The sequence below is a fragment of the bacterium genome, from assembly GCA_035295165.1.
GTDB lineage: Bacteria > Sysuimicrobiota > Sysuimicrobiia > Sysuimicrobiales > Segetimicrobiaceae > JAJPIA01.
In genome coordinates, this window is the sequence record DATGJN010000088.1 from 1 (window position 1) to 57671 (window position 57671).

Annotated in this window: 57 protein-coding genes and 2 tRNA genes (1 of these 59 running past the window's edge); 16 read left to right on the plus strand and 43 right to left on the minus strand. The window is 68.3% G+C overall.

Annotated features, from left to right (window positions below):
• Positions 1-209: 209 nt before the first annotated feature.
• From VKZ50_13905 to VKZ50_13960, 12 genes are all read right to left on the minus strand, one after another.
• A complete protein-coding gene (locus VKZ50_13905) occupies positions 210-692 on the minus strand; it encodes a cytochrome c-type biogenesis protein (GenBank protein ID HLJ60815.1) in 483 nt (160 codons plus the stop codon).
• Positions 685-1029: a YerC/YecD family TrpR-related protein gene (locus VKZ50_13910; protein HLJ60816.1), complete on the minus strand. Its 345-nt coding sequence runs from the start codon at positions 1027-1029 to the stop codon at positions 685-687. The genes VKZ50_13905 and VKZ50_13910 overlap by 8 nt, the downstream gene beginning before the upstream one ends.
• 57 nt (positions 1030-1086) lie before the next feature.
• The gene (locus VKZ50_13915; protein HLJ60817.1) at positions 1087-1935 is read right to left on the minus strand and encodes a hypothetical protein; all 849 of its coding nucleotides are present in this window, start codon (positions 1933-1935) and stop codon (positions 1087-1089) included.
• Between the two features lies 1 nt (position 1936).
• A complete protein-coding gene (locus VKZ50_13920) occupies positions 1937-2662 on the minus strand; it encodes a hypothetical protein (protein HLJ60818.1) in 726 nt (241 codons plus the stop codon).
• 72 nt (positions 2663-2734) lie between these two features.
• Complete coding sequence (locus VKZ50_13925) at positions 2735-3676, minus strand: 2-dehydropantoate 2-reductase (GenBank protein HLJ60819.1); 942 nt, start codon at positions 3674-3676, stop codon at positions 2735-2737.
• A gap of 257 nt (positions 3677-3933) precedes the next feature.
• Entirely contained in the window at positions 3934-5016 is a 1083-nt protein-coding gene (leuB, locus tag VKZ50_13930) for a 3-isopropylmalate dehydrogenase (protein HLJ60820.1), read from the minus strand.
• A complete protein-coding gene (gene cimA / locus VKZ50_13935) occupies positions 5013-6614 on the minus strand; it encodes a citramalate synthase (GenBank protein HLJ60821.1) in 1602 nt (533 codons plus the stop codon). The genes leuB and cimA overlap by 4 nt, the downstream gene beginning before the upstream one ends.
• 61 nt (positions 6615-6675) lie before the next feature.
• On the minus strand, positions 6676-8211 hold the full coding sequence (locus VKZ50_13940; GenBank protein ID HLJ60822.1) for a 2-isopropylmalate synthase: 1536 nt from the start codon (positions 8209-8211) through the stop codon (positions 6676-6678).
• Between the two features lie 136 nt (positions 8212-8347).
• Entirely contained in the window at positions 8348-9400 is a 1053-nt protein-coding gene (gene ilvC, locus VKZ50_13945) for a ketol-acid reductoisomerase (GenBank protein HLJ60823.1), read from the minus strand.
• A 12-nt stretch (positions 9401-9412) separates the two neighbouring features.
• On the minus strand, positions 9413-9898 hold the full coding sequence (gene ilvN / locus VKZ50_13950) for an acetolactate synthase small subunit (protein HLJ60824.1): 486 nt from the start codon (positions 9896-9898) through the stop codon (positions 9413-9415).
• A 40-nt stretch (positions 9899-9938) separates the two neighbouring features.
• A complete protein-coding gene (gene ilvB / locus VKZ50_13955) occupies positions 9939-11681 on the minus strand; it encodes a biosynthetic-type acetolactate synthase large subunit (protein HLJ60825.1) in 1743 nt (580 codons plus the stop codon).
• 445 nt (positions 11682-12126) lie between these two features.
• Positions 12127-12540, minus strand: coding sequence for a hypothetical protein (locus tag VKZ50_13960; GenBank protein ID HLJ60826.1), 414 nt, complete (start codon positions 12538-12540; stop codon positions 12127-12129).
• Between the two features lie 50 nt (positions 12541-12590).
• Here VKZ50_13960 and VKZ50_13965 point away from each other — a divergent pair, with 50 nt between their 5' ends.
• Positions 12591-13364: a methyltransferase domain-containing protein gene (locus VKZ50_13965; GenBank protein ID HLJ60827.1), complete on the plus strand. Its 774-nt coding sequence runs from the start codon at positions 12591-12593 to the stop codon at positions 13362-13364.
• 118 nt (positions 13365-13482) lie between these two features.
• On the opposite strand, the gene VKZ50_13970 is transcribed toward VKZ50_13965, so the two are convergent.
• Together VKZ50_13970 and VKZ50_13975 are read right to left on the minus strand one after the other, a co-directional pair.
• Positions 13483-14178: a DUF5666 domain-containing protein gene (locus tag VKZ50_13970; GenBank protein ID HLJ60828.1), complete on the minus strand. Its 696-nt coding sequence runs from the start codon at positions 14176-14178 to the stop codon at positions 13483-13485.
• 237 nt (positions 14179-14415) lie between these two features.
• Positions 14416-14925, minus strand: a complete 510-nt coding sequence (locus VKZ50_13975; protein ID HLJ60829.1) for a CAP domain-containing protein — start codon at positions 14923-14925, stop codon at positions 14416-14418.
• 493 nt (positions 14926-15418) lie between these two features.
• Here VKZ50_13975 and VKZ50_13980 point away from each other — a divergent pair, with 493 nt between their 5' ends.
• Complete coding sequence (locus VKZ50_13980) at positions 15419-15943, plus strand: DoxX family protein (GenBank protein HLJ60830.1); 525 nt, start codon at positions 15419-15421, stop codon at positions 15941-15943.
• A 246-nt stretch (positions 15944-16189) separates the two neighbouring features.
• Here the strand turns inward: VKZ50_13980 and VKZ50_13985 are convergent, their stop codons facing one another.
• The 8 genes from VKZ50_13985 to VKZ50_14020 form a co-directional block, all read right to left on the minus strand.
• Positions 16190-17125 carry a succinylglutamate desuccinylase/aspartoacylase family protein gene (locus VKZ50_13985; protein HLJ60831.1) on the minus strand — a complete coding sequence of 312 codons (936 nt, stop codon included), beginning with the start codon at positions 17123-17125 and terminating at the stop codon, positions 16190-16192.
• A gap of 50 nt (positions 17126-17175) precedes the next feature.
• Positions 17176-18012: an SDR family oxidoreductase gene (locus VKZ50_13990; protein ID HLJ60832.1), complete on the minus strand. Its 837-nt coding sequence runs from the start codon at positions 18010-18012 to the stop codon at positions 17176-17178.
• Between the two features lie 327 nt (positions 18013-18339).
• On the minus strand, positions 18340-19356 hold the full coding sequence (locus tag VKZ50_13995) for a methyltransferase (protein ID HLJ60833.1): 1017 nt from the start codon (positions 19354-19356) through the stop codon (positions 18340-18342).
• A 342-nt stretch (positions 19357-19698) separates the two neighbouring features.
• The gene (locus VKZ50_14000) at positions 19699-19956 is read right to left on the minus strand and encodes a hypothetical protein (GenBank protein HLJ60834.1); all 258 of its coding nucleotides are present in this window, start codon (positions 19954-19956) and stop codon (positions 19699-19701) included.
• Positions 19957-20574: 618 nt separating this feature from the next.
• Complete coding sequence (locus VKZ50_14005) at positions 20575-21114, minus strand: hypothetical protein (GenBank protein HLJ60835.1); 540 nt, start codon at positions 21112-21114, stop codon at positions 20575-20577.
• 899 nt (positions 21115-22013) lie between these two features.
• Positions 22014-22793, minus strand: coding sequence for a class I SAM-dependent methyltransferase (locus VKZ50_14010; protein HLJ60836.1), 780 nt, complete (start codon positions 22791-22793; stop codon positions 22014-22016).
• Positions 22794-23439: 646 nt separating this feature from the next.
• Positions 23440-23515 (minus strand) — tRNA-Arg (locus tag VKZ50_14015).
• Between the two features lie 152 nt (positions 23516-23667).
• Positions 23668-24687 carry a hypothetical protein gene (locus tag VKZ50_14020; protein ID HLJ60837.1) on the minus strand — a complete coding sequence of 340 codons (1020 nt, stop codon included), beginning with the start codon at positions 24685-24687 and terminating at the stop codon, positions 23668-23670.
• Between the two features lie 27 nt (positions 24688-24714).
• Here VKZ50_14020 and VKZ50_14025 point away from each other — a divergent pair, with 27 nt between their 5' ends.
• Positions 24715-25347 (plus strand): glycosyltransferase, encoded by a 633-nt coding sequence (locus tag VKZ50_14025; protein ID HLJ60838.1) that lies wholly within the window; start codon positions 24715-24717, stop codon positions 25345-25347.
• 7 nt (positions 25348-25354) lie between these two features.
• Here the strand turns inward: VKZ50_14025 and VKZ50_14030 are convergent, their stop codons facing one another.
• Genes VKZ50_14030 through VKZ50_14045 form a run of 4 tightly spaced genes read right to left on the minus strand, consistent with a single transcriptional unit; the run spans position 25355 to position 29215 of the window.
• A complete protein-coding gene (locus VKZ50_14030; protein ID HLJ60839.1) occupies positions 25355-26080 on the minus strand; it encodes a 2-phosphosulfolactate phosphatase in 726 nt (241 codons plus the stop codon).
• Positions 26081-26084: 4 nt separating this feature from the next.
• Positions 26085-27275, minus strand: coding sequence for a M48 family metalloprotease (locus tag VKZ50_14035; GenBank protein ID HLJ60840.1), 1191 nt, complete (start codon positions 27273-27275; stop codon positions 26085-26087).
• Positions 27275-28081: a TatD family hydrolase gene (locus tag VKZ50_14040; protein HLJ60841.1), complete on the minus strand. Its 807-nt coding sequence runs from the start codon at positions 28079-28081 to the stop codon at positions 27275-27277. Before VKZ50_14040 ends, VKZ50_14035 begins: the two co-directional genes overlap by 1 nt.
• A 6-nt stretch (positions 28082-28087) precedes the next feature.
• Positions 28088-29215 carry an FAD-binding oxidoreductase gene (locus VKZ50_14045; protein ID HLJ60842.1) on the minus strand — a complete coding sequence of 376 codons (1128 nt, stop codon included), beginning with the start codon at positions 29213-29215 and terminating at the stop codon, positions 28088-28090.
• Between the two features lie 545 nt (positions 29216-29760).
• Between VKZ50_14045 and VKZ50_14050 the strand changes: the two genes are divergently transcribed.
• Complete coding sequence (locus VKZ50_14050) at positions 29761-30792, plus strand: alkaline phosphatase family protein (protein HLJ60843.1); 1032 nt, start codon at positions 29761-29763, stop codon at positions 30790-30792.
• 3 nt (positions 30793-30795) lie between these two features.
• Positions 30796-31725, plus strand: coding sequence for an alkaline phosphatase family protein (locus tag VKZ50_14055; GenBank protein HLJ60844.1), 930 nt, complete (start codon positions 30796-30798; stop codon positions 31723-31725).
• 49 nt (positions 31726-31774) lie between these two features.
• On the opposite strand, the gene VKZ50_14060 is transcribed toward VKZ50_14055, so the two are convergent.
• The 3 genes from VKZ50_14060 to ssb all read right to left on the minus strand — a co-directional run bounded on the left by VKZ50_14060 (position 31775) and on the right by ssb (position 35251).
• Positions 31775-33331, minus strand: a complete 1557-nt coding sequence (locus tag VKZ50_14060; protein ID HLJ60845.1) for a type IV secretory system conjugative DNA transfer family protein — start codon at positions 33329-33331, stop codon at positions 31775-31777.
• A gap of 50 nt (positions 33332-33381) precedes the next feature.
• Positions 33382-34314, minus strand: a complete 933-nt coding sequence (locus VKZ50_14065) for a replication-relaxation family protein (GenBank protein ID HLJ60846.1) — start codon at positions 34312-34314, stop codon at positions 33382-33384.
• Between the two features lie 505 nt (positions 34315-34819).
• Positions 34820-35251 carry a single-stranded DNA-binding protein gene (gene ssb / locus VKZ50_14070; GenBank protein ID HLJ60847.1) on the minus strand — a complete coding sequence of 144 codons (432 nt, stop codon included), beginning with the start codon at positions 35249-35251 and terminating at the stop codon, positions 34820-34822.
• A gap of 308 nt (positions 35252-35559) precedes the next feature.
• Between ssb and nadC the strand changes: the two genes are divergently transcribed.
• Positions 35560-36462 carry a carboxylating nicotinate-nucleotide diphosphorylase gene (gene nadC / locus VKZ50_14075; protein HLJ60848.1) on the plus strand — a complete coding sequence of 301 codons (903 nt, stop codon included), beginning with the start codon at positions 35560-35562 and terminating at the stop codon, positions 36460-36462.
• 40 nt (positions 36463-36502) lie between these two features.
• Entirely contained in the window at positions 36503-37561 is a 1059-nt protein-coding gene (gene nadA / locus VKZ50_14080) for a quinolinate synthase NadA (protein ID HLJ60849.1), read from the plus strand.
• Between the two features lie 48 nt (positions 37562-37609).
• Here nadA and VKZ50_14085 read toward each other — a convergent pair whose 3' ends face one another.
• Positions 37610-37948, minus strand: coding sequence for a hypothetical protein (locus VKZ50_14085; GenBank protein ID HLJ60850.1), 339 nt, complete (start codon positions 37946-37948; stop codon positions 37610-37612).
• 308 nt (positions 37949-38256) lie between these two features.
• Between VKZ50_14085 and VKZ50_14090 the strand changes: the two genes are divergently transcribed.
• Positions 38257-38733: a hypothetical protein gene (locus VKZ50_14090; protein ID HLJ60851.1), complete on the plus strand. Its 477-nt coding sequence runs from the start codon at positions 38257-38259 to the stop codon at positions 38731-38733.
• A gap of 14 nt (positions 38734-38747) precedes the next feature.
• Here the strand turns inward: VKZ50_14090 and VKZ50_14095 are convergent, their stop codons facing one another.
• On the minus strand, positions 38748-39941 hold the full coding sequence (locus tag VKZ50_14095) for an aminotransferase class V-fold PLP-dependent enzyme (GenBank protein HLJ60852.1): 1194 nt from the start codon (positions 39939-39941) through the stop codon (positions 38748-38750).
• Between the two features lie 230 nt (positions 39942-40171).
• Here VKZ50_14095 and VKZ50_14100 point away from each other — a divergent pair, with 230 nt between their 5' ends.
• Positions 40172-41572, plus strand: coding sequence for a dipeptidase (locus VKZ50_14100; GenBank protein HLJ60853.1), 1401 nt, complete (start codon positions 40172-40174; stop codon positions 41570-41572).
• On the opposite strand, the gene VKZ50_14105 is transcribed toward VKZ50_14100, so the two are convergent.
• Together VKZ50_14105 and VKZ50_14110 are read right to left on the minus strand one after the other, a co-directional pair.
• Entirely contained in the window at positions 41512-43569 is a 2058-nt protein-coding gene (locus VKZ50_14105) for a S9 family peptidase (GenBank protein HLJ60854.1), read from the minus strand. The genes VKZ50_14100 and VKZ50_14105 overlap by 61 nt on opposite strands.
• A gap of 20 nt (positions 43570-43589) precedes the next feature.
• On the minus strand, positions 43590-44756 hold the full coding sequence (locus VKZ50_14110; GenBank protein ID HLJ60855.1) for an enolase C-terminal domain-like protein: 1167 nt from the start codon (positions 44754-44756) through the stop codon (positions 43590-43592).
• Positions 44757-44958: 202 nt separating this feature from the next.
• On the opposite strand from VKZ50_14110, the gene VKZ50_14115 reads away from it, so the two are divergent.
• Complete coding sequence (locus VKZ50_14115; protein HLJ60856.1) at positions 44959-45654, plus strand: hypothetical protein; 696 nt, start codon at positions 44959-44961, stop codon at positions 45652-45654.
• 211 nt (positions 45655-45865) lie between these two features.
• Here the strand turns inward: VKZ50_14115 and VKZ50_14120 are convergent, their stop codons facing one another.
• Positions 45866-46423 carry a hypothetical protein gene (locus tag VKZ50_14120; GenBank protein ID HLJ60857.1) on the minus strand — a complete coding sequence of 186 codons (558 nt, stop codon included), beginning with the start codon at positions 46421-46423 and terminating at the stop codon, positions 45866-45868.
• On the opposite strand from VKZ50_14120, the gene VKZ50_14125 reads away from it, so the two are divergent.
• On the plus strand, positions 46334-46513 hold the full coding sequence (locus VKZ50_14125; protein HLJ60858.1) for a Fic family protein: 180 nt from the start codon (positions 46334-46336) through the stop codon (positions 46511-46513). The two genes, VKZ50_14120 and VKZ50_14125, sit on opposite strands and share 90 nt — an antisense overlap.
• Before the next feature lie 90 nt (positions 46514-46603).
• On the opposite strand, the gene VKZ50_14130 is transcribed toward VKZ50_14125, so the two are convergent.
• The 8 genes from VKZ50_14130 to VKZ50_14165 all read right to left on the minus strand — a co-directional run bounded on the left by VKZ50_14130 (position 46604) and on the right by VKZ50_14165 (position 53664).
• Entirely contained in the window at positions 46604-47638 is a 1035-nt protein-coding gene (locus VKZ50_14130) for a Gfo/Idh/MocA family oxidoreductase (protein ID HLJ60859.1), read from the minus strand.
• 39 nt (positions 47639-47677) lie between these two features.
• The gene (locus VKZ50_14135; protein ID HLJ60860.1) at positions 47678-48673 is read right to left on the minus strand and encodes a Gfo/Idh/MocA family oxidoreductase; all 996 of its coding nucleotides are present in this window, start codon (positions 48671-48673) and stop codon (positions 47678-47680) included.
• On the minus strand, positions 48670-49500 hold the full coding sequence (locus VKZ50_14140; GenBank protein HLJ60861.1) for a carbohydrate ABC transporter permease: 831 nt from the start codon (positions 49498-49500) through the stop codon (positions 48670-48672). Before VKZ50_14140 ends, VKZ50_14135 begins: the two co-directional genes overlap by 4 nt.
• Before the next feature lies 1 nt (position 49501).
• Complete coding sequence (locus VKZ50_14145) at positions 49502-50386, minus strand: sugar ABC transporter permease (protein HLJ60862.1); 885 nt, start codon at positions 50384-50386, stop codon at positions 49502-49504.
• 95 nt (positions 50387-50481) lie between these two features.
• Entirely contained in the window at positions 50482-51786 is a 1305-nt protein-coding gene (locus VKZ50_14150; GenBank protein HLJ60863.1) for a sugar ABC transporter substrate-binding protein, read from the minus strand.
• Between the two features lie 232 nt (positions 51787-52018).
• On the minus strand, positions 52019-52711 hold the full coding sequence (locus VKZ50_14155) for an MOSC domain-containing protein (GenBank protein HLJ60864.1): 693 nt from the start codon (positions 52709-52711) through the stop codon (positions 52019-52021).
• A gap of 124 nt (positions 52712-52835) precedes the next feature.
• Positions 52836-53099, minus strand: a complete 264-nt coding sequence (locus tag VKZ50_14160; GenBank protein HLJ60865.1) for a GlsB/YeaQ/YmgE family stress response membrane protein — start codon at positions 53097-53099, stop codon at positions 52836-52838.
• A 49-nt stretch (positions 53100-53148) separates the two neighbouring features.
• The gene (locus tag VKZ50_14165; GenBank protein HLJ60866.1) at positions 53149-53664 is read right to left on the minus strand and encodes a DUF881 domain-containing protein; all 516 of its coding nucleotides are present in this window, start codon (positions 53662-53664) and stop codon (positions 53149-53151) included.
• A gap of 356 nt (positions 53665-54020) precedes the next feature.
• Here VKZ50_14165 and VKZ50_14170 point away from each other — a divergent pair, with 356 nt between their 5' ends.
• The 5 genes from VKZ50_14170 to VKZ50_14190 all read left to right on the plus strand — a co-directional run bounded on the left by VKZ50_14170 (position 54021) and on the right by VKZ50_14190 (position 56628).
• On the plus strand, positions 54021-54704 hold the full coding sequence (locus VKZ50_14170) for an HAD-IA family hydrolase (protein ID HLJ60867.1): 684 nt from the start codon (positions 54021-54023) through the stop codon (positions 54702-54704).
• A gap of 74 nt (positions 54705-54778) precedes the next feature.
• Positions 54779-54865: transfer RNA gene (locus tag VKZ50_14175), tRNA-Leu, on the plus strand.
• Positions 54866-54934: 69 nt separating this feature from the next.
• Positions 54935-55315 (plus strand): hypothetical protein, encoded by a 381-nt coding sequence (locus tag VKZ50_14180; GenBank protein HLJ60868.1) that lies wholly within the window; start codon positions 54935-54937, stop codon positions 55313-55315.
• 348 nt (positions 55316-55663) lie between these two features.
• A complete protein-coding gene (locus VKZ50_14185; GenBank protein ID HLJ60869.1) occupies positions 55664-56269 on the plus strand; it encodes a Fe-Mn family superoxide dismutase in 606 nt (201 codons plus the stop codon).
• A 116-nt stretch (positions 56270-56385) separates the two neighbouring features.
• Positions 56386-56628: a zf-TFIIB domain-containing protein gene (locus tag VKZ50_14190; protein ID HLJ60870.1), complete on the plus strand. Its 243-nt coding sequence runs from the start codon at positions 56386-56388 to the stop codon at positions 56626-56628.
• On the opposite strand, the gene VKZ50_14195 is transcribed toward VKZ50_14190, so the two are convergent.
• A protein-coding gene (locus VKZ50_14195; protein ID HLJ60871.1) for an amidohydrolase crosses the window boundary here: on the minus strand, positions 56547-57671 show its 3' portion. 543 nt of this gene lie beyond the right edge of the window; only the last 1125 of its 1668 coding nucleotides appear in the window; the start codon falls outside the window, past its right edge — the gene reads right to left on this strand; the stop codon is at positions 56547-56549. The genes VKZ50_14190 and VKZ50_14195 overlap by 82 nt on opposite strands.

The window sequence follows — 57671 nt, forward strand, 5'->3', positions numbered from 1 at the left end:
CACCGCCGCGTGATCCACGTCCCGGGCCCGATCATCCCTGGAGGCAATACGCTCAGATCGCTCGCCGCAAAGAGCTCAGCGCCCAGGGGGTGACATTTTCGCTGAACCGTTAGCATGACAGGATTGCTGAACTACGACATCATACCCAACCCTACCGGGATCCGGCCCCACCGCGCCCCGCGCGCGGCGGGGCCCGCTTGGCGCGGGCGTTACCGGTCGCGCATGTCGAGATCCCGGGCCAGCCGCTCGAGGTCGGAGGGATCCATCCCCGCAGGAGGCGACGGGGGTGCCGCCGGGGCGCCGCCGGTCCACCGGCGAATCGCGACCGCGGCGATCGCGAATCCGGCCACGAGCGCCGCGAAGGGGCCGAGGTACAGGAGCCACGAGACGCCGCGCCGCGGCGGCTCCGCGAGCACGCTCTCGCCGAACTGACCGACGAAGTAGCGGAGGATCTGGTCGGGCGTCTCGCCGGCCTCGAGCTTCTGCCGGATGATCGTCCGCATCTCCAGCGCGACCGTGGCATCGCTCTCCGCGACGGTCTGCCCCTGGCAGACCGGGCAGAGCAGCTGCCGCGCCACGGCGTACACGCGGTCGTCGAGCGTCGCCGCCGCCGCCGCCGACGCGATCAGGCCAACGACGATCGCCGCTGCGATCAGGCCGGCAGTGCCGCGCCCCGCACGGGCTCTACGCATCGCCCCGACGCGCGCCGCCGGGACCGCGCTTCCGCGGCGCCGCCTCTCCCCGGCCGAGGCGGCCGAGGATGAGCGCGTACCCGTCCGCCCCATAGGTCAAAAACCGGCGCACGCGGCTGATCGTCGCCGAGGACGCGCCCGTGCGCGCCTCGATCTCCTGATAGGTCCGCCCGGCGTGCAACATGCGCGCGACGGCGAAACGCTGGGCGAGCGCTTTGACCTCGCCGATCGTGCAAAGGTCCTCGAAGAAGCGGTAGCACTCCTCCACCGTACGCAGCTGCAACACGGCGCGAAACAGTGTGTCGGTCAGCGGACTCCGAAGTTTCGGATTCACCACGACGCTGGCACCTTTCCACGATGACGCATCACTGCGTGAAACACGCGGAGCCTTCGCTCACACCAAAGCCTCGACCTGCCGCGCGTCCCACTCGCACCCGAGAGCGCGAAACGCCGCCGCCGCGGTCACGACGCGGTCGAGTGCGTCGGGCCGGCCGGCGGCCAGAGCCGCGCGCGCCTCCGCCCGCGCGGCTCTGGCCTGCAAGTACCGATTCCCGGTCCCGCGCAGGGCGGCGGCGGCCTCGCCGGCGAGCAACTCCGCGCGCCCCGCGTCTCCGCCCGCCGCAAGCGCCTCCGCGAAATCGCACCGTACCACCGCGCCGCCCTCGATGTCGCGCTCCGGCCACGCCGCGAGGGCCGCCGCGAACAACCGCTCCGCGTCCCGCCATCGCCGCGCATCGGCCTGGCGGCGCAGTACGATCAGGCGGACGAGCAGCGCGGCTTTCGTCGCGCGGGCGGCCGGCAGCGGGGCATCGACGCGCAGCCGGCGGGCCAGTCTGAGCGTCCGGTCGCAGGCGTCGATCCCCTGTTCGACTGCGCCGATCGCAGCGCCGTCCCGTTCGACGTCGGCGAGATCCCGGCACGCGGCCTCGAGCGCGCCACGGTACGCCAGTGCGTCCTGCTCTCCCCGACCGCGGCGAACGATGTTCACCAGTTCTTGAGCAAGCACGACCGCGCGGCGGCCTTCCTCGGGGTCGCGCAGGAGGCGGAGCGCAAGCGAGAGACCGAGCAACGTGTTGACGAGGGCATCACCGCCCCCCGCGCGCCGCTGCAGGTGCTCGGCCGCGCGGAACGCCGCGACCGCCTCGGGGAGATGACGGACGCCCTCCTGGAAGAACGCGGCGAGGTGGCGCCATCCGGCCGCCAGCCGGTCCTGCGCGGCGCGGTCGGCTTCGACGCCGTCCACGTCAGGACGTCAGGCGGGCCGCCGCTCGCGGAAGGCTCAGCACGACCGCGTACGCGAGCATGGCGAGCGCGACCCCGACGGCGAGCATCGTCCACACCGGGAGCGCGTACACCTGGAGCGCGAACAACAGGCCGAGCATCCCATACATCGTCTGGTAGAGGACCGCCGCGCCCAGGCACACGCCGAGCTGGCCGTGGGTCGCGCCGTAAACCGCCAGCGCCGTCGACGCGCCGTTCGCAGCGACGAACCCGAACTGCTGGACGAGCGGGGTCACAAGGTTGTCGGGCGCGCCCATATGAAGCGTGCGCGCCACCAGCGCCAACCCCAACACCTGGTAGGCGCCGATCGCGCCGAACCCGGCGCCCACCGAGGCGCCGAACGCGGCGGCGTCGGCCTCCGCGCCCCCCCGTGACAGCGTGGGCAGGGCGATCGCCAACTTGAAGATCTCGTTGATCGTCGCGGCGATCAACGCGCCGACCAGGCCGACGCCGATGCTGGTACTGTACGCACCGATGTCCCAACCGAAGAGGTATGCCACGAGGGCCTGGATCGGATCCACGAGGAGTGCGGCAACCCAGAAGACGACAGCGCCCAGGACAAACGCGACAAAGAACCACGGGTTCCGAAGCTGTCCGCGGCCGACGACCGCCGCCACCGCGAGCCCGTAGCACAAGGCGACCGCAATCGCCATGGCTTGGTCAGGGTTCACGGCTGCGGGGATTCTCACGAGAAAAGGCTCATGCGCACGACAGGCGTATTGTATGCTGTGGACGCCCCTATTTGCAAGGGCGGCACGGCGTTAGCGCCCCGCGCCGGCCGCGGCGCGGCGCTCGTGCGGCCGCAGCGCGGCGACGACCGCGAAGCTGAGCGGCGTGGGCACCCCAGCCTCGCGCCCCATGCGCACGACCGCCCCGCACAGCGCATCCAGCTCCATCCGTTTCCCCGCCGCGAGATCGTGATACAGCGAGGCGCGGGTATGGTACCCGGCCCCGTGCACGAGTTCGTCGACAAACGCGATCTGTCGCTCAACCACCCCGTCGAGGCGAATGCCGCGGGCGCGGCCGACCGCGGCCGTCTCCTCCATCAAACCGCGAAACATCTCGCGAGACTCCGCGTGGTCCCAGATTTCGCCGAGGACGACCCGGGTGAGCGCGGTCATCCCGCCGGCTGCACAGATGAACACGAACTTCTCCCACAGCACGCGCACGATCTCTGCGCTCACCTGGCTCTTGATCCCGGCGCGGGAGAGCGCCGCGTCGATCGTCCGGACGCGCGGCGTGATCGTGCCGTCCATCTCGCCGAAAATGATGTCTCCGGGCAGGCCGGTGTGCCGGATCACGCCGGGCGCCTCGATCGCACCCGCAACGTATGTCACGCCGCCCAACACAGGTCCGCGCCCCAGCATCGTGGTCAACCGGTCTTCCGTGTCCACACCGTTCTGCAGGCAGAGGACCGCCGTCTCGCGCCCGACCGCCGGACGGATCGCCTCGCCCGCGCCGTCGACATCGTAGGTCTTGACGGCGAACAACACCAGATCCACCGATCCCGCGTCCGACGGCCGCTCGACGGCGCGCACCGGCAGCGCGAAGTCGCCGTCGACGCTGCGCACCCGGAGCCCGTGCTCGACGAGCGCCCGGAAGTGTGCGCCCCGGGCCACGAACGTCACGTCCTCACCGGCGCGCGCAAGCAGCCCGCCGAAGTACCCGCCGAGACCGCCGGTGCCCATCACGAGAATCCGCATCGCGCCCCCCACCCCCGTCCGGTGATCCGGTCAACGGGTGAGTATTCCACGCACACGGTCAAAGACACTGCCGCGGTGGCGCGCCGATGGGGCGGCGCGAACCACCGCACCCGGGTCTGGGTCCAGCCCGGACGACGTGGCGTTACGGATCGGGGTCGGGGTTTCGTATCGGCTTGGAAGACCAAGGCGAATCGCACGCGGAGCAGGCGCGCGCCAACGGCGTCCTCGGCGCTGGGGACGAACCGTCCTGCTCGCGGTCAGGCCAGTTTCGCGAGCACCGCGTCCGTCATGGCACGGGTCCCCAGCGCGGGCGTCGTCCCCGCCATGTCCCCGGTGCGGCATCCGTCCGCGAGCGCGCGCGTCACCGCGCCTTCGATCGCCGCGGCGGAGGCTTCGTGGCCCGCGCCGTAGCGGAGCAACAGCGCGCCGGTGAGGATCGCGGCAAGGGGGTTCGCGATCCCCTTGCCGGCGATGTCGGGGGCGGTTCCGTGTACGGGCTCGAACAAACCCGGGGCGCGCTCGCCCAAGCTCGCGGACGGCATCAGGCCGAGGGACCCGATCACGCCGGCCGCTTCGTCGCTGAGGATGTCCCCGAACGTGTTCTCGGTGACGATGACATCGAACTGCCGGGGGTCGCGCACCAGCTGCAGCGCCGCGTTGTCCACCAGCATGTGTTCGAACGCGAGGTCGGGGAACTCGCGCGCCGTCTCCGTCGCCACCTCGCGCCACAACCGCGACGTCTCGAGCACGTTGGCCTTGTCCACCGACGTCACCTTGCGTCGCGGCCGCAGGCGCGCGATCTCACAGGCTTTGCGGACGACGCGCCGGATCTCCGGCGCCGCGTACGGCAGCGTATCCATGGCCGCCGCCTGATCGCCCTCGCCGGTGCGCGACTGCGTGCCGTAGTACAATCCACCGCAGAGTTCCCGAACGATCAGGAAGTTCGTGCCCTCGACGACCTCGCGGCGGAGCGGCGAGGCGCCCAGCAGCGGCGGCGAGACCGCGGCCGGCCGGAGGTTGGCGTAGAGCTGGAACGTCTTCCGTAGCGTGAACAGCGCCTGCTCGGGCCGCAGGTGCGCCGGTCCCCGGTCCCACTTCGGCCCGCCGCACGCGCCGAGCAGGATCGCATCCGAGCGGCGACACAACTCCACCGTCTCGGGAGGAATCGGATGGCCTGTCGCGTCGATCGCGGCCCCGCCCGCGAGCCCCTCCTCGAACGACAGGACCATCTCAAACCGCCGCCCGACCTCCGTGAGCACCCGAACAGCCTCGGCGATCACCTCGCGGCCGATCCCGTCGCCGGGAACGACCGCGATCCGGCACGTCCGCGGGCCGCTCATCGGGCCGCCTCGAGACGGGGCCGGCGCCCGCCAGCGGGCAGGAGCACGTATTCCAAGCTGTCGACGAGCGCCTGCCACGACGCTTCCACGACGTTCTCCGACACGCCGACGGTCCCCCACGTCCGCACGCCGTCGGTGGACTGGATCAGCACCCGGACCCGCGCCGCGGTCGCGGCGTCGGCGTTGAGCACGCGCACCTTATAGTCGACGAGGCGGACGCGTCCGATTTCCGGGTAGAAGCGCTCAAGCGCCTTCCGGAGCGCACGGTCCAAGGCGTGCACCGGCCCGTTGCCTTCGGCCGCGGTGTGCTCCTCCAAGCCGTCCACGGCCACCCGGATGCTCGCCTCGGACACACTCGTGCCGTCTCCCCGCTTCTCGGCCAGCACCCGGAGGCCGAGGAGGGAAAACGCCGGGCGGTGCTGCCCGAGCGTGCGCCGCATCAGCAACTCGAACGATGCCTCCGCCCCCTCGAACTGAAATCCCTCGTGCTCCAACCGCTTCAGCTCGGCAAGGATCGCTCGCGCTTCGGGACGATCCTTGCTGAGGTCCACGCCCATCTCCTGCGCCTTGTAGAGGACGTTCGCCCGCCCGGACAGGTCGCTCACCACGACGCGGCGCCGGTTGCCGACCGACTCGGGCACGATGTGCTCGTAGGTCGCAGGGTGGGCCATCACGGCGCTGACGTGGACGCCGCCTTTGTGAGCAAACGCGTTGCGCCCGACGAACGGCTGGTACTCGTCGGGCGCCATGTTCGCCAGTTCCGAGACGTACCGCGCCAGCTCGCCGAGCCGGCCGAGCGACGCGTCCGGGACGCACCGGCGGCCCATCTTCAGCTGCAGGTTGGGAATGATCGAGACGAGGTTCGCGTTGCCGCAGCGCTCGCCGATGCCGTTGATCGTGCCCTGCACGTGCGTCGCGCCCGCCTGGACGGCAACGAGCGTGTTCGCCACGCCGAGCTCGCCGTCGTTATGCGCGTGAATGCCGAGCGGCCCATCCACCGCCGCGTGGGCCGCCTCCACGCCGGCCCGGATCTCGAAGGGGAGCCGGCCGCCGTTTGTATCGCAGAGCACCACGACCGCAGCGCCTCCCCGCCGCGCCGCGACGATCGTCGCCAAGGCGTACTCCGGGTGCGCCTTCCATCCATCAAAGTAGTGCTCCGCGTCGTAGACGACCTCGAGGCCGCGGGTCTGGAGAAAGCGAACGGAGTCTTCGATCATCCGCAGGTTTTCCTCCGGGGTGGTGTGCAACGCCTCCCGGACGTGCAGGTCCCACGACTTCCCGAACACGACCGCGACGGGTGTCCCGGCCGCCACGATGAGCCGGAGGTTCTCGTCCTGCTCCGGCGGGATCCCGGCCCGGCGCGTGCTCCCGAACGCGGTCAAGCGGGCGTGCCGCCATGTCCGGGCCTGCGCCCGCTCGAAGAACTCGAGGTCCTTCGGATTGCTCCCGGGCCATCCGCCTTCTATATAATCGATCCCGAACTCGTCGAGCCGCTCCGCGATCCGCAGCTTGTCGTCGGCCGACAGCGTGATCCCCGCCCCCTGCGTGCCGTCGCGCAGGGTCGTATCGTAGAGCGCGATCTGGGCCGGATGGGTCATGAACGGTCCTCCTCGCCGCCTGGCGGACGGTCCGTCCGCCGGGCCCGCGCCGCGTCGCGGACTAGCCGTACGTGTTGGTCATCCAGTGCTGGCGCTCGTGGATGATCTTGTTGACCGCGGCGACGTAGGCCCGCGCGCTCGCCTCCAGCACGTCGGTGCTGGTGCCCCGTCCGACGAACAAGCCGTCTCCGTCGCGGACCCTGACCGTGGCCTCGCCCATCGCGTCGGTGCCGCCCGTGATCGCCTTGATCGCGTAGTCGGCCAGCGACGGGTCGAGGCCGACGATCTTGTTGATCGCGTTGTACATCGCGTCGACCGGACCGTCGCCCGACGCCTCTTGTGTGAACAACTCCTGGCCCCGCACGAGGGTCACGGACGCCATCGGCGGCAGCGTACTGCTCGTGGACACGTGGAACGCCCGCAGCGCGTACGTCTGGGGGGCGCTGCGCAACTCGGTCTCGACGAGCGACAGGATGTCCTCGATCGTGACCTGCTTCTTCTTGTCGCACAGCACCTTGAACTCCTGAAACGCGCGCTGCAGCTCGTCGTCGGAGAGCCGCACCCCGTTGTCCTCCAGCTGCTTCTTGAACGCGTGCCGGCCGGAGTGTTTGCCCAGCACCAGCTTGTTACTCGGGATCCCAATCGTCTGCGGGGTCATGATCTCGTAGGTCGCGCGGTTCATCAGCACCCCGTGCTGGTGGATCCCGGCTTCATGCGCGAACGCATTGTCCCCGACGATCGCCTTGTTCGGCTGCACGGGCACGCCCGAGATCGCGCTGATCAGCCGGCTGATCCGGTAGATCTTGGTCGTGTCCAGGCCGGTCTCGAGCCCATAGTAGTTGCGACGCGTCTGCAGCGCCATGACGACTTCCTCGAGCGACGCGTTCCCGGCGCGCTCGCCGATGCCGTTGATCGTGCACTCGAGCTGCCGTGCCCCCGCGCCGATCGCGGCGAGTGAGTTCGCGACGGCCAGCCCGAGGTCGTCGTGACAGTGCGCGCTCCAGAGCACGCGGTCGCTGTTCGGGACCTTCTCCATCAGCAGGCGGAACAGGTTGGCGTACTCCTCGGGCGTGGCGTAGCCGACGGTGTCCGGCACGTTGATCGTCGACGCGCCCGCGCGGATCACGCCCTCGATCACGCGACAGAGAAACTCCGGATCGGACCGGCTGCCGTCCTCCGCCGAGAACTCGACATCGTCGGTGAACGTCCGCGCGTACCGGACGGCCTCGACGGACGCCTCATACACCGCGTCGGGCGTCATGCGGAGCTTGTGCTCCATGTGGATCGGCGACGTGGCGAGGAACACGTGGATCCGCGACCGCTCGGCGTCCCGCACCCCCGCCGCGGCCGCGTCGACGTCCTGGCGATTGGCGCGGGCCAGGGCGGCGATCACGGGCCCACGGACCTCGCGCGCGACGAGCTGGACGCCCTCGAGGTCCCCCGGACTGCTGATGGGGAATCCCGCCTCGATGATGTCCACGCGCAGTGCGGCCAACGCGCGGGCGACCTCGAGCTTCTCCTGCGTGTTCATCGTGAATCCGGGTGACTGCTCGCCATCGCGCAGCGTCGTGTCGAAGATCCGGACCTTCTCGCTCATCGCCCCGCCCTCCATCGTTCGCGGCCGGGTCGCGCCGGACGGGGGTCGCCCGTCCGAGCTCCACCGACGCGTCCCCCGTGCGGCGGCCTTCCCGCCGCCGGGCCCGGGCCGCATCGAGCGTCCCGGGTGGTCCCGTCTACCGCTTGGCCTTCGCCTCTGCCTTCTTGGGGGCCGCGGGTGCGCCCGCACCGAGGTCGCGCTTGAGCCACGGCATCATCGCCCGGAGCTGGGCGCCGATCTCCTCGATCGGATGGTGGGCCTCCTGCTCGTAACGCGCCGAAAACATCGGCCGCCCGGCCTGGTTCTCGAGGATCCACTCCTTGGCGAACGCCCCGCTCTGAATCTCGGCGAGGATCCGGCGCATCTCGGCGCGCGTCTCCTCGGTAACGATCCGCCGGCCCCGCGTGAAGTCGCCGAACTTGGCGGTGTTGCTCACCGAATAGCGCATGAGGCCGAGGCCGCCTTCGTAGATCAGGTCCACGATCAGCTTCATCTCGTGGAGACACTCGAAGTAGGCGATCTCCGGTGCGTATCCTGCCGCCACGAGCGTCTCGTATCCCGCCTTGATCAGCTCCGAAATCCCGCCGCACAGCACGGTCTGTTCGCCGAACAGATCGCTCTCGGTCTCCTCGCGAAACGTCGTCTCGATCACGCCCGCGCGCAGGCTGCCGATGCCGTGCGCATACGCCAGTGCGACGGCCTTGGCCTTGCCGCTCGGATCCTGGTGGATCGCCAGCAGCGACGGCACCCCCTTGCCCTCGACGTACATCCGGCGCAGGAGGTGGCCCGGGCTCTTCGGTGCGATCATGAACACGTCCAGGTCCGGGGGCGGCACGATCTGGTGGAAGTGGATGCTGAACCCGTGCGAAACGCCGAGCGCCTTGCCCTTGCGGAGATGCGGCCGGATCTCTTCCTGGTAGACGCGGGATTGGATCTCGTCCGGAATCAGGACCTGCACGATGTCCGCGGCGGCCGCCGCCTCCGAGACCGTCGCGACCTCGAGTCCGTCGGCCGCAACCTGGTCCCACGACCGGCTCCCCCGGTACAGGCCGACGACCACCGAGACGCCGCTGTCGTGTAGGTTCTGGGCCTGCGCGTGTCCCTGGCTGCCGTACCCGATCACCGCGACGCGTTTGCCGCGGAGGACGTTCAGGTTGGCGTCCTGTTCGTAGTAGACCTTTGCGGGCATGCCGGTGGCCTCCTAGGTGGGCTGGGTGCCGCGGACCAGCGTCACCTGGCCGGTGCGCACCATCTCGCGGATCCCGTACTTGTGCAGCAACGACATGATCGCGTCGATCTTGTCGGACCGTCCCGTGACCTCCAGCGTCATCGTCTTCTCGGTGAGGTCCACGACGTTGGCGCGAAACACGTTGCTGATCTCCATGATCTCCATCCGGGTCGTCGGCGTCGCGTTGAGCTTGATCAACGCCAGCTCCCGATCCACCGTGTTGAACCCCGTCACGTCGTTGACCTTGACGACCTCCATGAGCTTGTTGAGCTGCTTGATGATCTGCTCAAGGATCTCCGGCGCGCCCTCGACGACGATGATCATCCGCGACACCGCCGGCTGCTCGGTGACGCCGACGGCCAGGCTGTGAATGTTGTACCCGCGGCGCCGGAACAGCCCGGCGACCTTCATGAGGACACCCGGCGAGTTGTCCACGAGCACGGAGATCGTGTGCTTCATCGTGTCCCGCCGGAGCGTCGGCGACGTTCCCGACAACAGCTCAATCACGGACCCGGTCATCTTCGACGATCATCTCCTTGACCGACTGCCCCGACGGGATCATAGGATAGCAGTTCTCCTCGGGGTCCACGGAGATCGCGACGAGACATGGCCGGTCGGTGACCTCGAGCGAGCGCTGCAGCGCGGGCCGCAGCTCGTCCGTGCGCCGGACGTTGATCCCCACCGCCCCGTACGCCTCGGCCAATTTCGCGAAGTCCGGGTTCTTCAGGAACACGTGAGAGTACCGCTCCTGGTAGAAGAGCTGCTGCCACTGGCGGACCATCCCCAGCGACTGGTTGTCGAGGATGTAGATCTTGAGCGGCAGCCGGCACTCCACGGCGGTGGCGAGATCCTGCAGCGTCATCTGGAAGCTGCCGTCACCGACGATCGCGCAGACGAGCGCGTCGGGCCGGCCCACCTGGGCGCCGAGCGCCGCGGGGAAGCCGTACCCCATCGTCCCCAGCCCGCCGGACGAGAGCCACATCCGCGGCTCCGAGATCAAGTAGAACTGGGCGGCCCACATCTGATGTTGCCCCACGTCGGTGACGACGATCGCCTTGCCCTCGGTCAGCCGGTACAGCTCCTCGATCGCGAACTGCGGTTTAATGACGTCGCCCGTCTGGCGGTAGCGGAGGGGGTACCGCGCCTTCCACTCGGCGATCTCCCGGTGCCACGCTTCGCACGCCGGGGGCACGACCTGGCCGTTCAGGACGCGCAGCGCCTCCTTGGCGTCCCCCACGATCGGCACGTGCGCGGGCTTGTTCTTGCCGATCTCCGCCGGGTCGATGTCGATGTGGATGAACCGCGCTCCGGGCGCGAAGTCGCTGAGACGCCCGGTCACCCGGTCGTCGAACCGCACGCCGACCGCCAGGATCACGTCCGCGGTGTTGATGGCGTAGTTGGCGTATGCGGTCCCGTGCATCCCCAGCATCCCAAGCGACAACGGATCCGTCTCGGGAAACGCGCCCTTGCCCATGAGGGTCGTGGTCACCGGGATCCGCGTCCGACGCGCCAGCGCCGTGAGCTCGGGCGCGGCGTTGCTCGTGATCACGCCGCCGCCGGCGTAGACGATCGGTCGCGACGCCTGGTTCAGCAGCGCCGCCGCCGCGGCGATCTGGTTGGGGCTAGGCACGGCGGGCGGCACCTTGCCGCTGCGCAGCGTCACCTGCTCGGGAAACTCGAACTCCGCCTCGGCCAAGGCGATGTCGCGCGGGATGTCGATGAGCACCGGGCCGGGCCGTCCGCTGCCGGCGATCAGAAACGCCTGCAGGACCGCGCGCGGCAGGTCGGAGGCCTTCTCGACCAAGGTGTTATGCTTGGTCACGGGCATCGTGATGCCCATGACGTCCGCCTCCTGGAACGCATCGGTTCCGATCGCATGCGTGTTGACCTGCCCGGTGATCGCCACGATCCCCGCGGAGTCCATCATCGCGTCGGTGATACCCGTGATGAGGTTCGTCGCGCCCGGGCCGGACGTCGCCATGCACACGCCGACCTTGCCGGTGACGCGGTGATAGCCGGTCGCCGCGTGCGCGGCGACCTGCTCGTGCCGGACGAGGACGTGACGGATGGCCCCCGCGTCGTAGAGCGAGTCGTACAGCGGGAGCGCCGCCCCGCCAGGGTGGCCGAAGATCACCTCAACGCCCACCTGGTGCAGGCACTCGATGAGCGCCTGGCCTCCGCGCATCCGCTTCGTCGTCGCGGCGGTCCCCGGTCTCGCTACAGGCGTCGTCTGGCGCACCATGATCACGTCCCCCTTTTGGATGTGCGACCGCGTCCGTACCGTGAATCGCCCCACAAAAACAGAAACCGCGCGGAGTCCTCTAAGGACGGGACTCCCCGCGGTACCACCTTAGTTCCGTCCGAGCGACACGGCTCGAACGACCCTCATCCCGGTCTCGGCGGGTTCCGGCGGGTGCTACTCGGCGCGCTCTACGACGGCCTTTGGTTCCCGCGGCTCGGAGTTGAGCGTTCGCAGCACCGGATGCTGGCTTCCACCTGAACCAGCTCTCTCGGATCCGGGACTGCTGCGACCCGGTCTCCTCATCGCCTGTGTCGTCGCTCGGACGTCGCCAAGTGCTCCGATCGACGGTCCCTGGTTTCGCGGTGCTGTGTTGCGGTGAGCTGCGACGGGCAGAACCGAAACCCCGGACGTTGTCACATGACTTTAGCAAACACGGGTAGCTTTGTCAATGGCCGAGCGTTCCCGTCATGTACGCGCGACCGACCAACGAAAGCAGAAACAGACACAACAGACCGACCCACCTGGATTCGCGGTATCCCGCCTCGTCCGTCACCAGCAAGCCGCGGGCGGGACTGCCGGGGCGCAGCGTAAACAGCGCCGCAACGGTCGCCACGACAAGCCCGCCGTACAGATAGTGCAGCGGCGTCTGGGGGCGGAGGCCCTCCGCGAGCAGCACGAGCCCGAGCGCCAGTTGGATGCCGAGGGGAATCTGGGCCAGCCACAGAATCCACCAAAAGATGTGCGGCATCCGGTAGCGGCGCGTCAGATCGCCGAACAAGGCGATCACAACGCAGAGCGCGTCCCCGGCGAGGGTCACGACCAACAGCACCGACCAAGCGTGCCACTGCGGTAGGCTCATCGGCCTGTGGTTTTCTTCCGCGTCGCACGTACTCCTGCGTGGAGGCGGTCATGCCCGACGACGCCAAACGGTCCGTCCAGTCTCAGTTCGCGCGCCAGGCGGCGTGGTACACGATCAGTGCGGTCCACCGCCACTCCGAGGGGTTGGAGACCCTGCTTCGCCTGGCGGCTCCGTCGCCGGGCGACCAGACGCTCGACGTCGCGACCGGGACGGGGTTCACGGCGTTCGCCGTCGCGCCGCGCTGCGCCCGCGTCGTCGCCCTGGACATGACCGAGGGCATGGTGCGCGAGGCGCAGGGGCTGCGTGCGGCGCGGGACGTGCGCAACATCGAGTTCTGTCTCGGCGACGCGGAGGCGCTCCCCTTCCGGACCGCGTCGTTCGACCTCGTGACCTGCCGCCAGGCTGCGCACCACTTCCCGCACATCACGCAGGCGCTGGCCGAGATGGCGCGCGTCACCCGGCCCGGCGGCCGCGTCGTGCTGGACGACACGTGCACGCCGGAGGACGATGCGCTCGCGGCACTGATGAACGCATGGGAACTGCGTCGCGATCCTTCGCACGTTCGGAACTACCCGCCGAGCCGGCTCCGAGAGATGTTCGCGGCCCACGGCCTGCGCGTGACCGACGCCGCGCCGGCCCACGTCCACCTCCAGTTCGCCGACTGGGTGCGCCGCGCCGGTGTCTCGGAGCCGAAGGTCGCGACGCTGAGAGACGCGTTGTTGAACGCGCCGCCTGCGGCCGCGGCGGCCTTCCAGATCCGACAGGAGGGCGACGATATCCACTTCGCCTGGAACGAGATCGTGATCCTGGGCGTAAAGTCGTAGCGCCGTCCGGGTCAACCGTCTCGCACGACGCATGTCGACGCGCAGCGGACCGCCCCGGGAGGGCGGTCCGCCGCGACATCATGACGAATGCCCGGTGAGCGGGGCGCGCGCCGGGGCGTCACTGCGCCCGCTGAGCCGCCACCATGATCAGCGTTGCCGTCACGCCGCCATCGGCGTTGCGCGGCCCCAGCACCGTCACCCTCGCGCCGGTGACAAGACGGTCCGGCGTGAGCGCGATCAGCGTGCCGATCCGCGCGGTCTGCGGGATCGTGACCGCCGTCAGGCTGCCATCGGCGGCCGTCACCGACAGGACGCCGCCGCGAACTTCGGCGACCGTGCCGCTGACCAGCGTTCGCCCGCCGCGTGTCTGAGTCTGCCCGCCCTTTCCGCGCATCGGCACTCCGAGCGCGGCCGGAACATCCTCGACCGCGGTGGCGGTCAACGACCCATCCTGCGCCTTGTCCGCCAGAACGTGCACCGCATCGCCTGCTTTCACGTTCGTCAACGCCGCGTTCGCGCGCCCGAGGATCCGCGTGGTGGCGGTCGTCGTCACCGTCACCGCGGAGCCGTCGCGGCCGGTCACCGTGATCGTGCCGTCGGACGCGGACGTGATCGTGCCGATCACCGGATGCGGCCGGGTACCCTGGGCTGAGGGCGGCTGTTGGGTGTTCGGCTGCTGGGGCGCCGGTGGCTGCACTGCGGGCTGAGCACCCGCCGATCGCGTCGTGAGCGACGCGACCCCCGCCACGAGAGCGACCAACACGAGCCCCGCGGCGAGCATGACGATCGACATCTTGAACCGAGTGTTCCGCATGCTCTCAATCTCCCTTCGTCGCAAAGTACCTCGTAAGCGATGCGGGCCCGGCGAAGGTTCCGACCGCGGACGCCGGGAGACGGACACTGCGGAGGAATGGGCATCACCGAGATCTCGTCGGCAACCGCGTCCAGGACCAGCGCGGAGCGAGCGGCGACCGCAGCCGCCGGAGTCATCATGCGAACCAGTTAGGGGATGTCGCTGTTGCGGATCGGGCGGACCGGCGGGACGCCGCCGCTACTGCGCGAAGTCTTCCGTGATCGCGAGCTGACCATCACCTGCGGTCGTGACCCCGATACCCACGCGGCGGAACTTCGGGGACAGCATCAACATCCGGTGCGCCGGGCTCGCGAGGAACGCGCGGTTCACTTCTTCAACCGTGTCCATCAACCCAACGTTCTCCCCGACGACCGTCCCAGGCCTGATCGCCGCAGATAGCCGTTGGCGCACCGTCTCCCCCGATGAGGACACGTGCCCGAGGAACCCGTGGAACGCCATGTCCCGGGAGAGTTTTCGTGCGGTCCATCGGAGCCGGTTGTCCATGACAAGAGGGGCCTCGTGAACGGCCTTCCTCGCCCTGTTCAGTAGCCGGAATAGCTTGGCCTCGGACCCTGGGACTACTCTCGGATTCGAGATCGCCGGACCGGTGAGGATTTTGCGCGGGGTTTGGGCGGCCAACACCGCCCCGGTGACAAGCACACAAAACATAGCCGTACCGCAGGTCATCGCGAGCACCCGTCGCATCATCACACCCCGAAGCCCCTCGAGACGATAGGAATCGGTGACGAGCGGGGTCACACGAGTCCCCCAAAGCCGTATTACGATGTTCACCGGACGGCTTCCTCCCTGCGTAGCCGGTCTTTTTTCAGATATACAGGCGGCCGGGTGGGATGCGGCTGTCCTCTGGGGCGGGCTCCACGCCCGACAGGTGAAATGCGCGAGCGGCGGGGTTTGAACCGCAAAACTGCAGCGCGCCGCTCATCGCCCTGTGTCGAGAGCCCAATGCGCTTGCCGCACGGGCGTGGGTAGCGCTCGAGATAGGGTGGCCACCCGACCCGGAAATCAGGTCCTCTGCCGATGCCCTCGAGGCCTGGAACAAGGTAACCTGGGACCTAATGAGATGCGTCCCCCTAATAGGAACAGCGAGTTTACGGAGGTGACCCAAGTGGCAGAGTACAGCGGGCACAGCGTTGAGGTCGGTGAACCGCCGATCTCGAGAACTCTGTTCGCGGACACGCGAATGGCCTGGTTCTGGCTACTCGTACGGCTCTACGCTGGTTATATGTGGATGATCGAAGGTTGGGACAAGCTACACAACCCCGTCTGGGCCGGCCCAAAGGCTGGGACCGCCCTGACCGGGTTCATCCTCGGAGCTCTGAAGAAGACCAGCGGTACCCATCCCGACGTCTCTGGATGGTACGCAAACTTCCTCCACAGCGTCGTGTTGCCGCATGCGGCAACCTGGAGCTACGCGGTCTCAGCGGGTGAGCTCCTCGTCGGCGTGGGGCTGATCCTTGGGCTGTTCACTGGCGTGGCAGCCTTCTTCGGCGGGCTCATGAACGCCAACTACCTGCTTGCCGGTACTGTGAGCGTCAACCCGCTGTTCTTCATTCTGGCAACCTGGCTGGTACTTGCGTGGCGGATCGCCGGTTACTACGGGCTTGACCGGTGGGTACTCCCAGCGCTCGGTGTTCCGGGGGCGCCCGGCAGTTTGTTCAAGCACTCCAGTCCGACGATCAGTGCCACGCACGTGCCCTCCCACTAGCAAGGAGGCGCGCCGATCCGCGACACCCGGCCGGGTCGAGCTCCGGCCCGGGTGCCGCGCTTTTCCTGGCACGCGGGCCTGACCGCGCCTTGCCGAATGAGGGCGCGGGGCGATCCGTTCGTGGGGTCGCGTCCACGCTCGATCGAGTGACATCTCCCCGGTATCTTCCCCCCCGCGGGGTCGCGACACGAGCAGGCGGAACGGGGCCACATGACGTCGCTCGGGCACCGGCGCGCACGGCCTACCTTAGACAGGTTTGGCAATCACATAGACAAGAGCCGAGCCTTCAACGGTGCAGATCTGGGGGCGCATGAGCATCATGGCGGTCCGTTCGAAGGGCGCGGTGAAGACCTGCAGCTCGGCAAGCGTGTGCAGGTCGAGGATTTTGCCCATCTCGGTGCCCCCCGGAACGACCGTACCAACCGCATCCTCGCGGAGGGTAGGCACAAAGATCCCGCCCACGGCTGCCCGCATCGGCGTGGTCGGACCGACGTCGATCGCGTTCTCCACCGGCGCAGGGGGCGCATCGAGGGCGAGGACGCCGAGACGAAACAGGGCGCGCTCAAGCCCGGTGACATTGCGCTCGGTCCAGTACATCTCCCTGCTCGAGCGCCCGCCGACTTCGACATTCACGACCCTAATGCCGAGCGAGCGGGCATACGTGGTCAGACCGCCGCGCTTGTCAGGGGCGTCCCTGATGAAGGGCGCGCCAAGATCGGCCGCCAGCTGTTCGGACCCCTCGAAGCGCTTGACGAACGCGTTGACACACCACGTGCCGCCACCATGAAGGTCGATCACCACGTCGCTGTCGGCGATCAACGGGGCGAGGGCAGCGGCCAGGCGCTCGGTGTGCGAGCCCTCTTTGTTCCCGGGGAAGACGCCGTCCAGGTCGACAGCGTTGGGGGAATCGATCCAAGAATTGCGGCGCTCGACCTCGGCGGCGAGTGCATTGGCGGTAAAGATGACGCGCAGGCGTCCGGTGAGCTTCGCGATAGGGTGGCGGCAAAACATCTTGATCGCCAGGGCAGACCAGGGGCCTTCGTCGCCGTGCGTCCCGGCGATGAGCGTTGCGCGGGTCCCGACGGTGCCGGCTTCGCCGTATGCCAGCGGGATATATTGGGCGGCGGCGTGGGCGGTGACTCGGAGTTGGTTCCATCGCAATGACTCATAGATGGGCTTCAAGGCTCGATCCTCCCGGAAGTTGGAGCGCACTACGTCGCAGGCGCAGATCGCTAACCGGTATAGTTGCTGTACCACTCCTGGCGCGCACGAAACTCGTCTGGATATAGCGTGACCTTCTCCACCGCGAACTCAAAATCGTCCCCCTCGCGCGAGATCGTCTGGACGACCTTCGCGGCGTCGAAGCGATACCCGCTGAACCGGCCGGGAGCTTGTGCAGCCAGCCAAACCCACGCTTTGCCGAGGTCGACCGGATCCGTCCATGTCGCTCGCAGGTCGGCCGGCGCGTGGTCATATTCCGCCCAAGTCATGCGTGTCGGCTTGATGCGGGCGCCCGGACCGATCGTATTGAGCGCGATGTTGTGCTCCTTCGCTTCGAACGAAAGTGCTTTCACAAATCCTTCGATTCCGTGCTTGAGCGTGCAATATGCGATCTCCTGTTTGTAGCCGCGAACGCTGGAGCCGCTTGCGACGCCGATGACGTGACCTCCGCCTTGCGCCTTCATCTGATGCCAAACGGCGTAGGTGCAATTGAAGAATCCGCCGATGCCGACGTTGATCTGACGCGACCACTCCTCCGGTGTGGTGGCTTCGAACGTGATCAGCGGCATGTACACGGCGTTGTCCACCACCACATCCAACCGCCCCCAGCGATCCACGATCCTCTTCACCACGCTCTTGCACTCGGCGAGGTCTGCAACATCGGAGCGGCATGTCAGGAAGTCCGTGCCGTCTGCGGCAAGGTCTCGAGCGCAGCGCGCCAGCTCGTCGTCGTTGAGATCCATCGCGCATACTCTGGCGCCCGCGATCCCAAACGCCCGGGCGATCCCCCATCCCAAACCGCGCGCCGCACCCGTAACGAGCGCGACCGTGCTCTTACGTAGCCTCATCGTGTCTGGTCCCCTCTGTTTCGCGCCTTCAACGCCACTCAGCCCGTTGCGTGCGATGCGACGCGATCATGAAGTGAGCTTCTCGACGTCACATTCCACCCCTTCCCCGGCTGCCGCTCGCGACGCGCACCCTCGCGTCCCGGCCATCGTCGTGTCTTCTTGCAGCGGTGCCCTCTTTTCATCCTGTCCGGGGCGACACGCAACCGGCTTTCCGGATTCTCCCAATCCCTGCTCACGGATTCTCGTCGTTCGGTGCTGGGTCCCTGCCGGAACGAAGCGCTGGACACCCGAGGATCCACCCGTAGTTCGGGGCGCGGCGACGCCGCGTTACGCAGGAACGCCCTCGATGATGCGGAATCCGTCGTCGACCGGGCAGGCGCCAACCAGTTGAAACCCGGCCTCGGCGAAGAGCGTCGTCCACTCCTGGCGCGTGCGTTCGCATCCGGCAGGCGATACCATCATGTTCAGATCCATGAACTTCGTCCCCGCACCCTCGTTCGGCGGGCCGATCTCTCGCTCGATGACGAGCAACTTCCCGTCCTGCCCGGTTGCATGCCGGCAGACCTGCAAGATGGCCCTCGCCTGCTCGTCCTCCCGATCGTGAAGAACATACTGTAGCACGTACGCATCACCGCCGGCCGGGATCGCCTCGAAGAAATTCCCTCCCACCACTTGGCATCGACCAGCGACGCCAGCCGCCCGCAGCGTTTGCTCGGCCCGTGCCACCACATGCGGCTGGTCGAACAGCACACCCCGCAGCGAAGGATGCGCGGCAAGAATCGCCGCGAGTAGCGCACCCTGGCCGCCTCCCACATCTACGACGCATTTGAACTGCGAGAAGTCGTAGGCGTTGATGATCGATCCCGCTGCGCGGCGCGATTGAGACGCCTGCGCGCGGTCGAAGATTTCACCTGCCTGCGGGGAGCGGGCGCGGTATTCCCACTCGCTCACGCCATGGGCATCGTGAAAGGCGTTCTCTCCGGTTCGTACGTTGTGGAGTAGCTGATCCCACGCGTGCCAGTGTTCCGGTTGACCCACGAAGATTGCCAGCGGGCGGACGGACTCGGGCGCGTCGGATCGCCAACACTCACCGAGGGGAGTCAGCGCAAAACGTCGGTCTGCGCCCTCCTGGAACACCCCGATGCTCGCAAGCGCGCGAAGCAGCCGGTACAGTGAGCACGCGTGGGTTCCGGTTGCGGAGGCGAGGTCCTCGCTGGTCAGTGGCCCGTTGGTTAGGAGATCGCCGATGCCAAGCGTTGCGGCGACGTGGATCGCCTGGGACACTCGGTAGCCGAAGAGTAGGTCCCGGAGTCTGGCCGACGGTTTCTGGTCGCCCTGATCCATCGCCGTGCCCTCCGACCGAAGACGAACCCTCCCCGACATTGGGAGGGGGGTTCCGGTTTTGGCCTCAGCACGCCTTCCGTCCGAGACACCCCGAATCGGAAAGTCACCGCGCCGATGGCCGAAACCCGCCGGCTCCCTGCCGCGTTTCGCGTGGCAAAGGCGGAAGCATGCGGAGGCCCCGCAGGCGCATCGCGAACGGCGCCCGCCGCGGGCGCGCCCGCTCTCGCGAGCGTTCGATGTTCAGAGTCTCCTGTCATTTTGTCCTCCCGGCGGCCTCAGCGACGCTCGCGTCTGGGATTTCCCCGCCGAACACGTTGAGGCACGAGACCGCCTCCGAACGGGTCACGGGCATCTGCGGGTTGAAGGCTCTGATCGCGCCCCAGACCCGCGCAGGTTGTGTGACGCGCGGGCACTGTCGTCCTCGTGCACGTAGCCCGTATAGATCTTGCTGATCTTGGCGTTGTCCGAATAGTGGAGGAACATGAGGTCCACCGGTACCATCGCGGCTTCTCCCTCGTCGCGGCTGGCCTTGACAGCGATCATCTCCTCCCGCGTCAGCGCCTGGTCCGGTGCGAAGTGGGTCGCGTCGACTCCGATCACGATATGACCAACGACTCAAGCCGGGGGTTCCGCTTCATGCTATCTTCTCCTTCGTCCGTTTGATCCATGAACGCGGGTCCCGAGACTTATCCCCAGCGAAGGTCCCGCAGCAGGAGGGCAGCGTCAGGGCAATCGCGCAAGCCGACCCGCCGCTGAAGACAGTGATATGTCTCGGCTCGGTGGCGACGCGGGCACTCACGGGAGGCGCCAATCATCATGGCGAGACACGCGAAGACGCGACTTCCGAACGAAGCGGCCACACTGCTTTGGGATCGACGCGCAAGTAATGAGCAGGGAATGGAACGCGCGTACGCGCGGAGGACGCCTGCCGATGAATACTCGGCCCGCGCCAATCGACCGACTCAATCAGCAGGTGGCGGCATTCGGCGGAGCGGACACCCGTATGCACCATCGTCAGCAGCATCGCGCGGTTCCACCGTCCTGTCAGGGTGCCGGGACGCCGCGACACGACAGTGCGAATCTCGTCGGCGGTCGATACGGTCGGCAACACCTGGGAATTGCGAATCACCATGCAGGTCAGCGGGTCTCGATCAGCGCCCGCGTCGCCAGCAACCACTTGAGAGAATGACGAGAGCGAGGACAATTCAGTCCAACGGTTTATCCGTGCGGTGGTTCAGTCTTTACCGCGAAAAACACGACCATGTCCCATGCGTTCCGAATGCCTAACACGAGGAGCACGACCGTGGCCAACGCCAATGCGCTGAGCGCTTGACTGTTTCGCGAAAGCAGTCCGATGCCCGTCCCGATCAATAGGAGATAACTGACCACGGGTGTGATGAGATACCATATCCAATCGCTCTGATCGAGTCGTCCCTCCCGCTGCTGCCGCCGCATGTACCGCACCCCGCTGAGCGCTTGCCCGAAACTGAGGAGACCCGCCAGCACGAGTAGGACACCGAGCGGCACGCGCGTCAAGATCGGTGTCAGCGCCACGGTGGCGATGATGAGGACGTAAACGAAATGGATCACTGTGGGGGTGAGGAACACCCCGAGCGCCGGGATCGTCTCTCGATTCAGCAACTGTGACCCCAGCGCAGTCGCGAGAAACATCAGGCCGACCAACGTGGCGGCAGCGGTGCCAACGAGGAGGTAGAAGTCATGCCACGTTTGGAGCGTTTGGGTCAACGTGTCAGGCATGCACGCCGCCCTCACGAAAGAGGAGCCGTCAACAAGACGCTGGTGGCTTCGCAGGTCTCCGGCTCGTCTCCTGCCATGGTCTTGTTTCGCTCTCAGCGCAAAGAAATCTGTCCGGTCCATCCGTGGCGACACACGAAGGACGCCCGGAGCGTGAGTCTCACGGCTCCGGGCGTCCGTGATATTCCCCGCCACCGTTGGAATCGCCGCGTCCGACCGTTCATTCCGGCGGATGACTCTAGTGAGAGACATTCGCTCCTCACTGGAGGATGATGCGTTATGGCTGACAGGCGAGCGGAACGATCTGCGCCGCGGGAACCCGAGGGCGGGCACAAACTCAACACGGGTACACGCAAGCCGTCCATGAAGACCCCCGGCTCCCGCAACGTCGCGGTGGATCGCACCCGGCAGACCGGCTCCCGCGAGAACGCAGCGCCCGGACGACGCCGACAGCATGGATTGGTGCGGCGGATCGTCGGAGAGAAAGTGATGTCGACGCGACGCGGCAAGACGCGACGTCCGAACGAGGCTCTAACACCGAACTGGGACGCTAAACTGGGATCGCATCGTCTGAGCCGGTCAGGGTCTTGAACGGGCCGACCGGAGAGCCGCAAAAGCCGCGCCCGATGACAACGGCAACGGTGGCAAGGTGTCCGCGAAAAGCGATGGAGGCAGTCCACATGCGACCGGCGGCGTGAGGTCGAAATGATTGCGACCACCTTCGAGGCCGAGCGCCGATTGTATGGCGCGCGTCTTCCTCTTGCTTGCGGACGGGCGAGTGTTGGGAGTCTATCCGACGGTCGCGGATGCGAACGAGCATGCGCGGTCTCAGCGGTGCACGTCGGAAGCGGAGGAGCACGTCACGACACCAACAGCCTGACCGCTCATGTATGGTGCGAAAGTTACTCGGCGATTAGAAACCAAAAGCGATGCTCGATCCGGTAGACGCCTGTCTCCACGCGGAATCCTTCCAGCGCCTCCTGGATTGCCTGCCGGACGCGTTCCTGCCCGCTGTGCTGGACCGCCCGGCCACCGGTGCCGCCCGCAAGGAACGCCCTGCATGCGGCCTCGGCAGTCGGATGGACCGACACAATCGGAAACTCGCCGCGATCCAGTGTGTGCAGGCCTGCCGCCTGCACCACAGCCTCCGGCCGACCGGGAGCAGAGAGGGCAAAGGGATTCGGCCCTCCCGGCGACTGAGGAGGTGCCAAGGCCGCGATCGCGGCCATGATCTTCGGCTGCTGGTTCTCTTCCCTCGGCGAAAAGATCACGAGTCCCACCTTCCCGCCGGGAACAAGAACCCTGCGGGCTTCCGCTAGCGCAGCCACGGGATTGCCTGCGAATGGAAAGGAGTTGAATCCGGTGACGGCGTCAAACGAAGCGTTCAACCAGGGAAGGCTTTCCATGTCGCCAATCCGGAAATCCCCATCCGGCACGCGCTCGCGGGCCACCTCGACTGCGCCGGGCGAAGCGTCGAGGCCTGCTACCCGCGCGCCCCGCCCAGCAGCAAGGAGTGCCGCGCCACCGGGGCCGCACCCTACGTCCAGCAGCCGTGTCCCGTCCCGAATCCCAAGCCGGTCGTGAATCGCTTCGTAGAGTGGTTGGAAGTGGGGTTCTGCGAACCTCGCCCAGTCTCGCGCCCCAGGGCTCCACAGTTCGCCGAATCCGTGTCCAGTCGTCACGCGCCACCTTGTGCGAGACAATCCAGCGGGCTCGCCCGCCGAGACTCTTTCAACCGGTCTTCGCTCGGGAATCCACGCAGCAACGCAACCTATTCGAGCGGTCGGTTCACATGCCCTCCAGCCTAAGGTGAATAGAGAAAACCGCGCCGGGTCATGCGACGCGTTGGTCGCTCAAGGAGAAATCGAAGAACTTCCCTGAGCGAGGAATCAACGAGCCCATGTTGTTTTTGCCCTAGTGAGGAAGACCCGCCCCCTCCCTAACCCCGGTCCCTGGGTTTTCTAGCGTGGTCCCTGGGGCCTGTAGATTCCGGCATTTAGGGTCTCGACCGTATGGTGCTGAGGCCGGTGTTGCCCCCAGAACGAGGATGGCGTGCAGGCATTGGAGGGGGAGATGACGATGGAGTCCATAGATCAGAACCTCGCGACGGGTGAAACTAGCGATTGCGTGGACTTAGGAAGGGCGGTTCGCATAACTTCCTCGGCGTCTTCCCTGGGGACGCCTCTTGAGAGCCAAGGAAGTGAGGGACATGTGACCGATCCCTGAGAGATCGGTGCCTGTGCCTCGGATAGCGCTTTGCCCTGACCCACGGCTTTTTTGACCCGCTCTGTCACCTCCCGTCGTTCGCAAACCCTTACTGTATAAGAGTGGCGCGCCCGGAGGGATTTGAACCCCCGACCTACGGCTCCGGAGGCCGACGCTCTATCCGCTGAGCTACGGGCGCACGCGCTACCTATTATACCAGAGGACCGAGGCGCAACTACGCCCGTGCCGCGGGTACACGGCCGGTCGCGATTTGTGCAGCCGAATCCGCACGTGCAGCCGACGGCTCCACCACCGGGTTACGGCGGCGGAACGTGCGTTCTGATTCGACTCCTATGAAGCCGCGGGCGGGGCCGGCGCGATCGGCCGTGCGCGGTTCCGCTCGATGAGGGCGAGCACGGTCACCCCGACCGCCCAGGTCGCCGTGAGGAACAGCAGCAGTGCACCGAGGTGCGGGATAGCGAACGCGACCACAAGCACGACCGCACCGACGAGCGCCTCAAGACTCACACTCGACGGTCGGATGCGCCGCCCGAGCAGCACCGCGATCGCGGCGATCCCGAGTTGCAACGCCGCGAACACCGCGAGCGGAATCAGCACCACGACCACGAGCCCCACCACGCTGATCGCGAGCCCGATCACAAGCGGCCACAGCGCCGCCCACGTGAGGAGCCCTACGCCGAACGCCAACGCCGGCGCGCGCTCCAGGTGGCCTGCGAGATCCTGCGTCACCCGCGGGAAGAACACGGCGGTCAGCCACGTCGCACCGACGAAGCTGATCAGCATCGCCAGCGCGAAGAACAGGAAGAACGCCTTCAACGCCGCAAGCATCCCGAAGATCGTTGCGGGCCAGAGCCACGTCGGCGGTTCGTACGTGCGCGGTGGCGGCATGGGGAACGGCGACGGGCCCGGGGCCGCCCCAGGGGGAATCGCACCGGCCCGCCCGACGGATGCGCCGGGTTCGATCGTGACGTGGCCGCCGGTGGTCGTCGCCGTCCCGCCGACGACCGCGCCGGAACGCACGAGGACGTTTCCACCGATCGCACGCACGGATCCGCCAACGCGCCCGACGACCACAACATCCCCGCCGATCGCGACCGCGTCGCCGTCGACGACGCCTTCGACGCTCAGCGGTCCACCGATCGCAATCGCATCGCCGTGAACCGCCGTGCCCGCCGGGACGTCGAGGACCCCGAACCGGGTCAGAAACTCCTCGGCGCCGGCGGACGTGGGCCCGCTCGAGACCAGCCCCAGCAACACCAACAGCGCGGCCGCCGCACGGATCACCCGACCGAGGCGCCGCCCGCCGGGGGTGCCCGGCGCCTCGGTCGGAGGGATGTCCCGAGAGACCACGGAACAACGCACCGCCTGGGAGGACGGATGCCTCGAGTCGCGGCGATCATCCCTGCGTGCAATGAGGAGCGCACGAGCGGCGAGGTCGTCGGCACCGTGGCGCGAAGCCCGCTCGTCGATGACGTGATCGTGGTGAACGACGGGTCGCGGGACGCCACCATGGAAACCACCCGACGTCGGGCCGCACGTGTCATCGCGCTGCACGCGAACCAGGGAAAGGGCGGCGCGACCGCCGTGGGGCTCGCCGCCACCAACGCTCAGATCATCCCGCTGCTCGACGGTGACCTGGTGGGACTCACGACCCGCCACGTGGAGGACCTCCTTCAGCCGGTGCTGGCCGGTACCGCGGAGGTCTGCGTCGGCCAGATCCAGCGAGACCTGATGCAGACGCGCTTCCCCAACTTCTCCGGCCTGCGCGCGCTGCGGCGCGCCGTGCTGGAGAACATCTCGCACCTCGAGAACACGGGGTTCCGCATCGAGATCGCCGTGAGCCGCCACGCCAGGATCTCCGGTCTGTGCACGTGCCCCGCGCCGATCGATCACCTGACGCACGTCCTGAAACAGGAGAAACATGGAGTGCTGCCCGGACACGTCGGGAAGCTCAAGACCACCAGGGGCATCCCCCAGTGGAGCGGCCGGAACGGGCGGTCGAGAACCTGACCCGCGCTCACGACTCCAACAGGCGCACGCGCTCGCCCATCCTCGGCACCAGGACCGACCGATCCAACTCGGCGCAGACGCGCAGGTCGTCGCCGAGACCGATCTCGATCACGTTTCGTCCGGCCCACGTCGTCCGCAGCAGTGCCGCGGCGTCCGGGTACGCCCGAAACAGCGTGCGCGCGGCGAGCGCCGCGTCCGTGGGCACCATGGCATCCGCGCCGGAGCCGGCGAGCACCGCCTGGACCACCGCGCCCGCGGTGTAGGCGTCGTCGAGGCCAAACCGTCCTTCCCTGCCGGAGCAGACGACGGTCACATCGAACCCGCGCGTTCGTGCTTCCGCCGCGAGGACCGCGGCCGTGGCCGTACGGTTGCGCAGACACGCGATCAACGCCGTCGGGGCCGAGCGCACGAGGTGGAGCGCCCGTGTGCCATTGGTCGTGGCGAACACCACGCGCCGCCCGGCGAGATCCGCCTCCGCGAACGCCGCGGGACTGTTGCCGAAGTCGAATCCCTCGGGAGCCCGGCCGGCCTGCTCGCCGGCGAGCAACACGTCCGGATCCGACGTGCGGTAACCGCGGGCCGCGGCGACGTTCGACGCGACCAGGACTCCGTCGCACCCACGCTCGGCCATCACCAGCAGCGACGTGGTCGCCCGAATCACGTCGATGACCGCGACGACGCGCCGGCTGCAGTCGCCCGCCTCCTCGGGGAGGAACGCAACGTGGAGTTCCACGGGTTCAATACCCTCGGTTGTACGGCGCGCCGCCGATGACCTGAGCCAGGCTGGATCGCACGCTCTGCGCGAGCGCGCTCGGATCGAGGTGGTCGTACGCGGCGTCCTCGGGGGTGACGTCGTACAGGCCGATCTCCCGGCCAAGCACGGTCGTGCGTCCGGCGAGCGTGGCGACGTGCACGTCGTACGGAGCCGGGTCCTCGTTGAAGAACTGGTTGAGCCGCGCCACGACCGCCTGGGCCCGCTGCGACGGGGTCTGGCCCCCCACGGTCGCGCCGAGGGTCAGCACCGGCTGGCCCTCCACCCGGATCGTAACGGGCTGGTCTCCCGTCGCGGCGGCCGGGTCCAATGCGATCCGGAGGTACCCCTCCGGAATCCGCCGGATGATCGGGATGTGGCGGCGCTCGAGGTCGGCCTTGATGTACGCCGCCCGCTCCGCGGGCTCGGGATGGTCCGCGCTGATCGTCCCGGCGGCGGGGGGCTGCCCGGACAACCGCGCCGCCTGAGCGAGGTGCTCCATGACCGTGAGCATCGCCACCGGGGAGTAGGGCGTTTTCGTCAGGCTGGCGACACTCGTCAGGTCGGCGTCCTGCTCGAGGTCTCGTTGATACGTCGACATCGTGCCCTGCACCACCGCCTGCTCGGCCATGAGCGGGCCAGGCGACTGGGCCAGCACGGCCACCGCCAGGCCGATGATCATGGCGGGGGTCATGTGATTCAGCCGGTCCTGCTGGATGTAGTAGTGCCGGTGGTTGATGTGGGTCAGCTCGTGCCCGAGCACCGCGGCGAGCTCGTCGTCGCTGCGGACGAAGCGCATCATCCCCTCCGTCACGTACACCCAGCCGCCCGGGATCGCGAACGAGTTCACGATGGGAGAGGACACGATCAGAAAGTGATACGTCAAATCTTGGCGCTCGACGACCTTGTCCATGACGTCGCCGATCCGGTTGAGGCGCGAGACCTGGGCGGGATCGGACACCACCCGGTACTGCGATTCAATCTGCTTGTCGATCTGCGTGCCGAGCTTGACCTCGTCGGCCGTGCTCGGAAACGTCAGGGTCTCCCCGGGCGTGAGAAACGCGCCGACGAGCGCCCCGATGACGAACGCTCCCGCGCACACGCGCCGCACTCGGTGCGCGCCGTGGATGCCGGCCGCTGTTCCGTGGTCCCTGGTCACAGGTTTCGTTAACCGCATCATCGCCGTCCGGGCACTTCGCCGGCGCGGGCCTCCCCCTCTGCATGCCTCCGGAAGAACACTCGGGTCCCGTTCTCGGCCAGGACCGCCGCGAGCGCGTCCGCGGATACGTCCCGGAGCGCCGCAAGCGCAAGCGCCGTGTGGACGACGAACGCCGGCTCGCATCGCCGTCCCCGCACCGGCACCGGCGCGAGGTAAGGAGCGTCGGTCTCCACCAGGAGACGGTCCGCGGGGACGCACCGAGCGACCTCGTGCAGTGCCCCCGCCTTGGCAAACGTCAGCGGGCCGGCCAGTGAAATCATCCACCCGACCTCTGCCCATCGTACCGCAAGGTCGGGGCCGCCGGTGAAGCAGTGCATGACTACGACACCCGCTCCCCCGTCCGTTAATATCCGCTCGACGTCCTCCGACGCCTCACGATTGTGAATTACGAGTGGAAGCCCGGTCTCTCGGGCGAGGCGGACGTGGTTCGCAAAAGCGTCGGCCTGGACCCGGCGGGGAGCGCGTTCGTGGACGTAGTCCAACCCGGTCTCGCCGACCGCTACGACCCGCGGATGTCGGGCGAGTTCCGCCAACGCCTGAAAGGCAGCAGCGTCCGCCGACGCCGCGGCCGCCGGGTGGATCCCCACGGTCGCCCACACTTCCGGGTAGCCTTCGGCAAGTGCAATGGCTCGCCGGCTACCCTCCACCGATGTCCCTGCGCAGATCATCGTGCGCACCCCGGCCGCGGTCGCGCGTGCGACCACCGCGTCGCGGTCCTCGTCGAACGCTGCGTCGTCGAGATGGAGGTGCGTATCGGTCCACATCGTGCGCTACCGGCCCCGCGCCCTCGCGAACCGATCCAACCGATACGGCGACAGATCCAGCGCGGTCCGCCCCGTGGTGATCAGCTCGGCGATCAAGCGGCCGACGAGCGGCCCGCGGGCCAGCCCCTGCGCGCCCAACCCGCCGGCGACCACGTACCCTTCGGTTTCCGGCGCCAGGCCGAGTACGGGCTGCCCGTCGGCCGAGAGCGGCCGGATCCCTGCCCAGGCCCCGATCACACGCGAGCGCCGAAGTTGGGGCAGCCAGCGCAGCGTCGGTTCGAGAGCGTCGTCCAGATACCCCCACTCTACCGTCGTATCGTGGGTCTCCCCCGGCGGCTCACCGCACACCATGATCAATCCCTCGGGCCGCATCTTGCAGTAGAAGTCGCGCCCTTCCTCCTCGATGAACGGCCCATCCAGCGGGACGGTTCCTTCCGCGTCGAGCACAAACACCTGTCGCTTCCGCGGCGTGACCGGGATGCGGATGCCCGCCATCTCACCGACAGCTCGGGCCCAGGCACCGGCCGCATTGACCACGACCGGCGTCGAGATCGGGCCGCGCCGCGTCAGCACCCGGCACACCCGTCCGGCCTCCGCCTCGATACCCGTGACGTCATGGCCTTCGCACACGGCCACCCCCCGGGCCCGCGCCGCCTCCGCAAGGCGCTGCACCATGGCGAGCGGCGTGATCCACGGATCGGCCCCGGAGAACGTTGCGACGGCCGCATCGTCGATGGTTAGATACGGAAACCGGCGCCGCATCTCGCCGGCGTCGAGCAGTTCGAGGGGCACGCCCATCGCCGCGTGCATCGAAACCCGCCGGCGGGCCTCCTGCGTCTCGCCGGCCGTGGTCCACACCAGTAGGCTGCCGTGTGGGTGAAGATCCGTGCCGAGCTCATCGCGCAACCGCTGGTGAACGGCGATACTCTCGATTTGGAGGCGCAGGTCGGCTTCCGAACCGGCCTGCAACATCACGATTCCCGCGGCCCGCCCCGTCGCGCCGGCTCCCGTCGTCGATCGCTCGAGGACCACGACGCCCGGCACCCCGGCTTCGGCAAGAAAGAACGCTGCGGAGACTCCAACGATCCCCCCGCCGACGACAACGACCTCGGCGGTCGCCGGCACGCCGGTCACGCAACACGCCCCGCTGACGCCACCTGCTGCATCGTGTCTCGGGTTCTTCGCGGGGCGATCGTCTCCTCCGGCCTCCCCGCACGCCCCATGCTAGGACTCCACGCCACCGATGGGCGCGGCGACACGAAGCCTCGGGCGCTCGGGCCCGCGGGAGGGGAGGCGAACGGCGCTACGCGTCCGGACGGGCTCCACTACAAGAGACCCGAATTGATGGCGCCTCGCGGCGTGTTTAGCGTGGCGCTCCCGTCCGGGCTGGAAGCGCAGTTTAAGGGGCGTACTGATGTCCGGCGCTCCCTCCGGTGGATTCGAGAGCTGCTGCCGTGAATGCCGCCCAGGAGCGCGTGTCAGCCCACCCCATTTTGGCCGCCGTTCCCGAGCGGCAGGGTGGCGATGATGCATCAGGCGCTCGGCTCCTTCGATCGCTCGACGGAGCCCGCGGGTTGACCGTGGAGAGCGTCAGAAGATTTCACAACCCCTTCATGTTTGGTTAATAGGAGGCGCATAACATAAGGAAATGGATATGCCGTGTCCACGGGGGTGAGGCGATGTCATTTATGCGTCGACGGGCCCGAGGAGCTACCGCACTGGGCGTGTTCGTGCTGACCATGATCCTGTCCGGGGCTCCGTACTCCGCGGGGCAAAGTGTAGCGCAGATCGGAGACCCCGCCATTCCGCCGGTCCTGATCGGCCCGACCAGCGAACCGCAACTCAACTGGAATCAACTGATCGGCTTGCTGCGCCGGCGCGTGAAGTACGTGTTCCTGATCTACCAAGAGAATCGTTCGTTCGACTCCTACTTCGGCACGTTCCCCGAGGCGGACGGCCTGTATTCGCAACCCGCGGATCACACGCCAGGATACTACCAGACGATCATCAATACCGACGGGAGTCTCGCGCTGATTCATCCATTCCGCATCGGCCCGGATCAGTACGCCGCGGACACGGACGATATCGACCACTCGCACTCGCGGATCGTAGCCAGGATGGATGTCGCGGGTGGTCATCCCCTCATGGACCACTTTGCGATCAACGAAGAGCTCAAGTATTCGCCCGAGGGACCGCCATCTCTCAAAGCCAAGCAGTTCGGCGAACTCGCCATGGCCCACGAAGACTGCGACACCGTTCCGATCCTCTGGCGGTACGCGAACCGGTTTGTCTTGTTCGACCACATCTTCCAGCAGATGACCGGCCCATCCACGCCCGGCAACCTGGCGATCATCGCCGCCCAGACCGGAGCCACGCAGTGGCTCAAGCACCCCGATCAAGCCTATCACGGCAGCGGGGACCAGGGGACGGGCGTCCCGGTGCTGAACGACGCCGACCCATTTTGGGGATCGCAGCTCGATCCTACCCCGGCCACCCGGCGGCTTCCGGTCAATCCGCGCGACTTCAGCGGCACCCCGCCCAAGGAATACGCCACCCAGATTAACCTGACGTTTGCCAGCCTTCCCCTGACGCTTCAGGGTTACAACCTCGACCGCGTGGCCGCGCAAGACCGCGACCCGCATGGGGACCTGGACGACGTGCGGAACGACGTCACCGCGATCTCCGCCACCGGGCACCCCGACGTTGCATGAGGGTTGTACGAGGAAGGCTACGATCACGAGCCGACCAATCCCGGGCCGGTGGACGCCGAAGGCCAGCACGCGTCCTACATCACCCATCACAACGGGCCGCAATACTTTGGCTACGTCGCGAACAACCCCCAGATGGCCCAGCACCTGCACGGATTGCAGGACCTGTGGGACGCGCTCGACCGCCGCACGCTGGCCCGGTCGGGCGGCGTCTTCTACGTCAAGGGCGGATCCACGAACACCCTGAAGCTCGTGCCCACAGATCCCGACGCGGCGGTGCGAAAGAACTTCCTGGGCGACGACGATCACCCCGCGTACGCTGACGCGCAGATCAGCGAAGCCACGGCCGCGGAGACCATCAACAAGATCGTGCACAGCCCCTATTGGAGCCAGAGCGCGATCATCATCACGTGGGACGACTCCGAGGGAGACTACGATCACGTCCCGCCCCCGAGCGCCGCGTACGGCCCCGACGGAGGCCTGGTCAGCGACGGCCCGCGGGTCCCGCTGCTTCTCATCTCGCCGTACGCGCGGGCCCACGCGATCGACCACGCCGTCGGGGACCACGCGTCCTTCGTCAAGTTCGTGGACGTGCTGTTCAACCTGCCTCCGCTGGCGCTCCTCCCCGACGAGCTGACGGCCCGCCGGATCGGAAAGCAACTGTACGGCCAGGATAATCTCGGACCCACCGACGCCCTCACGCCGGGCGTCGCCGACTTGGTGTCGGCGTTTGATCCGGCCAGGCTCACCGACCAGGCTCCGCCGTTGCCGGGCGGCTACGCGGAGATCCCGGACCAGGACGTGGTGCGTCTCCCCGCCGCGAGCGGCATGTCCTGCCGGACAATCGGCATCGTCCCCGCCGACGTCCAGCTCGGTATTCACAACGAGATCCCGGCGGACTTCAACCCGCGTCCCACCACCAACCCAACACAGTGAAGGCGTCCCGGTCGCCGTCAAGGCGCTCGAAACGCGTCACGGGCGGTCGCTACGGCCGGACGCCCCCGGCCGGACGCGGCGCCGGGGCTCGTCGCGGCACGCGTGACCCGCGCGGGGTGGGGGCTACCGTGTCGACGGGGCCCGTGACGGATGGGGCGGCCCGCCGCCGCAGCGGAAACGGCGGCACCGTGGCGGCCAAGCCGGGCATCTCGAAGTAGCGCGCCTGTCGGAGCGCCAGCGGCCGCGTCGCGCCAGTGAGGACGATGACGGACCGCTCGGGCATCCGCACCAGCTCCTCGGGTGCTGCGAGCGGTCTGACGGAGGGACGAACCGTCGTGCTCCGGCCCGTCCCCCTGCCGCTCGTGACCGAGACCGACGGCACGGCGGTGTCGCCGAGCCAAGCGCTCGTCATGCGGGCGGTCTCGAGGTCGCCGGCGCGGAAGATGATCTTCGTCTCCGCGTTGGCCACAATCGTACGCGCGTCACGCGGTCCGTACACCTCCTCGATCTGGCTGAGGACCTGTGCGCCCAACACGACGCTGACACGCCGCTCCCGCAGCGTCGGCAGGCGGTCGCTGAGCCCCGCCAGGTAGCCGAACCGGCGGAATTCGTCGAGATACAGACGGACCGGGCACCGGAGGCCCTCCTGATCCGCCTGAGCGATGAGGCCATCGAGCAGGTCGGCAACCAGCCACGCGACGAGCGGGTGGAGCCGCTCTGCCTCGTCCTCGGGCAGGAGAATGAACAATGCTAGCGGCTCTCTCCCCAGCCGGCCGAGATCCCAGTGCGCGGAGGTCGCGTCGCAGACGAACGGATCCGCCCAGGGCGCCAGGCGCTCGAGCAGACCCGTAACCGCCGCCTCCTGCACCCGGCGCTCGCGCGCCGCGAACATCCCGTGGTGCTCCCGCACCTCCGGCACGCGGCTCGTCCGCAGCACCTCCCGGACTCCGGCGGCCCCGGACAGCGCGAGACGATAGACGGCCGCCACGGTGTGGCCGCCCCCGTCGCGGTGCTGCTGCACGTGCAGAAACAGCAGCGCTGCCAGGTCTCGTGTCGCACCCGTGTAGACGCGAGCGTCGCCCGACAGGTCCCGAGGGGTCGTGTTGTGCACCAGCAACGCCGCCTTCCGCTGCGCGGCGCCGATCGAGCGCACGTCCTCGAGCGGATTGTACGACACCGACCGATCGAACAAGGGACAGAAGAGATGCGCCCGATCGCCGTACCGACCCGCGGTGATGCTCCACAGTGCACGCGGCCCGGTCTTCACGTCCATCACCACGATGCTCTCCCGGACAGAATCCCGGAGTAGAATATTCGTGGCGATCGCGCCGGCCGTCTTGCCGGCGCGGGAGGGGCCGAGCACCAAAACGTGCCCCGAGAGTTGTTCTTCGGCGAGATAGAGACGTCGGCCGCTGCTGGGCCATAGCCCGAGCAGAAACGGGCCCGGCGCGGCAAACAGAGCCGCTTCGGACCATCCTGCCCACGAGGCGGCGGCGATCGGCCGGACCTGGCGACCCGTGACCTTCGGGACGCGGAGCAGGCCGAGCAGGATCGACGCGCAGCTCGACCCGGCGAGGATCAGGGATGCGACGGGCAGTGGGACCACGACGACCGCCGCGGCCAGGAACACGAAGCCCAGGGCGAGCCAGCGGGCGCTCAGGCGGACGCCTCCGCCGCCCCGCCGCGACCGGGCGCGACCGTCGCGACGGAGGCGCGCGGCGCCACATCGTCCACGACGCCGTACGACACGCCCGCGCCGCCGCCCGGCCACGGGAGCGCCCGGGCAACGGGACCGTCCGAACGCGCCGCGGCCGGTGCGTGCGCGGCGCCGGCCGCAGCGGCCAGCGCCGCCGCGCATTCGTCCGCGCGACCGCACCATGCCCGCTCGATGCCTGCGGCCGCCGCCACACGCGCGGCGAGGGCCGCCCGCCGATCATCGTCGCAGGCGACGACCAGACAGGCGTCGGCCCGGGGTTCCCACAGCGGGTCATCGGTGCGCTCCTGTGCGACCTGGCACATCAGCCGGTACCGGCGGCACTTGTCGGCCAGGAAGTCCGGCGACGTCGTTCCGCGATCGCGCTCAAGGCAATACATCCAGGGGAGCCCGTCGGGAACCGACACCATGATCGCCGCGTCGGGCACGAGGTGCGTGAGACCGAGATCCATGTGCGTGTGGTGGCTCCCAAGCCACGCGAATCGGCCGAGCCGCCCGGCGCGACACTCGGCGCACAGGTCGCAGAAAATCTGATTCGTGGCGACCAGATGGTCCATCAGCAGGGCACCGACCGCGAGCGCCGCCGGCCGGGGCGCGTGGTCTTCGACCAGGGCGCCCGCGGCGAGTCGTCCGACCGCACCCAACCCCCAGAACGCGCGGCGGTCGTCGAACGAGCGGTGGCCGAGACAATCGAGCACGCGGCGGCTCCGGAGGAGAGTCAATCGCCGCGATGTGCTCGCGATGGAGAGCGAAGGATAACACGCCTCGCGGATCTGAGGCGCGGTCAGATACCGCAGCTCCGCAAGGGTCGTGACGAGCTGGCGATCACGCGAGGTCAACCGCAGGAGCGCGGCCGCGATCGTCGCGGACGGCATGGTCATCATCTCCTTCCGTCTTGATAGCGTGCCTCGCGCGGTCGCACCCGCGGCGTGCGCCGACGCGGCACAACAGAATACGTGCGTCGTGTCCGTGGAAAGGCGCACGCACGGGACGGTCGCGTGGGCGCACCGGTTCCGAGAAGGGAACGGGCAATCGGACGATGCGTCGCGCGCCGTCGCAACCGCGCTTCTGGCCGGCACCATGATCGTGCCTGCGCGAGGAGCGAGTTGACGGTCGCCGGGGACCGGAGGGCGGTGGCGACGGAGGGTCGCCCATCGAAGACTCATGGGTCTTCCGGTGATTCGACCTGCGCCTGCTACGACGACGCGGTGAAGTTCGCCGCCACGATACCGCCCTGCCAGTCACCATGCCGGAGCGCCCGGCGGAAGATGGTGGACGAGGGGGCGCCGCGGGCGCCCGACGCTTCGGAGGGGGGAGAAGCATCCACCGCGACCGGTGCCCCGTCCACGAACCACACTGTGCGAGCGCGCGGAGATCGCGTCAGTCGATCTCGGGGGCATCCTCGTCCGCGCCGAGCGCCTCTGGGTCGGATTCGGCGGCCGACACACCCGCATCGCTCTCGCCGCGGGGCGTCGCCGTCTCGGTGTCGGCACGGGGGCTGTCCAGAAACCACACGCGGTCTCCGACGACCTCAGTCATCTTGCGGCGGCTGCCGTCCTGCGCCTCGTACGCCCGCGTTTGCAGTCGTCCTTCGACCGCGACGAGGCGTCCCTTGACGCAGTACTGCCCAACCTGTTCGGCCAGCTTTCGCCAGGTCACGCAATGGACGAAATCGGCCTCTCGATCCCCGCCAGCAGGCCGAAAGTCCCGGTCCACGGCGAGTGTGAACTGCGCCATCGGGTGGCCGTTGGCAATGTATCGGAGTTCCGGATCCCTGGTCAACCGGCCGATCAGGTGGATTCGGTTCAACACACTGTCACCTCCGGAGAAGCCATCTGTATCCGGGTTCCACGCCGCTCGCCGCTGTTGCTGCGCCCAGCTCCCTTCCTGTGCCGATGAGACACCCGCGGGGGCCGCCTCCCTCGTACCTGCCGCCGCCATCGCTCTGCGGCAGGCACCCGGGGCATCTCGTGGATGCACGGTACCAAATCCATGTTTAGATGTCAATACATTCAGATGTTCGAATATCTCACGGAGCGGCGGCGCGCGGGGATGACATCTGGCCCCACCATCGTACTATCGCAGTGGAAGGGCGCTTGCGACGGAGGTGTCACGGGCTTATGCCACGCGACGTCATAGGGGAGTCCGCTCGGCGCGCGACCCGGGACGATCGGGATGGGCTGCCGCCAAAGAGCATCGCCGCCATCGCACGCGCGCTCGAGGAAGACATCGGCAGCGGCGATGTGACGACCAACAGCATCGTACCGCCCGACGCGCTCATGCGAGGTCAGATCATCGCCAAGCAGCGCGGGGTCGTGGCCGGGCTGGATGTCGCCCGCGCGGCGTTCCAACTCTTCGATAGCACCATCAGTTTCGCCGCGCAGGTCGCAGAAGGCACACGGGTGACCGATCGCGACGTCTTGGCGATCCTGTCGGGGCCGGCACGTTCGCTGCTGACGGTGGAGCGTGTCGCGCTCAATTTTCTCGGCCGCATGTCCGGGGTCGCGACGCTGACACGTCACCTTGTCGACGCGGTCTCGGGGACGCGGGCGGTCATTCTCGACACGCGCAAGACGGCTCCGGGGCTGCGCGTGTTTGACAAACTGGCGGTGCACCGGGGTGGAGGGCAAAACCACCGCATGGGCCTGTATGATGGTATCCTTATCAAGGACAACCACATCGACCAGGCTGGGTCGGTTGCGGAAGCCGTGCGCCGCGCACGTACCGCCGGTGGCGCGCTGGAGATCGAGGTGGAAGCGCGCACCCTGGACGACGTGCGGACGGCGCTCGCGCTCGGCGTGACGCGCGTGCTGCTGGACAACATGTCGGTCGACACCATGCGCCAAGCCGTGGCACTCACGGATGGACGGGCGTCGCTCGAGGCCTCCGGGAACGTGACCCTCGAGAACGTCCGCGCGATCGCCGAGACAGGCGTGGATTACATCTCGACGGGCGCCTTGACGCACTCGGCCCGAGTGTTCGATGTGAGCTTCTTGTGGCAGCACCGTCTGCCCCCGGCCTGAGCGTCCGTCCGACCGGGCACTGACCTCTGGAGGCGGCACCATGGTAACCGCAATTTCGCGCGAGACGTCGGCCGACGCCATGTACGCGCTGATGAAGAGCAGGCTCGAGCACATCGTGCCGGATGCCGAACTGGCGCACAAGGCCCGGCTCGCCTCCGAGATCAACCGGCTCAAAGAGGCCCGGAACGCGGTCATCCTCGGACACAACTACATGGAGCCGGCGCTGTTCCACTCGATTCCCGACTACACCGGCGACTCGCTGGAGCTGAGCCGGCAGGCGGCTCAGACCACGGCGGACATCATCGTCTTCTGCGGCGTGCAGTTCATGGCCGAGACGGCCAAGATCCTGAATCCGTCGAAGACCGTGTTGCTGCCCGCGGAACGTGCGGGATGCTCGCTGGCCGCCAGCATCACCGCCGGCGACGTCCGTGCGCTGAAGCAACGCTTCCCCGGCGTACCGGTCGTGACGTACGTCAACACGTACGCCGATGTCAAGGCCGAATCGGACATCTGCTGCACGTCGGGCAACGCCGCCGCGGTGGTGAACTCCCTGCACACCGACACGGTAATCTTCATCCCGGACGAATACCTGGCGAGGAACGTCGCGCGGGAGACGGGAAAGCACGTCATCTTCCCGACCATCATGCCGGCGGCGGGTCCCGGGCCGAGCGTGGACGCCCAGCTCGTCGGCTGGCACGGCCGCTGCGAGGTGCACGACCAGTTCAGCGTGGACGACGTCCGCGCCATCCGGCAACAGTTCCCCGACGTGGTCGTCCTCGCGCATCCGGAGTGCAGCCCGGAGGTCGTGGCCGCGGCCGACTTCTCAGGCAGCACGACGGCGATGGTGAAGTACGTCGAGCGGACGTCCGCGCCCCAGTACCTCCTGCTGACCGAGTGCGCCATGGGCGACAACGTGGCGGCGGCCAACCCCGGCAAGGAAATGCTGCGGCTGTGCAGCGTGCGATGCCCGCATATGAACCAAATCACGATGGAGGACACCCTTCGGGCGCTGCAGCACACGCAATACGTGATCGACGTCCCGGAGGAGATCCGGCTCCGAGCGGCGCGGTCGGTTGAGCGCATGCTCGCGATCGGCTGACCCCGCCCGCGTCCCGACCGGCCGCTTCGTCTGACGACACCGTCGCGGTCAGGTCGGGGTCTCGGGCTTCACGGACGGCAGCTTAGCCGCGCGCCACGCGGGATAGTGCAAGATCGCGCCCTCGCAGACGTTTGCGACGAACCGGTTGTCGTATTTGATCTGAACGATGCGCTTGCCCTCGCGCGCCAGGGCGGCCCAGCGCGACGACGTTTCGGGATTCTGCTCGATGGCGCTGAACAGCCGCTGCCCCACGACGACGTCCACCGCCCGCAACTGCTTCGACCGGATCCACCGAACCGGAAAGCGCCGGCGGCCGAGCACGACCTCGGTCTCGCCGTCGACGAGCATCTGCTGCCAGATCGACACGAGCGCGTCGTCGATCGTCACAGCCATCTCTCCGCGGGGCCTGGCCTAGCCCCTCGCCAATCCAAGGCGGTCGCTGGATCGTCGTCCCGCACGGCGTTCCCTCGGCAGGCGGGCGCGACCCGCCACTCGCCAGCGGACCGGAGCGTCGCTGTGGTCTGGCGACGGGCTTCCCCGGGCTCGACCGCGCGACGTCCCTTGCCTGTCATGCCGAACCCTTCAAGGTGTTCGGCAGCGAGATCCTGCCGAACACGAGCTCCGGATCCGACTGGCGATCGACATCGGTGGGCATATATACGGACACAGACGCGACCCGAGAGGGAGACCGTGTGATGAAGTGGGCATCTGGTCTGAGCGGCGCTTGCGCGGTCATCGCGATGATGGCGGTCTCGACGAGCGCGCAACCCGGCCCCGCCTCGTGCCCCCTGTGGCCGTCAACCGGGAGTTTTGCGCTCATCGTCTTTGTCAACAACTCCGAGCCGCGCGGCGAGGCACAGTTCTCTCACGCGTGGGGATACCCATCGATCTTCAACACCGCCAAACCCGTATGCACGCTGGCGCCCAGCACGTACTGCGTGGCCCTGGTCGACGCGACGGTACCCCACGTGCTGTTCTTCACCGTGACGCGCGCGTGGCAGCCCGTCAAGGGAGACACGGGGCGCGAAGTCTGGCTCCAGCCCGGGCACCTGTACAAGGCGGTCCCGTGGGGCGACATGCTCAGCGATCGCGGGCGCTATCAGGGACCGCAACAACTGAGCAGCTTCGGGTACCCGCCGGGCGCCGACCTCTGCCAAGCGCCGACCTTCTAGTCGCCCGCCCCGATCTAAGTGCCCGCGCACGGCTGCGACGGCCGCACCTCGGCGGACACCGCGGAGACGAGCGCGTCGACGTCCGCCTCCGTGTTGTACCCTTGAATGGACACGCGCAACACCGCCCGATCCTTCCATGCCGTGACCGGCACCTCGATCTGATGCTCCGTCCACAGCCGCCGCCGCAGCTCCGGCGCGTCGGCGGCGGGGATCGGGATCGGCACGCTCGCCATCTGCGCGTACCACACCGGCGAATCCGCTGACAGCAGCGGGAGGCCGCTCACCGCGGCGAGGGCGGTGCGCGCACGCCTCGCCAGCGCGTGGCAGGCCCGCTGCACCGCCGGCCAATTGTGCTCCTGGAGGAAATCGATCGCGGCGGGCACGGAGAGAAACGCCGCCACGTCACGCGTTCCCTGCCATTGCTGCTGGTCCACGAACCCGGACGGCCAGCCCCAGCTCACGACAAGCGGCATGAGCAGCGGCTGCATCTCGCGGCGCGCGTACAGAAACGCGGAGCCTTTCGGCGCGCACATCCACTTGTGGCAGTTGCCGGCGTAGAAGTCTACCCCGAGCTTGTGCAGATCGACCGGGATCTGCCCGGGCGCGTGCGCCCCGTCGACCACCGTGAGAATCCCGGCCTCCCGAGCGCGTCGGACCAGCGGCCCAACGGGGAGCGTCAACGCGGTCGGGGACGTGATGTGGCTGAGGAACAACACCCGCGTCCGCTCCGTGACGCGCGACCACACCGCATCAACGACCTGCTCCGGAGATTCCAACGGCAACGGCAGTTCCGCCCGCACGTACGCGGCGCCCTGCTGTCCGCAGACGAACGTCCAGGTCTTGTCGAGCGCGCCGTACTCATGATCCGTCCCGAGCACCTCGTCCCCGGGCCGCAGCACCACGGAACGCGCGACGACGTTGAGCCCCGTGGTTGCGTTTGGCACGTACACGAGGTCGTCGGCGGCGGGTGCGCCGACGAATTCGGCCAGCCGTGCTCTGGCGCCCTGCATCAGGTCCCGGAACCGGTAGAAGAGAAAATCCACCGGCTGCCGTTCGAGCTCCAGCTGCCAGCGTTGATAGACCTCGAACACCGATCGCGGGCAGGCGCCGTACGATCCGTGGTTCAGGAAGACCACGTCTGGCCGCAGGAGAAACAACTCACGAAGACCGCGGAGCGGCGCGGCGCTCGCGTCGTCTGAGCGTAGCATCACGGAGCCCCTTTCGACATCGGTGGATGCACGCCGGCGTGTGTTCCACCAACCGGCCGCCCTGCCCTGCCGCACGCGGGGTGCCCCTTCGTCGCCTCCGCGACCCCAAGAGGGGCGAACGCGCCGCTGGGGAATGTCCCCGTACGGCGTGCGGCCGGACGGGCCGGCCGCACGCCTCCGGAGACGCGACAATCCTCGGCTCCGAGATTCAACGACAAGGGTGAGGTGCGATGAACGTTGCCGCCGCGGACGCATACCTGACGAAAGCACACGACCGGCATCTCGAGGAGCTGATGGCGTTCCTCCGCATTCCGAGCGTGAGCGCGCTTCCGGCGCACAGGGACGCCGTGGCCAAAGCCGCGGACTGGCTCGCGGAGCGTCTCAGGGCGGTGGGCACGCCCGACGTGCGTATCCTGCCGACCGCCGGGAACCCGGTCGTGTACGGCCACTGGCACGTACGGGACGGAGCGCCGACGATCTTGATCTACGGCCACTACGACGTGCAGCCCGTGGATCCGCTCGCCTTGTGGGAATCCCCGCCGTTCGAACCAACCGTGCGGGACGGCTGCCTGTTCGCCCGCGGGGCGACGGACGACAAGGGAAGCCTGTACACCCCGATCGCCGCGCTCGACGCGGTGCGCGAGGTGGCCGGGGCGCCGGCGCTCAACCTGAAGTTCATGTTCGAGGGCGAGGAGGAAATCGGCAGCCCCAACCTCGGACCGTGCATCGCTGAGCACAGCACCCTGCTGGACGCGGATCTGTCGATCAGCGCCGACGGCTCGATGCTGGACGTGGACACGCCCTCGCTGACGATCGGCAACCGGGGGCTCACGGCGGTCCAGATCGATGCGCGGGGTGCGCGCACGGACCTGCACTCCGGCGTGTACGGCGGAGCGGTCCCGAACCCGATCCACGCCCTGACGACGCTCCTCGCCGGGATGCACGACGCGCAGGGCCGGGTCACCGTTCAGGGATTCTACGACGAGGTACGCCCGCTCACCGCGTCAGATCGGCAGGAGATCGCCCGCGTGCCCTTCGACGAAGCGTCCTACCGGTCGCAACTCGCGGTCACGGCGCTCACCGGCGAGCCGGAGTACACGCCGGTGGAACGCGTGACGGTCCGGCCGACCCTCGAGATCAACGGTATCTGGGGCGGCTTCCAGGGCGACGGCATCAAGACGGTACTCCCCGCGGAGGCGCACGCCAAGATCACCTGCCGCCTGGTGCCGGATCAGGATCCGGACTGGGTCGCCGACGCGATCGAGCGGCACGTCCACCGCCACGCGCCGGCCGGGGTCAAGTTCACCGTGTCGCGCTTCCCTGGCAAGGCGCACGCCTACATGATGCCATCCGACCACCCCGGGCTGGCCGCGGCCGCCAACGCGCTCAAGGACGTGTACGGAAAGGATCCCGTCCGCGTCCGGATCGGCGGCACGCTCCCGGTCTCGGATCTGCTGCGGAGCGGCCTCGGGATGTGGCTCGTGTTTTTCGCGTTCGGCGAGCCCGACAACCGGATGCACGCGCCGAACGAGTTCCTGCGCCTCCAGAGTTTCGACCGCGGCGCGCGCGCCTACGTGCGCTTGTTCGAGGAGCTCGGCGCGCTCGCGCCGACCGCGTTGCGGGCCGGCTGAGCGGGGCGGAGGTAGCGGTCGAGCCACGCCAGAATGTGTCGCAACTGTGCGACGCGGTGCCGCGGCTGCCCCGACGCCGACATGCCGTGGCTTTCACCCGGGAAGCGCACAAACAGCGCCGGCGTCCCAAGCTTCATCAGCGCGGTGAAGAGCTGCTCCGACTGCGCGATCGGACAGCGCAAGTCGTTCTCGCCGTGGAGGATCAACATCGGCGTCTTCATCTGACGCACGTACGTAATGGGTGACCGCTCCCGGTAGAACTCGGCCGCGTCCCATGGATCGCCGGGAAACTCCCAACGCCCGTTGTGGTACGCGATGTCGGACGTCCCCCATTGCGCGTACCGATCGCAGGTGGTCCGCATCGTCACCGCGGCCCGGAAGCGCTGCGTGTGTCCCACGATCCAGTTGGTCATGTACCCGCCGTAGCTGCCGCCGGCGACGCCGAGCCGATCCGGATCGATCCAGGCGTGCGCGCCGACCGTGTGGTCCACGACGCGCATGAGATCCTCGTAGTCCTTGCCGCCCCAGTCGTGATGGGTCGCCGCGCAGAACGCTTCGCCGTACCCCTGGCTGCCGCGCGGATTCGCGTAGACGACGCCATAGCCCGCGGCGCACAGGAGCTGGAACTGATGCATGAACGCGTACCCGTACGCGCTGTGCGGCCCGCCGTGAATCTCGAGCACCGTGGGGATCCGGTCTCCCGCGACGGTCCCGGCCGGCTTCATGACCCAGCCCTCGACCGGCCACCCGTCCGCTCCGGTGCATTCGAACCGCTCCGGTACCGCAAGCGCCAGCGCGTCCAGCACGGCGCCGTTCCACCGCGTGAGACGGCGAAGCGCCCGCGGCGCGGGATCCCCCAGCTCGGCGACGGCGACCTCGCCGGGCGTGCGCGGATCGCCCTCCACGCAGGCGAGGCGGCGCCCCGCCCGATCCAGCGAGCAGCCGACCACATCGTGGTCACCCGTCGTCTCGAGCCGGACGGCGCCGTCGGCGACCGCCACGGACGCAATCTGGGTGCTGCCGCCGTCCGCGGTCATGAAGTAGATGCGGCCGCCGTCCGGAGACCACGTCAGCCCGCCCGTGCTGGCGTTCGCCCGCACGTCGGACCCGATGTGATGCTCCACGCTCCGGTCGTGCCCGCGGGAGAGACACCGGGACTCGCCCCCAGTCGCCGGGACGACCCACACCCGGAGATGGCTCGCGCCCCAGTAGACGTTGTCGTGGCCCACGTACGCGACGTGCGTGCCGTCCGGGGACCAGCAGGGCAACAGGGCGGGCCCGGCGCACCGCGTCAGCGGGCGCGGCGGCGCGGCCCCGCCAACGGGAACCACCCAGATGTCGCCCGCGCCTGCCAGGTCCGCGTCCGGGGACGCGTCCCCCGCGTAGGCGAGGAGCGCGCCGTCAGGGGACCAGGCCGGGTTGATGTGGTCGTAGTCGCCTTGGGTCACCTGCCGGAGGCCACCGCCGTCCGCGTCCACGACGAATACCTGCTTCCAGCGACCGTCCCAGATACCCTCGCCGTCCTGCTTGTAGTGCAGTCGCGAGATCACGCGGACGTCGCTGGCCTCGTCCGACGGGGCCGCCTCCGGCTTGCCGACGAAGGCGATCGACCGCCCGTCGGGGGCCCACGCGAACTCGGACGGGGACAGCGCCCCGGACGTGAGCGGTCGCGCTTCCCCACCGCCGGCGGCGATGACCCACAGTTGCTTCGGACCGCCCCGGTCCGAGAGGAACGCGACGCATCCCCCGTCGGGGGACCAGCGCGGCCCGGCGTCCCTCGCCGCCGCGGTCGTCAGCTGCCACGGTGCGTCGCCGCTCACGGGAGCCACCCACAGATGACTTTGGTAGCCGTTCGCCGCGACGTCGACCACCGTCACCGCGCAGACGACGCGGGAACCGTCCGGCGCGATCTGTGGATCGTTCGCGATCCGCAACGCGAGCCCGTCTTCGACCGTGATCGAGCGGGTCGCGGAGGCTGCGGCGTGGGACCGCTCCATGCGTTCTCCTCGCGCGGCCATCACACCCACCACCGGTAGCGGGACGGGTTGGTGAACGTCGTGACGTACTGACCGTCGCGCCCATAGCGGGCCGTGCCGCGTTCGAGCGCTTCCGGGTCGAGTTCGACGCCGAGGCCGGGGCCGGTCGGCACGGCGATCGTGCCGCCGGCGATCGGCAGCGGACCGCCGGCGATCACGTCGTCCGCGTGGAACCAGTGCGTGACGTCGATCGGGTAGCTAAGGTGCGCGGTGGCCGCTGCGAGGTGCAGCCGGGCGGCGGTGGCGATCCCCAACTCGTGCGAACTGTGCAGCCCGAACCCAATGTTCATTCCCTCGCACAGCGCCGCGAGTTTCCGCGTCGGCCACATGCCGCCCCAGATCCGGTGGTCGCCGAGGATGACGTCCGCGGCCTGAGCGCGGAACGCGACCGGGACCTCGTCGAAGTTGCGAACACACATATTGGTCGCGAGGGGAATGGGGACGGTGGAGCGCACGCGTTGCATGCCTTCGATGCCCCACGTCGGATCCTCCATCCATTCCAGGTCCAGATCGAGCGCCCGCTGCCCGAATCGGATGCTCTCCTCCGGGGACCAGACGCCGTTCGGGTCGACGCGCAGCGCGAGGCCGTCGCCGAACTTCCGGCGCAGGGCGCGCAGCGCCCCGAGCTCCGACCCCGGGCGGTACACGCCGGCCTTCACCTTGACCGCCCCGAACCCCCATCGCGCGATCGCTTCCTCCGCAGCCCCCAGCGTCGCCGAGGCGAAGTCGGCCTCGGTGTCTTCGTGGGTGAACAGCGGCGCGCAGACGGGGACGGCGCTCCGATACCGGCCGCCGAGCAGGTCGCACACCGGCCGCCCCACGGCCTTGCCCATGATGTCCCACACCGCCATCTCGACCGCGGACATCGCGGTCGGCGTCGGCCCGTACAATCCGCGGTGCGGCCCGGGGAGGCGTTCCACGATCGCCTCGATGCGGAACGGATCCTGACCGCGGAGCGCCTCATAGGCCCGCAGGATCTCCTCCTGGGTCTCGGCGCCTCCCGGCGCCTCGCCGAGCCCGACGATGCCGTCGTCGGTACCGAGGCGTACGATGCACTTGCTCGTCCCGCTCGCCTTGGACGTGGCGGAGGACATCGTATGCGTGTACGTGATGTTGATGGGATCGATTTTCAGATCGGTGATCTTCACGTGGCTCCTCCTACAGCGTACCGCGGTCTCGCCGCGCCGGATGCGCGCGCACCGTCAGAGAGCGGTCGCGTTGCAGACATTCTCTGCCGTCGACGCGGATTCCTAAGCCTCTCACCGGAGGGCGCCCGAGGGGCGTTTTCACGCGCGCTTCAAGGATTTTCCTCGCACGCCCGCCAACTCCACTGCAGAAGGAGGGATCGCCATGATCGGCAAGACCCGGGCACTCGCCGTCGGCCTTGTCGTCCTGCTGGCCACTCCGGCTGCGGCCGTGGCGCAGTCAGACGAGTTTGTGCGCCAGGAGCGGTGGGCAAACGTGACCTGGCAGTTCCAAGACGGCTACGCGATGGGGGTCTGGGACACTGTGCAGGATCTCGCCGATTTTCCGGCCGACGTGCGGGCGTACGTTCCGTTGCTCATTCGCAAAGCCCACACATGCCTGCGCTCGATGACGCAGAGTACGGAGGTCGCAACCTTCGCATCGCGCGCGATCGCCAGAATCGCCAACCCCCAGCAGAATGTCATCTCCTCTCTCGTGTCCAGCTTCGCGGCGTGCGACGTCGTCGGCGCGCCCTCAAATTCCACGGTGGACGCCGTGGGAGGGACCTTTATGTGGAAGGGCCGCTGGGATACCGATCGCGAGTACTTCGCCCGTGAGGACCTGCACGAGGGTTACGCGTCCGGCGTCGCCGACATCGTCCGGCATTTGGACAACACGGGGAAGACACCCTCGGTGCTCGTGCGCGACATCATCGACGCCGGAAAGTGCGCGATCGTGAAGACCGTGGACGACCTGGCCAACCTGGTCGGCCCGGCGATCGACGCGCACAAGGACGATCCCTCGGCGTCGACTTCCGGGGTCATCTTCGACGCGTTCCTCGCGTGCGGGCGCACGAAGTGACCGCGCAACCCTCGGCGGAAACCGTGCGCCGCGCCTGACTCGGGGCCCCGGCCGGCGGGTCGCGGCAGCCCGCAACGACCCGCACCACATCCTAGAACGTGCCCGGCCCCCTCGAACGCGAGACTCGCGCCGACTCGTGCCACAGCCGTCTCGTGTTTCGCCACGTGAGCATGGCGTGCCTCTTGTGGCCTAACGCCATCGCCGCCAGGGATCAGGACCTTCGCGGTTTGCGCGACTTCTTCGTGCTGGTTGCTGTCCGCAACCACTCCACGGCGCCCGGTGTGGCTTGCCATACGTTTCTTAGCGCTCGAGCACAGATCATCGCCTCTTCTTCGCTGTGCGGTGCATACGACGGCGCGTCTTCGTGCGGCAGTTCCTTCCGACCCGTCAGGTAGTCCGCAACACGGTGGTTGACTCCGAGCGCCCGGCGCAGACCTGCGCGCGCAGCCGGGCTGTTACCTTCGACGCGTGCCTGGACGAACTCGGCCGGCGGGACGAGGCGATCGGTCACTTCCCTCCTTATTGCCCTGTTTACTCGGGGCTCGACCACGAAGCCGGAGCGCTCCTCGAGCAGTTCCAGGGCGAGTCGACCGTTTATGGGTGTACGGCCGGACGTTCTGGATGTACCGGTGGCGCCGCGGAAATCCGCGATCTTGGTCTCCTTCACTCGGCGCTCGCCATGCCACAAGCTGGAAGCACGACCGAATATTGCCATGGCGATCTCTTCGAGATGGCCGCCGCTCATCTCTTCCACATCGTCAATAATCATTCATTCCCAGATGGCAACAAGCGCACTGAGATCGCCACGGCACTCGTATCCTCGAGATGCACGACGTTGCGGTCCGTGCGACCAACGTAGCACTCGCGGGCACCGTCCTGGCGGTCGCTCAAGGGACCTTGCAGAAACGCGGCATCGCGGAGTTTTTCCGGAAACACTCGCGCGCCTAGGCTAGCGCCGCGCGCCGGCGTCGGGCACCTCGATCTCGGTCTCCCGTTCCGCGGATTCGACAGTCGCCGCCTGCACCTCGACCACGTGCAGCGTCCGCGCCGCCGACGTTGGCGCGTCGTGATCGTCCGCGGCGACCGCGTCCAGAAACGCGCGCAGCGACTCGACGAACGCCCCGGCGAGCCGGCCGTTCACCTCGTCGGCCGTGCGCGGACCGCCGAACACGACTCGCTCACTGTGCCGCGGCCGAAAGAGCGACAGCTCGCGCCGGTTCCCGTCGAGAAACAGTGCCCCGCCAGCTCCCATCACCTCGAGCCGGCTGTCGGCGGCCGCAGGAAACGTTTCCGGCAGGATCCAGGACGAATGCAGGCTGACCCGAACGCCCCCCTCCAGCGTCAGGAGCGCGTCGTAACCGTCCACGGTGTCCTTCCGGGACAGCGCTCCGCGATGGGCCACGGCGTAGACCCGGCGCGCGCGGCGGCCGGTCCACGAGAGGATCAGGTCGATGTCGTGGCTCGACATGAAGTGGATCGGCGTCGTGTGATCCGCCCACCCGGCGATCATGCGCTCCGGCACCCAGGCCGCGTCCCACCGGTGGGACTCGATGAAGGCGATCTCCCCGAGGACGCCGGATGCGACGAGCCGTTCGATGCGGCGGGACTCGGGCAGCCAGCGTTGGCTGTAGTTCACCATGCACACGCGGCGGCGTTCCGCGGCCCGACGGACCAGCGCGCGGGCCTCCGCCGGGTCGATGGCCAGGGGTTTCTCAACGAACACGTGCGCCCCGGCGTCGAGACACGCCGTGACCGGATCGTGGTGCGCGTGGTCCGGCGTCGCCACGGACACCGCGTCCACGCCGGCACGTAGCAGTTCCTCGAGCGATGTGAACGCGCGAGCACCGTGACGCGACGCCACGGCGTCTGCGCGCCCCCGGTCCAGATCATACACCCCAATCAAGCGGCATCCGCCAAGTTCGGCGTACGCTCTCGCGTGGCGCGCGCCCAGCAGGCCCGCACCGACGACGGCAACATTCAGCACCGTGGACCCTCCTCGTCAGGCCTCATGCTCAGACACGGATCACGTGGCCACCGGCACCCACGCTCGCGACGCGAGCGCGCGCTCGAGCGCCGCGACCACGCGCACCGCTCGGACCCCCTCGACGAGCGGGACCGGCAACGCCGTCCGTCCCCGCACCGCGTCGAGGAACGCCGAGATCTCGTCGCGCAGCGCGCCCTGCGGCGACAGCCCGGGCGGCTCGAAGAAACGCGTCGGGTCCGTGTACGTGACCCCGCCCGCGGCGTGTGCGGCGACGGAGGCGTGCGTCGATGGCACATCGAGGCAGCCGGTGGTCCCCATGACGGTGAACCCGGTCCACACGCGGCCGGCGAACGCGTCCGGCAGCGCCCAGGACGCGTCCAGCGTGGCGAGCGCACCGCCCTCCAGCACGAGGTGCGCCGCCGCCACGACAAGCGCGCCGTCGAGATCGGTCACTCCGCTTGCGGCCGCGGCCGTCACCTCGCACCCTGTGATCCAGCGCGCCAAGTCCACGTCGTGCACGGCCAGGTGCCACAGCGCCGAGATCCGTGCGCCGCGCCGCCGCCGGTCGGCCGCCGCGGCACTCCGGAACGCGCGGACGTGCAGCACCCGCCCCACCCCACCCGCGGCCACCGCCTGTCGCGCCGCCGCGTACCGGGCGTCGAACCGGAGGAGGTGGCCGACCATCGCCGGGGTCCCGGCGCGCTCGGCCGCGCGCTGAATCGCGTCTGCGTCCTCCGGCGTCGTCGCCAGCGGCTTCTCCACGAGGAGCGCCGCGCCGGCGTCCAGCGCGTCCACGGCGGGCTCCCGGTGCAGGTCGTCGGGAGTGCACACGCAGACCGCATCCGGCCGCGCCTCGGCGAGCAGCGCGCGATGGTCGGCGAACCCAGGTGCCGGGCTGATCCGGCGGGCCGCGTCGAGCGCCCGCGGGTCGGGGTCCGCGTACCCGACGATCTCGACCCCGGGGGCGACGCGGAGCACCGCCGCGTACCGCCGTCCCATGAGTCCGCAGCCAATCACCGCAGCGCGAACCGTCACGCCTTCACCGCGCCCTGGGTGATCCCCGCCATCATGTACCGCTGCGTCGCCAGGAACAGGATCGCCGGGACGATCGTGATCACGAACGCCGTGGCCATGAGCGCCGACCACTCCACGAAGTACTGCCCCATGTACGTCACCAGGCCGACGGTGCCGACCCACTTCGTCTCGGTGCTGAGAAACGTGCTCGCAAAGAAGAACTCGTTCCACCCCAGCATAAACCCGAACGTCGCCGAGGCGACCACGCCGGGGAGCGCCGAGGGCAGGATCACACGGTACAGCGCGCCGAGGCGCGTGCACCCGTCCGTCAGCGCCGCCTCGTCCAGTTCCCGCGGCACCCCGTCGAAGAATCCCTTCAACATCCACAGGCACAACGGAACGCTGAACGTCGTGGTGGCGATGACGATCCCGGTGAGCGTATCGATCAGGTGCAGGCCGCGGAACAGCACGTAGAACGGGATCGTCAGCACGGTCACCGGGATCATCTGTCCGACGAGCATCAGGAACCCCAGGGCGTCGACCGGCCGACTGCGGAATCGAGACAGGCCGTACGCGGCGTGCACGCCGAGCAGCAGCGAGCACGTCATCGTCCCGAAGGCGACGAACAGGCTGTTTGCCAACCAGTGCGCGAGCGGGTTCACCGTGAAGATGTGGGCGAAGTTGCTCCACGCCGGATGCGTGGGAAGGAATTGCGGGGGGAAGTTGAACAGGTTGCCGGGTTCGAGCGCGCTCGTGACCATCCAATAGATCGGGAACCCGACGACCACGCACACGAACGCCGTCCCCGCGTACAGGAACCCGCGGCGAGCGAGACGTCGCAGCGCCACCCTACGCCTCCTGCGCCGCGCGGAGCGTCAGCCGGTAGTAGAGCAACCCGATGCTCAACGAGATCGCAAGGACGATCGTCGCGAGCGCGGCGGCGCTGCCGAACTGGAAGTCGGAGAACGCGCGCTGGTAGACGAGGATCGCGAGCGTTTGCGTGGCGCGCGCCGGACCGCCCGCGGTCATGGTCCAGATGATGATCACCTGCCCGAGCGACCAGAACAGGAGCATCAGCAGCAGGATGTTGCGCACGTGGCGCAGGCCGGACCACGTGACGTGACGAAACCGCTGCCACCCGCTGGCGCCGTCGATGCCGGCCGCCTCGTAGAGGTCCACGGGCACCGACTGGATCCCAGCCTGGAGAAACGTGGTCGCGATCGGATACTGCCACCAGACGGTCGCGGCGAGCACGGCGTAGAGCCCGAGGCTCGGCCGGACCAACCACTGGATCGACGGGGTCGCGACGAGGTGCAGGCGCCACAGGATGTAGTTGACGGCGCCGTACTGCACTTGCAGCAGCCACCGCCACACGACCACCGCCGCGACCTGCGGCATCGCCCACGGCAGGAGCAGGATCGCGCGCGCGAGCGGCCGGCCGTGGAACCGTTCGTGCAACAGCAGGGCCGTCAACAGGCCCAGCCCGAAGGACCCCAGCAGGTTGCCGAGCGTGAACAACGCGGTGACGCGCACGGAATGCCAGAAGATCGGATCGTCCAGCAGGGCCGCGTAGTTCCCCAGACCGACAAACGGTGGGTGCGGGTCGAAGCCGGCGCCGACATTGTACAGGCTGTTGCGGATCGTCACGGCGACCGGATACACGAGCACGAACAGCGTCCACAGCACCGTGGGCGCCATCATCGCCATCGCGAAGACACGACGTTCCCGCTTCATGGGCGGTCCGCCCGCACCAGCGTGGCGCCCGCTGGGTCGGGGCACACGGACGCCGCCGCGCCCCCGCTCAGCGAACGCCGCAACGCGCTACGCGCCTAACTGCGCCCGCCCGGGGGCAGTGTCTTCGCCCACGCCTCGAGCTCCTTCTGACAGTCGTCCATCGCGACCTTGGGCGACTTCGCGCCCGACCAGATGTCGCCGACGTGGTCGATGACCTTCGTCTGCAACGTCGTCGCGACGAGCTCGTATCCGGGCGGCAGATATCCGAATCCGGTGGCGTATTTTGCGGCGAGTTCCGTGACGTACCGATATCCGGGATTCTGCCGGAGAAACGCGGACGTCGGCGCGATCGTGATCCCGGGCACCTGCACCTCGACCTCGACCCACCGCCGCTGCCACTCGTCGCTCGTCGCGAACGCGATGTAGTCCCAGACGGCCTGCTTATTCGTTTCCTTCTTGAGCATGGTGTAGAACGCACCGCCGGTGATCGCGGCGTGCGTTGGGGTGGGACAGGGCGCCATGCCGACCAGGGGGTAGAGGCTCGGACTCACCGTCTTGACCTGGCCCAGGTCCCACGGCCCGTCGAACAACATCGCGATCTTTCCCTCGGCAAACATCGTGCGGAGCTGGTACCATCCGAGACCCTTCGGGGCGAACGGGGCGTTCACGAACCGCATCATCTGCTGGAACCCCTCGACGGTCTTCGGCGCATTGCACGTGATCGACCCGTCGGTCTTGCTGAAGTCGCTGCCGTTCCCCAGCACCCACTGCATGCACGAGACGTACGCCAGGAGCATCGCGGAGGTGTCCACGTGGACCCCAAACCCGAAGACGCCGGTCGCCTTGTAGATTTTGTCTGCGGCCGTGTAGAGGTCGTCCAGGGTCTTCGGGATATCGACCTTCGCTTTTTCGAGCAGCGCCTGGTTGTAGAGCAGTCCCTGTGGGGACGCGGTCAGCGCCACGCCGTAGTTCTTGCCGTTCTTCTGCGCGAACCGCTGCAGCAGCACGAGCTTGTTCTTGAACGGCGCCTTGTCGAGCCACGGATCGAGGGGCTCGAGCAGGTCAAGGTGCATGTACTGCGGCATCTGCGTCGTGAACAGCGGGAGAATGTCGGGCACCTGGCCGCTTTGGACCTCGGTGAAGATCTTCTCCACGTACTGCCCCGCGGGGAGCTGGATCAGGTCCACCTGCGCATTCGGATGGGCCTGCGTGTACGCCGCGCTCATGTCGCGGAAGTACTTGCCGGTGCTCGGCTCGCTGAACATCCAGCTCGGATACGACAGCGTGAGCGCCGAGGCGGCCGAGGCGGCCATGGGGTCGAGGAATCCCGCCGGTCCGCGGAGCGCGGCCAGCCCCAGGCCAGCGGCGGCGGTTCGTCGCAGCAGGCTCCGGCGGCTCATCGAAGTGTTTACCCACGCAGGCGTGCGCATAAGGTCCTTCCCCCCAGTATGATCCAGCGTCGTGCCGGCGTTCGCCGGATCCTATATATACACCCCGCTATATACACCCCGCCCGTCCACAAGCCCTCCCTGCGTGCGGGCGGGGCGCCGCGCTCGGCTTGGTTCCCGGCCGACGCACGTGCGACGCCGGGCGGGCGTCGCCCTCAGGAGGTGCCGTGACGCCGACCGCCCGCTATGCGTCCCAGCCGAACTCGGCCAGCCGACCCTTGAGGCGGCGCCGCAGTCCCTCCGCGAGCGCGGGAACCTCAACGGCGCGCCGCAACCGCGCGCGCAGCTCCGCAGGGTCGTACGGGACGTCGACGAGCGTGAACAGCCCCGCGATGTCCGCAACCGAGACCCGGTGCGGATCGCGGACGACGACCTCGATCTCGTCTCCGGCGCCGACGTCGCCCTCGCGCGCCACCGCGCAGTAGAATCCGCTGCGGCCGCTCGCCAGAAACCGGTCAACGATGTCAGGGCGTCCCAGTCGGATCCCGAGTTTGTAACAGGGCATCCGCGGCTGCGTGACGACCACCTCAGCGGACCCGATCCTGAAACGGTCCCCGATATACACGGCGTCCTCCATACAGCCGGTCACCGTCAAGTTCTCACCGAACGCACCCCACGGCAGTTCGGTCCCGGGGAGCTCACGGGTCCAAAACCGGTAGTGCTCGCTCGGATACGCGTACACCGCCTTGAACGGCCCCCCGTGGGCGCGCAGATCAGCTTGGCCGTCGCCTTCGAGGTGCAGCGTACGCATCGGCACACGGCTCGGCACCGGCTGCTTGAAGATGCCGGCGAGGACCGTGCGGCCGTCCACTTCGATCTCGGTCGGCATCCCCACGTTGAGCGACACGAGCTTCACGATCCAGAGGATTCTTCGCATGCCAACGCGTTCCTGGCACACGCCCCCGCCCGGCCGCTCAACGCCACCGTGCAACGAGAAACGGTGCCCGGATCCGGGGCACCGTTTCTCGTCAGAGGACGATTCCTGGCAGGCCGCGTGTTCGCTAGGCCGCGCTCCGTCGGCCCCCCACGGCGCGAATGATCAGCAGGAGGATGACGCCGCCGATGAACGCCACCACGATCGAGGTCAGATTGAGTCCGGTCACGCCTGGGTGTCCGAGGGACTGGAAGATCCAACCCCCAATCAACGCGCCCACCACACCGACGACCAGGTCCCCGATCACCCCACCGGGCCCTTCCCCGGGGATCACGTGTTTCGCCAACCACCCCGCAACGATACCGACGATGATCCACGCGAGAATGCTCATGCCGTCGCCCCCCTCAGACGATGTCTGCACGCGGTGCACCGGCGTCAGGCTATTGCGGCACCATGCCGGCGGTCGCCGCGGGAACGGCGACGTAGGATCGCGCCGTAACCTGGACGCCAAGGCCGCTGTCGCGCAGCCGGTCGAGAAACCCGCCGCGCGTCTGGAGCACGCCTTGGAGCAACCGCTGATCGCCCACCGCGGACACGCGGAACGGCGCCACCATGCGATGGCCGTCGACCACGACGGTCGGACCCGAGGAAATGATGGAGGTTTCGGCCGTGATCCGCACGCCGTTGACCGCAACCGCTCGAGCGCCGCCGTACCACAACATCATCTCCAACAAGAGCAGATCGCTGTCCTGCACCAGGGCCTCGCTTGGGTTCTCGGCGGGCGCAAGCGCGCGCGTCGAGTCGGACAGCGTGACCTCGATGCCCGGTCCGGACACCGGCGTCAGCCCCGCCAGCACCGCTATCCGAGCCGTCTCTTGATGAGCCCACAGGGCGGACGCCCCGGCGAACCCCGCGGCGACCCAGCCGGCCACCGCCAACACCATCCACGCCGTCACGCCGGTTCGAATCCCTCTGAGCCATGACGGTAACGCCAGCCAACGCGTCCGCGAATGGACGTTCGTTGCCATCCCATTCACACCCTTTCCGCACCCAGAGAACGTGGCTCGAACGTCGTCAATTCCCGAGCCCAACCGTCCCCCGTCGGGACCGGACGCCGTCGCGCCGCCGCGAATGATGAGCACAGCCGGGGATTGAAAAGAATGGACGCGGACGCCGCAGCCGTGCCATCCCATCAGGTTGCGCACGACGCCGATCACCAAGACCTTACCCAGGCGTCCCGCAACGCAAACCACGGCGCCGGCGCGCGCCGGGCCGCAGGGACGACCTGCACGGGCACCGAAACAAGGCGCCCGTGTCGACCGTCGAGTGGATCACCTTCGATTGCTACGGGACCCTGATCGACTGGGAAGGCGGCGTCGCGGATGCCCTCGTTCCGCTGTTGCCGGTGCCGATGGAACGGCGCGCCCTCGCCGCCCGATACATCGCCGTCGAAGCCGAGGTCGAGCACGAGGCGTATCGTCCCTACCGAGAGGTGCTGACCGAAGCCAGCGCCAGGTTGATGCGGGCGCTCGGTCATCCCCTGCCGCCGGATCGGCGCCAGGTGCTGCCGGAGTCGCTGGCGCGATGGGCGCCGTTCCCCGAGGTGCCGGCAGCGCTTGAGGCCCTGCGGCGAGCCGGATACCGACTCGCGATTCTGTCGAACGTCGATCGCGATCTCCTCGCGACGTCGACCGCGCGCCTGCGCGTGACGCCTGATGCGGTCATCACCGCCGAGGACTGCGGCAGCTACAAGCCGGCGCCGGGTCACTGGGAGCGCTTTCGTGCGGAGACCGGCGCCGCCGCGGCCCGAACGGTGCACGTCGGCGCGAGCCTGTACCACGACATGGCCCCCGCGGCCGCGCTCGGATATCGCACCGTCTTCATCAACCGCCACGGCGAACCGACGCACGCGGTCCGTCCCACGCGCGAACTCCGCGACCTCTCCCGTCTCCCCGAGGTCATTGCGGCGCTGCCGGGAGCGGAGTCCGGAACGTAGCGCGTCGCGTCGAACCTGTCGCCTTGACACTCGATCGACGCCTCCAGTATGCTGGTTTCGCCGGAAAGACGCATGCCGAAGTGGCGGAATTGGCAGACGCGCTACGTTCAGGGCGTAGTGGGCGAGAGCCCGTGGGAGTTCGAGTCTCCCCTTCGGCACCATGTCATCCTCGGATACCGCATGGCACGCGCACCGGGGCGCCGGTTGGGCGCGTGCAGGAGGCCTCTGCGTTGCCGGGACACGTCGCCCCCGAGAACCTCGATACGATCGTCCTCGCCCATCTTCGCGGCTGCCCTGACGAACTGCGACGCTTCAGCAACCTGACCAAGCAGGCGCACCTCGACGGGCGCGGGGCGGTCGAGTTCTTCCTGTCGCGCCCCACAGACGCCCACTCCTTTCTGGCCACACTGTGCCGGATGGTTCGGGACGGTGAGGATATCGTCACGGTCGTCGAGGCGGCGGAGATCCTGAACGTCTCGCCCACCACCCTGCTCGACCCGGATCGCGCGGGTGTGCTCCCTGTGCCGCTCGTCGGCGAGGGTCGATATCGAATCTGGCGCCGCGCGGACATGACCGCAGCGCGCGTACGACGCGACGGCCAGGGGGCGTAGCGCGAGCGTGGCCCGGCTCGTCCTCTTGGTTCGCTGCAGCGCCTGCGGGCGCGAGTTCGACACAGGCATCCGGATGGCCACTCGGAACTTCACCAAGGCAACGTTCGCGGCAAACTACCACGCGTGTCCCCACTGCGGACAACGGGGAACATATCGGAAGGAGGATTACGTGACGCGCACGGACGCCGCGGCAAACACTCCGCCGCCCGCGCCGCGGTAGTCGGCCCGGCAGCGCGCGGCTTGCCCCGGCGTTCCGCCGGGACGTATAATTAAGCCGTTACTGGCTACCCCCCGCTGGTCGACGTGCACGCGCGATGGCGTTGCAAACCCCGAGAGGAGGGACGATTCATGGCGAAGTTCGAGGCCAAGAAGTTCCGCTCGTTTGAGGTCGAGCTGAACGGCATCAGCAAGAAAACGATGGAGGAGCACTACAAGCTTTATCAAGGGTACGTGGGCAAGTCGAACGAGATTCTCGACCGCCTCGCCGGCGGCGGGGTGGATCTCTCGAAGGCCAACCCCACATACTCGGAGCTCCGCGAGTTGAAGGTGGAGCTGTCCCGCGCTCTCGGGGGCGTGAAGAATCACGAGCTTTACTTCGAACACCTCGGCGGCAAGGGCGGCAAACCGTCTGGCAAGCTGTTGGGTCTGATCGAGAAGGCGTACGGGTCCTTCGACGCGTGGAAGGCCGACATGAAGGCGACCGCCATCGCCGCGCGCGGGTGGGCGTGGACCGCGTACGACTTCGATACGAGCCAGGTCTTCAACTTCATCGGCGACGAGCAGAATACGTACCCGGTCTGGAACTGCGGGCTGCTCGTGGCGCTCGACTGCTTCGAGCACGCCTACTTCATCGATTACGGCACGGGCAAAGCCTCGTACATCGACAAGTTTTTCGACAACCTGGACTGGGACGTCGTCGCCAAGCGCGCGGAGATGTTCGGTATCCTCAAGTAGTCCGGTCGCGACCGGACCGTGCGCGGACCCGGGGACGTACGCCCCCGGGTCCGCGCCGCGTCTGGGGATGCGCACGAGGAGGAGGTTTCCACCGTGCACCGAAGCGGAGCGTCGCGATGGAGATGCCGTTCACGAAGATCTGCCCAGAATGCCAGGAAGAGATGGAACTCATCACGGCCGACGAGATCGGCGAGGTCCTCGTGTATGAGTGCCCCGAGTGTGGCTATCAGGAGGAAACCCGCGTCGAGCGCGAGGACGGCGACGAGCTCGACGGCACTCAACCGGCGGACGTGCTCGAGTTCCTAGACGACACCGACGACGACGCGGACGAACTGCCCGACCCCGACGAAGCCGAGTAACGAACCGCTCCGCCAACCACCGTCATCTCCACCTGAGTCTCCGGCAGTTCGTCGGGGGTGCCCGCGAGCGGATCGCGGGACAGGGCGACGAAGTCGGCGAGGTACCCCGGCAGGAGCTTCCCCTTGATGCGCTCCTCGCCGGCGGCATAGGCCGGCCCCTCCGTGTACGCCGCGATCGCTTCTTCGATGGTCAGACGCTCCTCGGGATACCACGCCGGCCGGGCCGGCTCGTCGCGCCGCTTGCGCGTCGCCACGGCATAGATCCCCGCGAATACGTCCGGCGTTTCGACCGGCGCGTCCGATCCGAACGTCAGGTGCGTCCCGCACCGCAGGAGCGAGCGGAACGCGTAGGCGTACCGGCTCCGCGCCCCCCAGTAGCGGTCGCCGATGTCACGGTCCTGGGTACAGTGGATCGGCTGCATCGACGCCACGACGCCGAGCGCCGCCAGGCGCGGCAGATCGTCGGGGTGGAGCAACTGCACATGCTCGATGCGGTGCCGCAACCCCCAGCGCGCCGAGTCGGCGCGCGCGGCCTCGATCGCGTCGAGCACGCACCGGTTGGCGCGGTCGCCGATCGCGTGCACGACCGCGGCGATCCCGTGCGCGGCGGCGGTACCGACAAGCGTCCGGAGCTGGTCTGCGGTACGCACCACGACGCCGCGGTTCCCCGGCTGGCTCTCATACGGTTCGAGCATGCTCGCGGTCTGCGAGCCGAGCGCCCCGTCGGAGAAGATCTTGACGCCGCCCAGGCGGAGCGTGGCGTCGCCGAAGCCGCTCCGCAGCCCCACTTTGATCGCCGCCTCGAGCGATTCCTCCGGAATCATCATGCACACGCGCACGCCGAGCGCGCCCCGCGCGCGCAAACGCTGGCACGCCGCGAGGACGTCGCCCCCCTCCACCACGTGCACGCTTGCGACGCCGGCCCGATGCAGCACCTCCGACGCGTCCCGGATCGCCTCCTCGACCGCCTCAGGAGACGGGCGCCCGGCGAGCGCAAGCAGCGGATGGGTCGCCCGCTCCGCCAGCAACCCCGAGGGCTCGCC

Excerpts from the sequence above, each read along its gene's own strand:
- VKZ50_13905 (HLJ60815.1), bottom strand. The coding sequence starts at position 692 with ATGCGTAGAGCCCGTGCGGGGCGCGGCACTGCCGGCCTGATCGCAGCG.
- VKZ50_13925 (HLJ60819.1), bottom strand. The coding sequence starts at position 3,676 with ATGCGGATTCTCGTGATGGGCACCGGCGGTCTCGGCGGGTACTTCGGC.
- leuB (HLJ60820.1), bottom strand. The coding sequence starts at position 5,016 with ATGAGCGGCCCGCGGACGTGCCGGATCGCGGTCGTTCCCGGCGACGGG.
- cimA (HLJ60821.1), bottom strand. The coding sequence starts at position 6,614 with ATGACCCATCCGGCCCAGATCGCGCTCTACGATACGACCCTGCGCGAC.
- VKZ50_13940 (HLJ60822.1), bottom strand. The coding sequence starts at position 8,211 with ATGAGCGAGAAGGTCCGGATCTTCGACACGACGCTGCGCGATGGCGAG.
- ilvC (HLJ60823.1), bottom strand. The coding sequence starts at position 9,400 with ATGCCCGCAAAGGTCTACTACGAACAGGACGCCAACCTGAACGTCCTC.
- ilvN (HLJ60824.1), bottom strand. The coding sequence starts at position 9,898 with ATGAAGCACACGATCTCCGTGCTCGTGGACAACTCGCCGGGTGTCCTC.
- ilvB (HLJ60825.1), bottom strand. The coding sequence starts at position 11,681 with ATGGTGCGCCAGACGACGCCTGTAGCGAGACCGGGGACCGCCGCGACG.
- VKZ50_13960 (HLJ60826.1), bottom strand. The coding sequence starts at position 12,540 with ATGAGCCTACCGCAGTGGCACGCTTGGTCGGTGCTGTTGGTCGTGACC.
- VKZ50_13965 (HLJ60827.1), top strand. The coding sequence starts at position 12,591 with ATGCCCGACGACGCCAAACGGTCCGTCCAGTCTCAGTTCGCGCGCCAG.
- VKZ50_13970 (HLJ60828.1), bottom strand. The coding sequence starts at position 14,178 with ATGCGGAACACTCGGTTCAAGATGTCGATCGTCATGCTCGCCGCGGGG.
- VKZ50_13975 (HLJ60829.1), bottom strand. The coding sequence starts at position 14,925 with ATGATGCGACGGGTGCTCGCGATGACCTGCGGTACGGCTATGTTTTGT.
- VKZ50_13980 (HLJ60830.1), top strand. The coding sequence starts at position 15,419 with ATGGCCTGGTTCTGGCTACTCGTACGGCTCTACGCTGGTTATATGTGG.
- VKZ50_13990 (HLJ60832.1), bottom strand. The coding sequence starts at position 18,012 with ATGAGGCTACGTAAGAGCACGGTCGCGCTCGTTACGGGTGCGGCGCGC.
- VKZ50_13995 (HLJ60833.1), bottom strand. The coding sequence starts at position 19,356 with ATGGATCAGGGCGACCAGAAACCGTCGGCCAGACTCCGGGACCTACTC.
- VKZ50_14005 (HLJ60835.1), bottom strand. The coding sequence starts at position 21,114 with ATGCCTGACACGTTGACCCAAACGCTCCAAACGTGGCATGACTTCTAC.
- VKZ50_14025 (HLJ60838.1), top strand. The coding sequence starts at position 24,715 with ATGCCTCGAGTCGCGGCGATCATCCCTGCGTGCAATGAGGAGCGCACG.
- VKZ50_14035 (HLJ60840.1), bottom strand. The coding sequence starts at position 27,275 with ATGCGGTTAACGAAACCTGTGACCAGGGACCACGGAACAGCGGCCGGC.
- VKZ50_14040 (HLJ60841.1), bottom strand. The coding sequence starts at position 28,081 with ATGTGGACCGATACGCACCTCCATCTCGACGACGCAGCGTTCGACGAG.
- VKZ50_14050 (HLJ60843.1), top strand. The coding sequence starts at position 29,761 with ATGTCATTTATGCGTCGACGGGCCCGAGGAGCTACCGCACTGGGCGTG.
- VKZ50_14065 (HLJ60846.1), bottom strand. The coding sequence starts at position 34,314 with ATGCCGTCCGCGACGATCGCGGCCGCGCTCCTGCGGTTGACCTCGCGT.
- nadC (HLJ60848.1), top strand. The coding sequence starts at position 35,560 with ATGCCACGCGACGTCATAGGGGAGTCCGCTCGGCGCGCGACCCGGGAC.
- nadA (HLJ60849.1), top strand. The coding sequence starts at position 36,503 with ATGGTAACCGCAATTTCGCGCGAGACGTCGGCCGACGCCATGTACGCG.
- VKZ50_14090 (HLJ60851.1), top strand. The coding sequence starts at position 38,257 with ATGAAGTGGGCATCTGGTCTGAGCGGCGCTTGCGCGGTCATCGCGATG.
- VKZ50_14095 (HLJ60852.1), bottom strand. The coding sequence starts at position 39,941 with ATGCTACGCTCAGACGACGCGAGCGCCGCGCCGCTCCGCGGTCTTCGT.
- VKZ50_14100 (HLJ60853.1), top strand. The coding sequence starts at position 40,172 with ATGAACGTTGCCGCCGCGGACGCATACCTGACGAAAGCACACGACCGG.
- VKZ50_14105 (HLJ60854.1), bottom strand. The coding sequence starts at position 43,569 with ATGGAGCGGTCCCACGCCGCAGCCTCCGCGACCCGCTCGATCACGGTC.
- VKZ50_14115 (HLJ60856.1), top strand. The coding sequence starts at position 44,959 with ATGATCGGCAAGACCCGGGCACTCGCCGTCGGCCTTGTCGTCCTGCTG.
- VKZ50_14125 (HLJ60858.1), top strand. The coding sequence starts at position 46,334 with ATGCCACAAGCTGGAAGCACGACCGAATATTGCCATGGCGATCTCTTC.
- VKZ50_14120 (HLJ60857.1), bottom strand. The coding sequence starts at position 46,423 with ATGATTATTGACGATGTGGAAGAGATGAGCGGCGGCCATCTCGAAGAG.
- VKZ50_14145 (HLJ60862.1), bottom strand. The coding sequence starts at position 50,386 with ATGAAGCGGGAACGTCGTGTCTTCGCGATGGCGATGATGGCGCCCACG.
- VKZ50_14150 (HLJ60863.1), bottom strand. The coding sequence starts at position 51,786 with ATGAGCCGCCGGAGCCTGCTGCGACGAACCGCCGCCGCTGGCCTGGGG.
- VKZ50_14155 (HLJ60864.1), bottom strand. The coding sequence starts at position 52,711 with ATGCGAAGAATCCTCTGGATCGTGAAGCTCGTGTCGCTCAACGTGGGG.
- VKZ50_14160 (HLJ60865.1), bottom strand. The coding sequence starts at position 53,099 with ATGAGCATTCTCGCGTGGATCATCGTCGGTATCGTTGCGGGGTGGTTG.
- VKZ50_14185 (HLJ60869.1), top strand. The coding sequence starts at position 55,664 with ATGGCGAAGTTCGAGGCCAAGAAGTTCCGCTCGTTTGAGGTCGAGCTG.
- VKZ50_14190 (HLJ60870.1), top strand. The coding sequence starts at position 56,386 with ATGGAGATGCCGTTCACGAAGATCTGCCCAGAATGCCAGGAAGAGATG.